The following is a 54,574-nucleotide window of genomic DNA, read 5'->3' on the forward strand; positions in this document are numbered from 1 at the left end:
GACATCGCCCTGTACTGGCTGGGGCGGCGCGGCTTGCGGTCGAAGAACGGCTCGCGCTGGCTCAAGGCGCTCCGCGACCGGGCGCCCGAGGAGCGGCTCGCGCAGGCGCAGGACAAGTTGCGCGACCACGGGGTCATGGTCCTGGTGCTGTCCCGGCTCGTGCCCGCCGGGCGGATCCCGGTGATGCTGGCGTGCCTGATGGCCGACATGCCGCTGCGCCGGTTCGCCCGCGGGGACATGCCCGCGTGCCTGGCGTGGGCGGTGACGTACCAGTTGATCGGCGTCCTGGGCGGCTCGCTGTTCAAGGAGCCCTGGGAGGGGGTCGCGTTGGCGATCGCGCTGACGGTGCTGATCAGCGTGGCGCCGAGCGCGTGGCGCAGGGTGCGGGGCGCCCCCGCCTAGGGCGTGTTTCGAAAGTAGCGTCGTCCGCCCGCAGGGCGGGCCTGGCGGCGTCTGGTGCGTGCGCTCGCAAGGCGGAGGGTCGCCCCGATACTGGTGGTATCGGGGCGATCCCGACAACGCGGCGAGCGTGCGTGCCAGGCGTCGCCAGGCAGACGGGACTTTCGAAACGCGCCCTAGGGCGCGTTTGCGGGGTTGTCGGCCGGGGCCGTGACGGGGCGCGGGCGGCCTCGGTCCAGTACTCGGGACGCCCCCACCGGCAGGTCCCACAGGTCCTCGCGGGGCCGGCCGGTCCTCTCCCAGGCCGCGCGGACCCGGGTGAGGGGTTCGAGGACCGGCTCGGCGGAGAGCAGGAACGTGCCCCAGTGCATGGGGGCCATCCGCCGGGCGCCGAGGTCGAGCGCCGCCTGGACCGCTTCCTCGGGGTCGCAGTGGACGTCGCTGAGCCACCACCGCGGGTCGTACGCGCCGATGGGCAGGAGTGCGAGGTCGATGCCGGGAAAGCGGTCGCCGATCCGCCGGAACCAGTGGCCGTAGCCGGTGTCGCCCGCGAAGTGGACCCGTCGCCCCCGGGCGTCGGTCAGGACCCAGCCGCCCCACAACGTACGGCAGGTGTCCAGCAGGCCCCGCTTGGACCAGTGGTGGGCGGGCACGAAGTCGAGGCGCACCCCGCGCAGCCGTGCGCCCTCCCACCAGTCGAGTTCCGTGACGCGGCTGAAGCGGCGGCGGGTGAACCAGCGGCCGAGCCCGGCGGGGACGAAGACGGGGGTGTCCCTGGGGAGCCGGCGCAGGGTCGGGGCGTCCAGGTGGTCGTAGTGGTTGTGGCTGATGACGACCGCGTCCACGCGCGGCAGCGCGCTCCAGGCGACGCCCACGGGGGTGATCCGGGCCGGGGTGCCGAGGATCCTGCGGGACCAGACCGGGTCGGTGAGGACGGTCAGGCCGCCGATGCGGATGATCCAACTGGCGTGGCCCGCCCAGGTGACCGCGACCGTGTCGGCGTCGACCCGGGGCAGGGGGCCGGGCTCGTAGGGCAGCCGCCCGAGGTCGGCGAGGCCTTCAGGGCCGGGCCGCAGGGCCCCTTCGCGGGCGAACCGCGCGAAGGCGCGCAGGCCGGGCAGCGGCGTGGTCAGCCGGTCGGCGAACGACCGGGGCCACCGGCGGGGGCCGCCGAGCGGGGGCGGCGGCGCGGTCGGAGGGAGTTCCTGCTGCCGCGAGCGCCCCCGCCGCGCCTGCTCGTGCGCCTGCTGCTGGGTCACCGAGGGGGCTCCCTTCACCGTGCTTCCGCGCGGAGATCGTCGAAGGCGGCCGCGCATATGCGCAACGCCCGGTCCACGTGCGGCAACTCCAGGGGGTCCGGTGCGTCCAGAGACGCCAGGCGCTCCTCGGGGGTTGAGCCGAGGAGCGGTCCGGTGGACAGCCGTACGCGCAGTGCGTCGATGGCGTCGCCGAACCGGTGGCCGCCGGGCGCGGGCATCCCGAGGCGGGTGCCGAGGAAGTCCTCCAGGTCCTGGGCGTCGCCGACGCCGCGCGCGGCGAGCGCGGGGCGCAGCGGGCCGAGGTCGACGTAGAGGTGGCGTCCCGCCTGCGGGGGCCTGGCCAGTGCGCCGGCGGCCAGGACGGCGCGGCGCGCGGCGGTGGCCACGCGTGCGTGCAGGCGGACGGTGGCCGCCAGCCGCTCGGTGACCTCGTCCGGTTCGGCCAGCGCGTACGCCGCCGCGGCGGCGGCCGGGGCCGCGAGGGACGCGCCGAGGGCGGTGAGGACGTCGAGGGTGCGGGCGCGCAGGGCGGCGCCCTGTGCCGTGAAGGGGAAGCGGGCGAGGGCGGCGGGCAGGCCCGGGGGCAGGAAGGGGCCGCCGAGGTCGCCAAGGACGGTCACCCGCTCGTGGTCCATCTCGGCGGGGCCGATCAGGACGGTGTCGCGGGGGTGGTGCAGGGTGTCGCGCCAGGTCTCGTCGCTGACCACGTGCAGGCCCTCGCCGGCCGCCGCCTCGACGGCCTCGTGCAGCACCTCGGGGGGCGGCACGGTGGCGGTCGGGTCGTCGGCGACGCTGAGCACGAGCAGCCGTGGCCGGCCGCCCTCGGCGCGGACGCGGCGGACGGTCTCCAGGAGGGCGTACGGGTCGGGGACGCCGCCGCACTCGGCGGGCGTCGGCACGTGGTAGACGCCGTGGCCGAGCAGCCGCGCCTGGGGCGCCCACCAGGCGGGGCAGGGGCGCGGCAGCAGGACGTCGCCGCCGAGGGCCGCGGTGAGGGCAAGGAGCAGGGGCGGGGCGCCGGGGGCGGCGACGAGGTGCTCGTGCCCGGCGGGCAGTCCGCGGCGTGACCAGTAGCCGCCCGCCGCGTCCAGGAGGGCGGGGCCGCCGCCGGGGGCCTCGCCGTCGGGGCGGGCGGCGGCCGAGGCGGCGGCGGACGCCAGTTCCGGCAGGACGGGCAGGCCTGCCTCCGGCACGGGCGGCCCGTACCGGACGGGGCCGCGGCCCTCGGGGTCCGTCCGCCTCATGCGTACCTCCGTGCACTCTCGTGCCCCTGTCCTGCCCCGTCCGGCGGGTGTGTATCCAGGCCACGGCCGTACGCCCATGACACCGCGCACCCGCCGCTCCCGCCCGCGCTGGCCCCCGCCCGGGTGAGCGAACGGGCCCCCCGCGCCGTCGCGGCGGAGAGGCCCGGGCGGGTGTGGCCGCCTCCGGTACGGGTGGGACCGGGCCGTCGGAAGGGGCCGACGGAGCAGGTCACCGGGCCGGCGGGGGCGTCGGCGCACGTCGCGGAACGGTCAGTCGGCCATGGAGGCCAGTTCACGTTCCAGGCCGCGGCCCTTGGTCTCGACCAGCGCCGCCGCCACCTCCGCGAGTTTGCGGTTCGTCGTCTGGGAGATCCGGCGCAGCACCGCGAACGCGGCGTCCGCCTCGCAGCCCAGGACGTGCATGACGATGCCGCACGCCTGGTCCACGACGGGGCGGGTGCGCAGGGCCGTGCCCAGCTGGTCGAGTTCGCTGAGGGCGGCGCGGTAGTACCGGTCGCGCGCGAAGCTCGCCGTGGCGAGGTCGCCGAGGGCCCGCACGGGGCCGTGCGGTACGTCGGCCAGGGCGCCCGGGCGGAAGCCGAACAGGGTCAGGGTGACCGTGAGCCCGGCGCGCCGGAAGGGCAGGGTGACGCTGGACCGCACACCGGAGTCGAGGGCCATCGCCCGGTACTCGGGCCAGCGTTCGTCCCGCAGCAGGTCCCCGGAGTCGACCGGGGCCCCGCGCTCCTCGGCGGCGGGGATGGGCCCCTGCCCCGAGCGCAGCTGCACCGAGACGAGCCCGGCCAGGTCGGGGTGGGTGACGGCGGCGGGGCGCTCGTCGCCGCCGTCGGTGACCGTGGTGCTCGCGCCGCAGCACGCGGGGGCGCAGCGCTTGGCCTGTTCGGCGAGTTCGGAGAGCCTGCGGCCGGGGAACGCTGATTCCGGTCGGAGCAGGTCCGGGTCCGGCAAGGGCGCCATGGGGTGTTCCTCCTCTCCGCTTCGGCTTCCCCTCCCGTCCTCCGGAAAACGGCCCGGGCGATAGGTTCGGCACATGTCTCACACGGAGGAATTCGGTGAAGAACTCGCGGATTTCGTGCGCCGTGTCGCCGAATTGAAGTCGGCCCGTTCCGTGCCCCGGGGCGACCTGGGCACGGTCCTCGACGCCGCGATCTTCGAACTCGACCATGTCGCCGACCGGTTGTGGCCCACGTACGAACGTCTCGGCGCCGGCGGCCACCGCGGCGCCGCGTCGGACCGGGACGAGGAGCGGCTGCTGCGGGCCCTCTTCCAGCGGCTGCCCCTGCCGGTGGCGCTGATCGACAGGGAGAGCGTGATCCGGCGGATGAACGTCGCGGGCACGGCGCTGACCGGGGTCCGCGCCGGTTTCGCGGCGGGGCGGCCGCTGACCGGGTTCCTGCTGCACGCCGACCGGGTCGCGTTCCGTTCGCAGACCGCCGCGGTCGCCCGCGGCGAGGGCGACCGCAGCCTCGTCGTCCACTTCCAGCAGAGCCCCGACCTGCCGGTACGCGCCACGCTCACCGCGCTGCGCCCCGGCACCGAGCCGCGCACGGCGGTCCTGGTCGTGCTCCAGCCCGAGACGGCCCGCGCGCCGCAGCCGCCGCCCGCACCGAGGCCCGCCCCCGACCTGGGCGAGGCGACCCGGCACGCGGCCCAGCTCGACCTGGCGGACGCGATGACGACGGCGCTGCTCACGGCCCCCGCCGGCAGCCGTACGGCCGTCCTGGCACGGGCCGCGGCCGTGCTGCACGGACGGTTCGCGGACTGGGTGATAGCCGACGACGGGGCCGCCCGCCCCCGGCGTACGACCGTCCTCGGCCCGCCGGGCGCGCCGGTCGACGAGGTCCGGGCGCAGGAGCCTGCGGCGTGCCCGCTGGTGGTCGAGGCGGCGCGCGGCGGCTCGTCGCTCCAGGTGCGCCCGGAGGACCCGGACGCCTTCGGCAGGGACGCGACCGGCGCGCACGTCCTGGTGCGTGCCGAGGTCACGTCCCTGCTGTGTGTGCCGCTCGCCGCCCGCGCGGACGCTCCCCCGGAGGGCGTCCTCACGCTGTTCCGGTGCGGTGCCCGGCCCGCCTTCTCGCTGGCCGAGGCGCGGGCGGTCGATGTGATGTCCCGTCATCTGGCGCTGGCCCTGCGGGGCGCCGACGGGATCTGAGGATGCCCGAGGTCAGGCGGCGTCCCGCAGGACCTGGTCGCGCAGCCGGTCGCAGCAGCGGTTGATCAGCCGGGAGACGTGCATCTGCGAGATGCCCATCTCGTCGGCGATGCGGCTCTGCGTCATGTCGCCGAAGAACCGCATGTACAAGATGGTGCGCTCCCGCTCCGGCAGCTGCTCGATGCGGGGCCGGACGGACTCCCGGTCGACGACGACGTCGAGCGCGGGGTCGCAGCCGCCCAGGGCGTCGCCGAGGGAGTATCCGTCCTCGCTGCCGGAGAGTTCGGCGTCCAGGGAGAGCGCGGTGAAGCTCTCCAGCGCCTCCAGGCCGGTCTTCGCCTCCGCCACGCTCATGTGCGCGTGCTCGGCGATCTCGGTGGTGGTGGGGGCGCGCCCGGAGACGGTCTGCGAGAGGTCCTGGCGGGCGAACCGGACGCGGTTGCGCAGGTCCTGGACGCGGCGCGGCACGTGCAGGGTCCACATGTGGTCGCGGAAGTGCCGCTTGATCTCGCCGGTGACGGTCGGGACGGCGTAGCTCTCGAAGGCGGTGCCGCGCCGCGGGTCGTAGCGGTCGACGGCCTTGACGAGGCCGAGGGCGGCGACCTGGCGCAGGTCGTCGAGGGACTCCCCCCGGTTGCGGAAGCGGCCCGCGAGGCGCTGGGCCATGGGCAGCCAGGCCTGGACGACCTCCTGGCGCAGGGCGTCCCGCTCGGGGCCGTCGTCCAGGTCGACGAGGCGTTCGAAGGCCTCGGTGGTGTCCGGTGCGTCGTCGTGCGGGTGGCGCCCGTTCCTGGCCGGCGCGGCGGTGCTTCTGGGCGGTACGGCGGTGCTCGTGTGGGAACGCATGGCGCGTCGCAACTCCCTTGGGGGTGCCTGGGGATGGACGGTCACCGTGGGAGTGCGTGGACGTCGGACCACGACGGGGACACACCCGGGGACGAGCGATGCGGCCGCTCCCACGGACGTGCCTCCGGTCCGAAGCACTGTTTCTGCGCCTGCCCCGCGTGTGAGGGGCCAAACACCCCGGTTCCGGTCGTAGGTTTCTGACGGGTCCCGCCGGACACCCGGAGGTGACCGCCGATCCCCGATCCCTCCGGAGGGTTCCGTCATGAGCGTCAAGGTCGCCGACCACATCCTGGAGAGGCTGCGCGCCTGGGGGGTCGAGCAGGTCTTCGGCTACCCCGGGGACGGCATCAACGGCCTGCTCGCCGCGTGGGGCAGGGCGGAGGACCGGCCGAGGTTCGTGCAGGCACGGCACGAGGAGATGGCGGCGTTCGAGGCGGTCGGGTACGCCAAGTTCGGCAAGCGCCTCGGCGTGTGCGTGGCGACGTCCGGGCCGGGCGCCATCCACCTCCTGAACGGGCTGTACGACGCGAAGCTCGACCATGTGCCGGTGCTCGCCATCGTCGGCCAGACGAACCGCAGCGCGATGGGCGGCTCGTACCAGCAGGAAGTCGACCTGCACACGCTGTTCAAGGACGTGGCGTCCGACTTCGTGGAGACGGTGACGGTCCCCGAGCAGCTGCCGAACGTCATCGACCGCGCGATCCGCACCGCGTACGCGCGCCGCTGCCCGACCGCCGTGATCATCCCCGGTGACGTGCAGGAGCTGGACTACTCGCCGCCGCCGCACGAGTTCAAGATGGTGCCCTCCAGCCTGGACCGCAGCGGCTGGACGGCGCTGCCCTCGCCGACGGCCCTGGAGCGGGCCGCGGAGGTGCTGAACGCCGGCGACAAGGCGGCCATCCTGATCGGCCAGGGCGCGGCCGGCGCGCGCGCCGAGGTCGAGGAGATCGCGGAGCTGCTCGGCGCGGGCGTCGCGAAGGCGCTGCTCGGCAAGGACGCGCTGAGCGACGAGCTGCCCTACGTCACCGGTTCGATCGGTCTGCTCGGCACGCGCCCCTCGTACGAGATGATGCGGGACTGCGACACGCTCCTGACGATCGGTTCGAGCTTCCCCTACGCGCAGTTCCTGCCGGAGTTCGACTCGGCGCGCGCCGTGCAGATCGACATCGACCCGCACATGGTCGGCATGCGCTATCCGTACGAGGTGAACCTCGTCGGCGACGCGCGGGCGACGCTGCGCGAGCTGATCCCGCTGATCGACAAGGAACGCCGCGCGGTCAGCCGCGAGTGGCAGGAGGAGATCCGCGCGAACGTCCGGCGCTGGAACGAGGTGATGGAGCGCAGGGCCGAGCAGTCCGCGGACCCGGTGAACCCGGAGTACGTGGCGCGCGCCCTGGACCCGCTGCTGCCCGACAACGCGCTCATCACGTGTGACTCGGGTTCGGTGGCGAACTGGTACGCGCGTCATCTCACGATGCGCGGTGACATGCGGGCCTCGCTGTCGGGGACGCTCGCCACGATGGGGTGCGGTGTGCCGTACGCGATCGGGGCGAAGTTCGCGCATCCCAACCGTCCCGTCATCGCCCTGGTGGGTGATGGCGCGATGCAGATGAACGGCATGGCGGAGCTGATCACGGCCGCCAAGTACCGCCACCGGTGGGACGATCCGCGGCTGATCGTCGCCGTGTGGAACAACCAGGACCTGAACCAGGTCACGTGGGAGATGCGGGCCATGGGCGGCGCCCCCTCGTTCCTGCCCTCGCAGGCGCTGCCGGACGTGCCGTACGCGGAGTTCGCGCGCTCCATCGGGCTGACCGGCATCCGGGTGGAGCGTCCCGAGGACGTCACGGCGGCCTGGCGGGCCGGCCTGGAGGCCGATGGGCCCGTGGTCCTGGACTTCCGCACCGACCCGGCGGTGCCGCCGATCCCGCCGCACGCGACGTGGGAGCAGATGGAGGCGACGGCGGAGTCGGTCCTCAAGGGCGACGCGGACCGCTCCTCGATGGTGCGGCAGGGGCTGAAGGCGAAGGTGCAGGAGTTCTTGCCGGGGTCGGGCAAGAAGGGCAAGGCATAGGGGGGCTCGACGCATGGCCCGCCGGGACAGGGGTACTGCGGGCGAAGTCACCCCGGCGAACCTCTGCCGATCTCACGCAGGAAGGGCTCAGCCATGGCCGAATTCGTAAGGGACGTCATGACGCCGGGTGTGGTGGCGGTGCGCCCCGACGCCTCACTCGTCGAAGCGGCGCAGCTCATGCGCGCCCAGGACATCGGGGATGTGCTGGTCGCCGCCGACGGCCACGTCCTCGGCGTGCTCACCGACCGGGACATCGCGCTGCGCGCCGTGGCCGACGGGGCCGATCCGCTGACCGTCAGCGCGCAGGCCGTGTGCACGCCCGACCCCGTGGTGGTGGCGCCCGGGGACGCCGTGGCGGACGCGGTCGATCTGATGCGCGACCACGCGGTGCGCAGGCTGCCCGTCGTGGAGGACGGCCACCCGGTGGGCATGGTGAGCCTCGGCGATCTGGCGCTGGCGCAGGACCCGACGTCGGCGCTGGCGGACATCACCCGCGCCGACCCGGACAGCTGGCCGGGGATCCACCAGGCCTGAGGGCCCGGAATCCACCGGGCCTCGGGGTCCGGCGTCAGGTCGAGGTGGCGAGGCGCAGGGGCGACATGTCGCCGGGCGCTGTGCCGGCGGTGGATCCGGGGTTCTCCCGGGTCCACCAGGTGGCGTCGCCGTCCTCGATGTAGCGCAGCAGGATGCCTTCGCGCAGCGCCCAGGGGCAGACGGTCAGCACTTCGAGGCCGGTCAGCTTCATCGCCGTGTGCGCCACCACCGCGCCGGCCAGGCACTGGCTCGCGCGGGCCGCGGAGATCCCCGGCAGCTGCGCGCGCCGTTCGGCGGGCAGCCGGGCCAGTTCCTTCAGGGCGGCGCCCAGCTCCACGCGGCTCAATTCGCGCTGCACGAAGGGGCCGTAGCGGCCCGGTGCGGCGCCGCACAGCCGGGCGAGCTGCTGGAACGTACGCGAGGTGGCGACGGCCGTGTGCGGCATCTCCCAGCGGATCCGCGCGGCCACGTCCCGCAGCTGGTGGCGGACCTGGCGCCGGACCGCCTTGATGTCCCGCTCGCGCGGCGGGTCCTGCCCGTCGAAGAAGTCCCGCGTCAGGCGGCCCGCGCCCAGCGGGAGCGAGGCGGCGTAGTCCGGGAGCCTGCTGCGCCCGAAGGCCACCTCGAAGGTCCCGCCGCCGATGTCGAGGAGCACCAGCGGCCCGGCGCGCCACCCCATCCAGCGGCGGGCGGCGAGGAACGTCAGCTCCGCTTCGGCCTCACCGGTCAGGGTGCGCAGCCTGAGCCCCGCCCCGGCCTCCACGGCGTCGAGCACCTCGGCGCGGTTCGGCGCGTCCCGCACGATGGAGGTGGCGAAGGCGAAGGGCTCGGCCACGCCCCACCGCTGGGCCTGGACGCGGATGTCGCGCACCGCGTCGATGAGCCTGCGGACCGGCTCCTCGCCGAGCCGTCCGTCGCGCTCCACGTCCTCGGCGAGCCGCAGCCGGCGCTTGACCGTGTGGACGGGCAGCGGCACCTGCCCGTCGGCATCCGCCACGACGAGCCGTACCGTGTTCGACCCCACGTCCACCACGCCCACTCTCATGGCTGGTCGGTTACCCCGATGTGAACAAAAGGAATCGGCCGTGTGGCGGGCGCGGGGTCGCAGGTCACGCCCGGCGTCCGACCAGAGCGAGCAGTCTGCTCTGCGCGTCGGCGCCCGGCGGCGGCTCCAGGGGCGGATCGAACAGGCCGCTCTTCGCCAGTTCCGCCGCGTACGGTTCGATCTCCCGCGCGGCGAAGTCGACCAGGTCCCCGGGCAGCGTCTCGTCGGCGCCGATCGCGCGGGACAGGTCCCAGGCGTGCACCACCAGGTCGGTGGTCATCTGGCCGCAGTAGAAGGTGGCGGGGGTCTCGCCGAAGGAGAGGTGGACGGCGCGGTCCAGGGCGCGCGGCGCGCGGAACGCCGCGCGGGAGGCGGCGGCGGCCGTCTCCCAGGCGGCGACCGGGTCGGAGCCGAGCAGGTCGCCGTCGAAGGTGTCGCCGACGTCGTCGACCGTGGCGCCGTCGCGGACCAGCGGGGGCACCCACAGCTGTTCGGACACGAGGTGGTTGACCAGGTCGCGCACGGTCCAGTCGGTGCAGGGGGTGGGCGCCTTCCACTGGTCGTCGCGCACGGCGCGCACCCGGTCGGTGAAGAGGTCGAGCGCCTCGCCGTGCCGGGCCAGTACGGGTGGGCCCGTGCGACCGCGCGCAGAGCCGGCGGGCGGGTCGGTGCGGTCGTCCCTCATGAGTCCGCGGTCCCCCTCTCCCGCGCGCCCGAGCGGGTCCGCCCGGGGGCCACGGACCGGCGCGGGTGCCGGCGCAGGTACTCGCCCTCCAGTTCCGCCATCCGCTCGTCGTGGGTCCGCAGGGCGTCGTCCGAGCCGTGCAGCAGGGTGGTGTGCCGGGTCCGGTGGATGGCCTCCAGCTCCTTGATGAGCTGCTGGTCGTCCAGCTGACCCGGGTCGACTCCGTTGCTCATGGATCGCTCCTCGTCGCGTCGCTCCGGTGCCCCCCGGGTACCCGCTCGGCGCGTACTACCCCAGGATGCACCGGCTCCGCTCCGGGCGCGCGACCGCGGCCCCGGTGGCTAGCGCGCGCGCTCCACGCGGCGCTCGTCCCAGACCGGCTCCGGGGTCTCGCGCACCCGGCCGTCGCTGCCGAAGACCAGGAAGCGGTCGAAGGAGCGGGCGAACCAGCGGTCGTGGGTGACGGCGAGGACCGTGCCCTGGAAGGCTTCGAGGCCTTCCTGGAGTGCCTCGGCCGATTCCAGGTCGAGGTTGTCGGTGGGCTCGTCGAGGAGCAGGGCCGTGCAGCCCGCCAGCTCCAGGAGCAGGATCTGGAAGCGGGCCTGCTGCCCGCCGGAGAGGCGCTCGAACTTCTGCTCGGCCTGGCCGGTCAGTTCGTAGCGCCGCAGCCGGGACATGGCGGCGCCGCGGTCCTGCGCGTGCTCGCGCCACAGGATGTCCAACAGGGTGCGGCCCGCCAGCTCCGGGTGGGCGTGGGTCTGCGCGAAGTGGCCGGGCACGACGCGCGCGCCCAGCTTCCAGGTGCCGGTGTGGGCGACCGGGTTCTCGGTGTCGCCGGCGAGCAGGCGCAGGAAGTGCGACTTGCCCGAGCCGTTCGAGCCGAGGACGGCGACGCGCTCGCCGTAGAAGACCTCCAGGTCGAAGGGTTTCATCAGGCCGGTCAGTTCCAGGTCCTGGCAGGTCACGGCGCGTACGCCGGTGCGGCCGCCGTGCAGGCGCATGGTGATGTCCTGGTCGCGGGGCGGCTCCGGCGGCGGGCCCGCCTCCTCGAACTTGCGCAGCCGGGTCTGCGCCGCGTGGTAGCGGGAGGCCATCTCATGGCTGACGTCGGCGGCCTGGCGCAGGGTGCGCACCAGCTTCTTCAGCTGCTCGTGCTTCTCGTCCCAGCGGCGGCGCAGCTCCTCGAAGCGGGCGAAGCGCTCCTTGCGGGCCTCGTGGAACGTCCCGAAACCGCCGCCGTGCACCCACGCGTCGGCGCCGCCGGGGCTCTGCTCGACGCTGACGATCTTCTGCGCGGCGCGGGCCAGCAGTTCCCGGTCGTGGGAGACGAACAGGACGGTCTTGCGGGTCTCCCTGAGCCGCTCCTCCAGCCAGCGCTTGCCGGGCACGTCGAGGTAGTTGTCCGGCTCGTCGAGGAGCAGCACCTCGTCAAAGCCGCGCAGCAGGGCTTCGAGGACCAGGCGCTTCTGCTCACCGCCCGAGAGGGTGCGGACCTCGCGGAACTGGGCCTTGTCGTAGGGGACGCCGAGGGCGGCGGTGGTGCACATGTCCCACAGGGTCTCGGCCTCGTAGCCCCGCGCCTCCGCCCAGTCGGACAGCGCCTGGGCGTAGCTCATCTGGGCGGCCTCGTCGTCGACCGTCATGATGGCGTGCTCGGCGGCGTCCACGGCCTTCGCGGCCGCCCGGATCCTCGGGTGGGAGACGGAGACGAGCAGGTCGCGCACGGTGCTCTCGTCGCGTACGGAGCCGATGAACTGCGGCATCACGCCGAGGCCACCGCTGACGGTGACGCTGCCGCCGTGCGGCTGGAGCTCGCCGGAGATCAGCCGCAGCAGGGTGGTCTTGCCCGCGCCGTTCGCGCCGACCAGGGCGACGACGGAACCGTCGCCGACCCGGAAGGAGACATCACCGAGCAGCGCCCGCCCGTCCGGCAAGTAGTACTCCAGGTGCGCGGCTTCCAAATGTCCCATGGGCGGGATTGTCCGTGCCGGGACGCCGTCACGGCAAACCGGTTTCGCCGGCGGCGGTGGCGGCGACCTCGGCGGGTACCCGCAGCGTATGAGCACAGATGCCTCCCCCACACCCCCTGACGGCCTGCGGGCCCGGCTGCTGGCCCTCGACAGCCGTGTCTTCGAGGCGGTCGCCTCCCGGCACTGGCCGGGGGGCGACCGCTTCCTGCCCCCGCTGAGCCGCAGCGCCAACCACGGGCTGCTGTGGTTCGCCGCGGCCGGGGCGATCGCGGCGACCGGTACGCCAAGGGCCCGGCGCGCCGCCGTGCGCGGGGTCGCCTCGCTCGCGTTGGCCTCGGCGACCATCAACACGCTCGGCAAGCGCTCGGTGCGCCGGGCCCGGCCGCTGCTCGACTCGGTGCCGCTGATGCGGCAGCTGAAGCGCCAGCCCATCACCACGTCCTTCCCCTCGGGCCACTCTGCCTCGGCGGCCGCCTTCGCCACCGGGGTGGCGCTGGAGTCGCGGGCGTGGGGCGCCGGGGTCGCGCCCGTCGCGGGGGCGGTCGCACTGTCCCGCGTCTACACCGGCGTGCACTTCCCCGGCGACGTCCTCGCGGGCGCCGCCCTCGGCGTGGGCGCCGCCTTCGCGGTGCGCGGCCTCGCCCCGACCCGCACCCAGCTGCCGGCCCCGGGCAGGCCGCGCGCCGACGCCCCCGCGCTGCCGGGCGGTGCGGGCCTGGTGCTGGTCGCGGAGGCCGGGGCCCGGGTCGACGAGCGCACGAGGGCGCTGCGGGAAGCGCTGCCGGGCGCCGAGGTCGTCGTCTGCGCACGCGCCGACCTGGCCGCGGAGCTGGAGAAGGCGGCGGGCCGCGCGCGGGCGCTCGGGGTGTGCGGCGGTGACGGCTCCGTGAACGCCGCCGCCGGCGTGGCCCTGCGGCACGGCCTGCCGCTCGCGGTACTGCCCGGCGCCGCGCCGGGGCACTTCGCGTACGACATCGGCGTGGAGGAGCCGCGCGACCTGTGCCGTGCCGTGGAGGCGGGCGGCGCGGTCTCGGTCGACGTGGGCCGCTTCAGCGCGGTGGACCCGGCCGCCGCGGGGACGCGGACCGAGGGGATCTTCCTCAACACCTTCGGCGTCGGCGTCCACCCGGAGCTGGTCCGCCGCCGCGACCGCTGGGCCCACCGCCTGGGCGAGCGGCCCACGGCCGTCCTCGCCGCCCTGCGGACGCTGGGTTCGGCGCCGGAGCCGATGACCGCCGAGGTCCGGGGCCGCCGGCGTCCGCTGTGGCTGCTCGTCGCCGGCAACGGCACCCACCACAGGTTCGGGCTCGGTCCCGGCCGGCGGCTCGACCTGGCGGACGGGCTGCTGGACGTGCGGCTCGTGCACGGCGGCCGGACGCACGGCGCGCGGCTGCTCACCGCCGCCCTCACCGGGCCCGCGCTCCGCTCCCCCGCGCACGCTGCGGTGCGGGTGCGCGAGCTGCGGGTGGACGACATCGCTCCGGGCACCGTGGCGGCGTACGACGGTGAATTCACCGAAGTACGGGGGACGTTGACGCTCGACAAGCTGCCGGAGGCGCTGACCGTCTACCGCCCGCTTCCCGCCACCGACTGACCAGCGGACGGCCCGCCGGTTGACCACATAGTGATACGTGGGTCTCATTATTCGGCATGGCGGCGTACGGTTCGGCGTACCGCGGCACTATCCGCGACGAACCAGGAGGAGTTCCGCCATGCCGAAGGAGACCGCCGTCTACACCCACGGGCACCACGAGTCCGTGCTGCGTTCCCACACCTGGCGCACCGCCGCCAACTCGGCCGCGTACCTCCTGGGTTCGCTGGAGCCGCACATGAAGGTCCTCGACATCGGCTGCGGGCCGGGCACCATCACCGCCGATCTGGCCGAGCTGGTCCCGGACGGCCATGTCACGGGCGTCGATCACGCGCCGGGCATCCTCGACACGGCTCGCGCGACCGCCGCCGAACGGGGCCTGGACAACGTCGACTTCGCCGTCGCCGACGTACACGCCCTGGATTACCCGGACGACACCTTCTGCGGCGTGCACGCCCATCAGGTGCTCCAGCACGTGGGCGATCCGGTGCGGGCGCTGAGCGAGATGCGGCGGGTGTGCAGGCCCGGCGGTGTCATCGCGGTCCGCGACGCGGACTACTCGGCGATGACCTGGTATCCGGGCTCACCCGTGCTGGACGACTGGCTGGACCTCTATCTGCGGGTGGCCCGCGCCAACGGCGGCGAGCCCGACGCGGGCCGGCGCCTCAAGTCCTGGGCGCTGGAGGCCGGTTTCACGGACATCGCCGCGAGCGCCGGCACCTGGTGCTACTCCTCGGAGGAGGAGCGCGCCTGGTGGAGCGGGCTCTGGGCGGACCGCACGGTCGCCTCCTCCTACGCCGAGCGCGCGGTGGCGACAGGCCACGCCGACGCGGAGCAGCTCGCCGACATCGCGGCGGCCTGGCGGGCGTGGGGCAGCCGCAAGGACGGCTGGTTCGTGGTGCTGCACGGCGAGATCCTCTGCCGCAAGTAGCGCCGCCACGCGCCTCCACGCGCCGCCACGCGCGTCGGCCCGCGTCGGCGCGTCAGTCCCGGGGCAGCAGCGGGCCCAGCGGTCCGAGGTCCAGGTTCAGGTCCTCGGGCCGCAGCCCGTAGCGGTCGCGCAGCTCGGCCATCCGGTCCTCCAGGAGCATCAGGGTCAGCCCGATCCGCTCCTCCTGGTCCTCGCTCAGGTCGCCGGTGTCGAAGCGGCGTACGGCCTGGCGCTCCATGAGCTGGCGCAGCAGCTCGATGACGGTGAGGACCAGCTTGACGAGGTCCCGTTCCACCGTGTCCGGGTCCAGGTCCATCCGCTTGCGCTCGGCCCCGCCCGGGTCCGCGAGGTCACCGGTTTCCATGGGTCACTCCAATTCCGGCCACGGTGAGGGCACTTGCTCGTTCACCGAGCTGATCAGGGCGTTCAGGTCGATGCGTACGAGGTCGACATCCGCGATCCGCAGCGTGATGTCCCCCTTGATGACGACCCCGCCCGCGAGAAGGCGGTCGAGCAGGTCGACCAGGGCTATTTCACGGCGCTCGACGACCGTCATCGCGGGCGCTCCGTTCCCGCGCCGGCCGACTTCCCGGTGCCCGGCTCGTCGGCGCCCGGCTCGTCGGCGGTGAAGGAGTAGGCCGCCCAGGGGCCCGTCAGCTCGACGCGCAGGTCCGAGGAGTCTCCCTGGTCGTCCTTGGTGCCCTCCACCAGCTCCACGAACTCCTCGGAGTGCGCGCGCGGCACCAGGTAGGCGGCGTTGAGGATGTTCCGCCCGGGCGCCTGGGAGAGGGAGGAGTTCTGCGGGGCGTGCAGCCGGGCGTCGTCGGCCCGCCGGGAGAGCTTCTCGTGCAGGTTCCGGGCGAAGGCCTCGGCCCGCTGCCAGCCCTCCTCCTGGGCCGTCTGCCGGTTGCGCCGCTGGCGCAGGTAGTCGCGCCCGGAGCGCGGCTTGTCGGGCGCCGGCGTCCGCGCCGCACCCTCCTGCGCGGGCTCCGCGCTCTCCAGGGTGACCTTGACGCCCCACTCCACGCGGCCGTCGATCCGCTCCAGCACCCGCCGGAAGCGGTCCGCTCCCTCCGTCAGCATGGCGCGTACGCCGCTGTCGTCCCGGAAGACGGTGCCGAGCCGCAGCGGCAGCGGGCAGGTGACGCTGGTGAGCGCGGCGATCACCCGCTGGTGGGCGCGGGCCGTCTCGGAGAGCCAGTCCAGGTCCTCCAGGTGCCTGCGCAGCGGCTCCTCGGCGAAGTCCCGCTCCGGGACCGGCCCCACGAGGGCGACGAGGCCCTCGTGGGCGAGCTGCCGGGGCGGCACGCCGCCGACCCCGGTCAGGTCGGCGGCGAGCGGCGCGTCCAGCGGACGGCAGACCGCGTAGACGTAGCGCAGTTCCTCACTTGCGAGGCTCACGTGACTCCTCCTCGGCGGGCTCCAGGGTGCCCTGGGCCTCCAGCTCCTCCAGCCGGCGCCGCAACTCGGCGTTCTCCTGTGCCAGTTCCTTGTGGCGGGCCCCGGAGGAGAGCGCCGGGTCCTGCTCCCACCAGTCGATGCCCATCTCCTTGGCCTTGTCGACCGAGGCGACGATGAGGCGCAGCTTGATGGTGAGCAGTTCGATGTCGAGCAGATTGATCTTGATGTCACCCGCGATGACGATGCCCTTGTCCAGGACCCGTTCGAGGATGTCGGCGAGGTTGGCCCCTCCGCCGCTGCTGCCGTAGGGGCCGGGCAGTCCGCCTCCGGGGGTGGCGGTCATCGACGGCTCCGTCCGGCGTCGGCGGACTCGCGCCGCTCGTCGTCGACGTCCTCATCGTCCCCATCGTCTTCGAGGTCGTCGTCCTCGTCCTCGTCCACGATCTCGGCGTCCTCGACCTCGTCCTCGTCGGACGCGTCGGGGTCGGACTCGGCGTCGGCATCGGACTCGGCGTCGTCGTCGAGTTCGTCGTCGTACTCGGCCTCGGGCTCGCCGTCGTGCTCCTCGTCGAACTCCTCGTCCTCTTCGTCGGGGTCGTGGTGTTCGTCCTCGGGCTCGTCGTCCCGGGGTTCGCCGTCCTCGTCGTCCTCGTAGTCGGCCTCGCCCTCGGGCTCGTCCTCGTACTCCGCCCCGGGCTCGTCCTCGCGGTCGTCTTCGTCCTCGTCGTATTCGTCGTACTCGGCCTCGGACCGCGGCTCGTACTCGTCCTCGGGCCCCTGGTCCTCGGAGCCCTCGACCTCGTCGGTGTCGGCCTCCTCCTCGGCCACGGCGTCCTCATGGGTGCGCACGACCTCGCCGTCGCGGATCTCGCCGCGCCAGCCGTCGCTCGCCTCGCCGCGCATCGAGATGTGCCGGGCGAAGTTCTTGAGGTCGAGGCGTGCCCTGCGGCCCTGGGCGCGCCAGATGTTGCCGGTCTTCTCGAAGAGGCCCTTCGGGTAGTACTCGATGACCAGCAGCACCCGGGTGAGGTTCTCCGCGAGCGCGTGGAAGGTCACCACGCCCTTGGTGGACCCCTTGGCGCCCTCCGACGTCCAGGTGATCCGCTGGTCCGGCACCTGCTCGGTGGTGTGCGCCTTCCAACTGCGGCTGGACCAGAAGACCTTGAGCTTCCAGTCGGTCTCCGTGTCGTTCGCCGCCGTGGCGCTCTTGACGCCCTTGGTGAAGGTGGAGAACTCCTGGTACTGCGTCCACTGGTCGTACGCCTCACGGACCGGGACGCCGACGTCGACGAACTCCAGGATGACCGTGGGCTTCTGGCCCCCGCCGCCCTTCTTGCGCTTGCCGCCGAGCCCCTTCAAGGTGTCGGTCACCTTGTCCTTGAGGTGGCTGCCGCCCAGTTCGAGCGCGCCGCGCACCGGGCCCTTGCCCTCGGCGAGCTTCTTGCCGGCCTGCGCCGCGAGCTTGCCGAAGCCGGGGCTCTTGCCGTCCGCGATGTCGTTCAGCTTGACGGTGGCGTCGCCGAGGCGGTGGCCCACGCCGACGAGCACGCGCTCGACCTGGGCCATGAGGTAGGCCTGCGCCTCGTCCTTCAGGCGGTCGGCGGCGGGGCTGCGCGTGATGTTGCTCAGCGGTGACTCAGCCACGGTCGCCTCCCTTCGCCCTGCCGCCCGAGGCGGTCCTGCGGGCCGCGGACGTCGTCTTCTTCTGGGCGGTCTTGCTCTGAGTGCTCTTGCTCTGGGCGCTCTTGTTCTGGGCGCTCTTGTTCTGAGCGGTCTTGCGGGCGGTCCTCTTCGCGGGGGCCTTCTTCGCGGTCGCCGCGGTCTTCTTCGCCGCCGACTTCGGGGCGGACTCCTCGTCCGTCTTCGAGCCGGCCCGCGACCCGGACTTCCGCGCGGCGGGCCGCTTGGCCGCCGTCGTCCTGCGCCGCCGCGGCGCCTCGTCCTCGTCCCGGTCGCCCTCGTCCCGCCCGGCGCCGTCCTCGGCGTCGTCGGCGTCCTCGGCCTCGGGATCCTCGTCGTCCTCGTCCCGGTCGGTGCCCTTGACGTCGTCGGGCACCACACCGGCTATCCGGTCCTGGACGCCGAGGGTGCGGTCGTGCAGACGGTCGGCGAGACCTTCGAGCTGCCGGTTCAGGAGCGAGCCCGTGGCCGCCTTCCCCACGCCCCGCAGGTCCTGGCGCAGCTGATCGCCGATCTCCTTGAACTGCGGGTTGTTGTCCAGCTGCTGAGTCACCAGTGACCCCAGCGCCTTCGGGCTCAGGTTCAGCCGCTTGCCGGCGACCATCGTGCCCACGGCGAAGGCGAACTTCGCCTTCTTCGTGCGTCCGAGGACGTACCCGGCGCCCACGGCGAGGCCCATTGCCAGTCGGTTCATTGTCTGAAGTCCTGTCCTGTGCTGTGCTGCAGCCGGTCGAGGAGTTGGTCCTCGGCCTGCTCGAACTCGTCCTCGTCGATCTCGCCCGCCTCCAGGCGCTCCTCGAGGCGGGCGAGTTCCCGACGGATGGACGAGGGGTCGTAGTACTGCCGCTCCGCCTCGTCGACCACTTGCCGCAGCACCCACATGGAGCCGCGGGCCGGGGCGAGAGGCAGCATCAGCAGTTCACCGATCAGTCCCATTCCGTCACTTCCGTCACGTCCGTCACTCCGCGGGCTGAGCGGATCCCGGGTCGACGAAGCTGTACGGGGGCAGCGGGCCGTGCACCTTCAGCTCCAGGTGCGGCTGGGCCGTGCGCAGCTCCTCCACCGCGGTGAGCAGGCCCTCGGCCGACTTGCGGCTCACCAGGAAGGAGATGTTGGCGAGCCAGCCGGTGCCCTCGGGGCCCTCGGCGACCGCTTCGGCCGCCGGTTCCAGGGCGCGCCGCACCTCGACGCCGTCGCTCGCCTCCCGGGCGCGCACGGCGGACGTGACCGCCTCACCGAGCTTCAGCTTCTGCTCGTGGCTGCCGCCGCCCTGGCGCTGGCTGGCCTCCACCATGGCGCGCAGCTCCGGGTTCTCCGCGAGGACCTGGTGCAGCACGGCCTGTTCGTTGTGCGAGGCCTTCACGTTGTACTCGACCTTGCCGTCGAGGGTGCGCAGCCGCTCCGCGTAGTGGTCGGCGCGCTCGCCGAGCACGGACACGACGGTGTCGTCGTCCGGGGCGAGGCTGCCGAAGCGCATCGGGAGCACGGAGCCCGCGGCGCCGGCCTCCGACAGCACGTTCTGGTGCGCGAGCAGGTCGCGCCGCTTGGGCTTCAGATCTTCGGGGGCGTCGCTCACGATGGCGGCGAGTTCACCCTGCTTCAGGATGCGCACGGGGCACGCCGGCTTCCCGATGCCCTCCATGCCGTCGGGCAGGGCGGGGTGGGAGCTGTGGGTGATGCCGTAGACGTAGGTGGTCACTCCTTCTCCTCCTTTCGGCGGGAGGTGGTGGAGCGCCGGGCGCGGGGACGTTCCTCGCTCTGGCGCTGGCCTTCCTCACGGGACTGCTTGAAGGCGTCCGATATCGTCTCGGCGGCTCCGGAGAGCGCGCCCTTGGACTTGCCCTTGGCGCCGGACTCGGTGATCTCGCCGACCAGGTCGGGCAGGCCCGGGTCCTTCTTCGGCCCGGATTCCAGGTCGAGGCGGTTGCACGCCTCGGCGAACCGCAGATAGGTGTCGACGCTCGCGACGACGACACGGACATCGACCTTCAGGATCTCGATGCCGACCAGAGAGACGCGGACGAAGGCGTCGATGACGAGTCCTCGGTCGAGGATGAGTTCCACGACGTCGTACAGGCCGCTGGAGCCGCCCCCGCCGCCGGACTGTTGTGCCGGGACCACGGTCATACCGACTGAGCCTCCTTGGTTGGTGTACTGGTGTGCTGTGTGCGCTCGGTGTGCTGGTGTGCCTTGCTGTCGGTGGTGCCTGTGTTACCTGCTGTGCGGGTCCGAGCGTCCGCGCTCGTAGCGGCGGACCCGGCGGTAGCCGGTCAGCTCCCCCTGCGGGTCGAGCCGCACCTCGTAGCTCGCGAGCAGGCTCATCGTGTCGGGAACACGGGCCAGTTCGAGCACCTCGATCTCCAACAGCCAGCCCTCTTCGGTGCGTTCGAAGGACGACACCGATTCGGCCGTCATGCCGGTGAGTTCGGCGAGCTGGGTCTGAGCGGCCCGTAGTGCCGCCATGGGGCCCGGCAGTTCGTCCCGCGTGCTCTGCTCGGCCTCCGCGTCCTTCTCGTCCTTCGTGTTCTCCTCGTCCGTCTCGTCCTGTGCGGAGTCGGTTGTCTTGGAGTTTGTTGTCTTTCGTGACGTATTGGCCATGTTCACCTCCCGATACGTGTGTCCCGGCGTCCCTTGGCCAAACCTCACCGGTCCGCATCCCCCGGCGGGGGGTGGTGTCCACCCTGGTCGGGAGGGTGGCTGGCCCCACCTGGATCCGGGGGGCGGCGGGCGTGCCCTTCGGCGTCCCGACCGGGAGGATCGATGTCACCGATCAGCGATCTCCCCGTCAGTGAGGCATGCCATGACGCACAGCCCGGGCGCGCACCGAGCGCTTCCTCCCCCGAACCGTCCCCGCCCCCGGCCGCGCTCCCCGGAGCCGCGGCCGCTGCTGCCGCGCGTGCTTTCCGGGACGGACGAGCCGCCGGCCCCCGCCACCGTGCGCGCTTCCTTCGCGCTCTGGCTGACGGCGGTCGCCGCGGGCGTCTTCGAGACGGTGCTCGCGGTGATCCGCGCCGCGGCCGAGGGGGACGCCTCCGCCAGTGTGCTCACCGGCGGTCCGGCGCTGCGCGTGGCCGGGTACGCGGCCGTCGTCCTGGTGGCGGTACGGATGCGCCGGGGAGGCGGCTGGGCGCGGGCGGCCCTGGTGGGGGCGGCCGCCGTTCTCGGCACGCTCGCCCTGATATCCGAGCCGGGTGCGTGGCCGACCGACGGGCAGGGCATCGGAGAGGCCCTGCGGAACGTGGACGTCGTGGACGTGCTCTTGGGCGGCAGCCGCGTACTGCAGCTCGCGGCCGTGGTCATGGCGGTGGCCCTGATGTTCCGCCGCTCCGCGAACGCGTGGTTCAGGGCGGGGCGGTGAAGCGGCGGCCCGCGGGTCACCGCACCACCGTCACCGGGGCACTGCCACCCCGCCCGGCGTCACCGCACCACCGCCTCCTCCACCAGCATCCGTGCCGCCGCAGCGATCGACTGGGCGTCGATGCCCGCCGCGCGCAACTGCTCCTCGGGCGAGGCCGAGCCGGGCATCGTGCGGACCGCGAGGCGGACCAGGCGCGGCACCGGGCCGCCGTCGGTGAACGCGTCGAGGACCGCGTCGCCGAGGCCGCCCTCCGCGCGGTGGTCCTCGACGGTGACCAGGCAGCCGGTCTGCTGGGCCGCCTCGCGCAGGGTGCGCCGGTCGACGGGCTTGACGGAGTACAGGTCGATGACGCGCACCGGGATGCCCGCGCCCTCCAGCAACTCGGCGGCGGACAGCGCCTCGTGGACGGTCACCCCGGCGGCGACGAGGGTCAGCCGGTCGGCGTCGGAGGAGCGCAGGACCTTGGAGCCGCCGATGGGGAACTCCTCGCCGGGGCCGTAGATGACGGGCGTGTCCCCGCGTGACGTACGCAGGTAGCGCACCCCCTCCAGGTCGGCCATTTGGGCGATGAGCCGGCCGGTCTGGTGGGCGTCGCACGGGTAGAGGACCGTGGAGCCGTGCACCGCGCGGAACAGCGCCAGGTCCTCCAGGCCCATCTGGGAGGGGCCGTCCTCGCCGATCGCGACGCCCGCGTGCGAACCGACGAGGTTGATGCCGGCGCCGCTGATGGCCGCCATCCGTACGAAGTCGTAGGCGCGGGTGAGGAACGCCGCGAACGTCGAGGCGTACGGCACCCAGCCGCGTGCGGCCATGCCGACGGCGGTGGCGACGAGTTCCTGTTCGGCGATGTAGCACTCGAAGTAGCGCTCGGGGTGCTCCTTGGCGAAGTACTCCGTCCTGGTGGAGTCGCCGACCTCGCCGTCGACGGCGACCACGTCGCCGCGCGCGCCGCCGAGCGCGGCGAGTGCCTGGCCGTAGGCGTCACGGGTGGCGACGGTGTCGCCCACCTCGTGGCGGGGCAGGTCCAGGTGGCCGGTGCGCTCCGGGTGCGGGGCGCGTGCCGCGGCCGGCTTGCGGACCTCCACGTGCGTGTCGCGTACGCCGCCCAGCTCCTCGATCGCCTCGTCGGCGTCCGGCAGCGGCTTGCCGTGCAGGCCCTCGCGGTCCTCGATGGAGGAGACGCCCTTGCCCTTGAGGGTGCGGGCGAGGATGACGGTGGGCTGCCCGGCGGTGGAGGCCGCCTCCTGGAAGGCGCGGTCGACGGCGTCGATGTCGTGCCCGTCGGTCTCGACCACGTGCCAGTCGAAGGCCCGGAAGCGGTCGGCGTACGCCTTCAGGTCCCACCCGTGGCGGGTCGAACCGCGCTGGCCGAGGCGGTTGACGTCGACGATCGCCGTGAGGTTGTCGAGGTGCTCGAACCCGGCGTGCTCGGCCGCCTCCCAGATGGAGCCCTCGGCCAGCTCGCTGTCGCCGCAGAGCACCCAGACGCGGTAGGGGATGCGTTCGAGCCGCTTGCCCGACAGGGCCATGCCGACGCCGACGGGCAGGCCCTGCCCCAGGGAGCCGGTGGCGACCTCCACCCACGGCAGGGCGCGGGGCGTCGGATGCCCCTGGAGGCGGCTGCCCTCCTTGCGGAAGGTCAGCAGCTCCTCGTCGGTGAGCGCGCCCGCCGCCTTGTACGCGGCGTAGAGCAGGGGGGAGGCGTGGCCCTTGGAGAGGATGAAGCGGTCGTTGCCGGGGTGGTCGGGGCGGTCGAAGTCGTAGCGCAGATGGCCGCTCAGGAGGACCGCCATCAGGTCGGCGGCGGACATCGAGGAGGTGGGGTGCCCGGAGCCGGCGGCCGCCGCGGCACGGATGGAGTCGACGCGCAGCTGTTGGGCGAGGGCGGCGACGTCCCCGCTGGCGGTTGCGTTGCCGGTCGGTGCGTTGCCGGTCGGTTCGCTGCTGGTCATGGGGTCTCCTTGTGGTGCGGGGCCTCCAGGTCGCGGAGGTCCTTGCGGGAGCGAGCGGTACGGCCTGGCCCGGCAGTGCGGCGCCCAGGAGCCAGTCTGCTGCGGCGTGCGCGCGATCGCCCGGCATGGCCGCCCGGTGGGGTCGGACCGGCGCCGAGGTCAGCCGGCCGGGGGCCGGTCATGGGCGTCGGGTACCCGTGGGCCACGGAGCGTAACGGCGGGCCTGCGCGCACCGGCGCGCGCGACAACCGTTATCCATGTGACGCACGACACACCGTGATGGGATCATGTCCTGGGTAGGGGCCGTGTGATCGCCTGGGTCCACAGCCCGGGAAGCACCACCCGAACCACGGAGGTACCCATGTCCTCGAAGCGACGTCGCAAGAAGAAGGCCCGCCGCAAGAACGGCGCGAACCACGGCCGCCGTCCCCAGTCCTGACGACGGGTGACGGTGGGAGGGCGGCACCGGGCGGTGCCGCCCTCCACTGTGTCCGCCCCCCCCGGCCGTCGCGGGGGCGCACTCGCCGGAGACGGTGGCGAGGGGGCGGGCAAGCATGAAATCGTTGCGGGGCCGTTGGCCGGTCACAGAGGTGGGGGCGTTGCGATCATGGAGATCCTGGGAACCACGCTGCGCGTCTGCGTCGAGGACCTGGAGTCCTCCGTCGCGTTCTACGAACGGCTGACGGGCGCCACGGCGATGCGCTTCGAGCGCGGCGGCGTGTCCGTGGCGGCCGTCGGCTGCTTCCTGCTGATGAGCGGCCCGGAGGAGGAGCTGGAGATCCTGCGCAAGGTCTCGGCGACCATCGCGGTGCGGGACGTGGACGAGGCGTACGCCGTCCTCGGCGCGTCCGGTGCCCGCGTCATCGCGGGGCCCGTCCCCACGCCCGTGGGCCGCAACCTCATCGCGATGCACCCGGACGGCGCCGTCTTCGAGTACGTGGACCGCCGCGCCGCCATGCCCTGACCCGCGACGGCGCTCCCCCGCTCCCCTGCTTCACCGCTTCACCCCGAAGAGGCCGTCGGCTCCTTCGGCGGCCGCGTCCGGAAGTCGTAGCGCGCCGGAACCGGCTCACCGCCCGTGGCCGCCGTCCACAACTCGCCGAGGATCTCGGCACCCTCCCGCAGGTCCGCCGGTTCCAGGCCCGCGTCGAAGAGGGCCCGCACCCCCGCCCTATCGCCCTCCGCACCGAGGAGTCGGGCCTCCAGGAGGCGGAAGCGGCCTTCGGCGCGGGTGGCTTCGTGGAGGCGGTCCCACACCGTGCGGGCCGCTGCCGGGCGGCCCGCGGCGAGCAGGACGGACATCGCCTCCCGGCCGAGCGCCGCCGTCGCCGCCGTCCAGGTGGCGCCGTCGTCGCGCCGCTCCCGGCACAGGTCGTCGAAGGCCTCCTCGTACCGGTCCGCGGCCCGCTCCAGGTTTCCTTCGGTGCGGTCCGCCACGGCGAGGCAGCGCAGCAACGGCCAACGCGACGAGGCCCGTTCGAGGCCGCGCTCCCAGCTGCGGACGGCCTGTGCCCGGTCGTCGGCGTGCCACTGGGCCACTCCCAGGTGGTACTCGGCGTGCGGGTGGGCGGGCGCGGTCTCCAGCATGTCCCGCCAGTGCCGCGCGACGAGGGTCGGGCCGGGTGGCGCGGCCTCGCGCGGCTCGGGCACGGCGCCGCTGCGCAGCAGCTCCAGCCACGGTGCCTGCCGGGGGCCGAGCGTCGACTCCTCGAAGGGCGTGCCCGGCAGCTTGTACCCGGCGCGCAGCACTTCCAGCGCGCCCCAGCCGGAGCCCACCGCGAGCACCTCCCCGGGCTCGGCGTCGGCGCGGGTCAGCCAGGCCTCGTGGGCGGCGTCGACGGCCTCCCTCGGCAGGGCGGCGGCGAGCCGCGCCTCGGCCTCGTCCCGCGCGCCCGCCCAGTCGCCGTGCACGAGGTCGGCCGGCGCGGACAGGGGTCCGTACGCCTCCAGCCAGCTCAGCTCGGACTCGGCCGCCAGCCGTACGTGCTCCAGCTGCGTACGGGCCAGGCCCGCCTGGATCTCCGCGTAGCCGCCGGTGCCGGGCTCGGTGAGCCATTCCTGCCAGCGCCGGCCGCCGGCGCCGGTGCCCCAGACGAAGAGCTTGCGGCCGCGCAGGAGGTCGGTGGAGGTCTGCACGAGCCCGTGCCCGTCCTCGTCGAGTGCGGCGATCCACCGCCGGGCCCCGTCCGGTACGTCGTAGAAGTAGTCGGCGGAGTAGTCGCTGCGCAACGGGTAGGTGCGGTCGGCGCCGTCGCTCTTCGGCACCGGCACCCGCCGCAGCTCGCCCGGGCAGGACGAGCGCCACGCCGCGTCGGCGGGGACGAGCACCCGGTGGTCCTCGGGCACCGCGATGTTCGACCACCAGTAGACGGGCGCGGGCCTGTCGTGGGGATTGCGCACCCGCACCCCGACGTGCAGGAAGTCGGAGTCCTCGGGCAGCCACAGGTCCACCTGGAAGGGCAGGTCCCGCAGCCGTTCCCACTCCCACAGGCGCAGCATCTCGCCGCCGTCGGGCGCGGTCACGCGGGCGGCGTGCACGGGCGCGCAGGACAGGGTGCCGTGTCCGGTGGCGCCGATGTTCCACTCGATGCCGCCGGAGGTCCACGCGCCGTTGAGCGCGAAGCCGGCGGGCTGCACGACGGGGTTGCGGTAGAGGAGTTCGCGGCCGGTGGGCTTGTGGAAGAGGGAGTGGACCCGGCCGCCGTACCCGGGCAGGACGGTGGCGCGCAGCCGGTCGTTCTCGATGACGAGCGTGTCGAGCCGCGTGTCGGTCCGCTCGCGCCCGTACCCGTCGAGGACCCGCACGGGCAGGATGTCCCGCAGCGGCTCGTGGCCGATCTGCCGCGCCATGTCGCGGGGCAGCCCCTCTTTGGCGCGCTCCTCCAAGGTGCGTGCCTCGCGCAGGAGGCACAGCGGGGGCAGGGGGTTCTCGGGACCGGTCGGGGCGACCGGCAGGGCCAGGGCGGCACGGCGCACGGTGGTCTTCACGCTCGCCATGGAACACGGTCGGGGCGGCGCCGACCAGGGGTTCTTCGGGTCAGGTTTGCGCGAAGGGCGGTGCGGGGCTCTCGAGCGCCGCCACGAGCAGGTCGGCGAGCAGATCGCCGGCCGTGCCCTCGGGGTCGAGGTCGGGGTCGTAGATGGTGAGGTTGAGGCCCACGCAGCGCGAGGACTCCAGCAGGGGGCGCAGCAGCGCGAGGAGTTCCTCGGGGTGCAGGCCGCCGGGGTCCGGGCTGTCGACGGCGGGCATCACGGTCGGGTCGAGGACGTCGGCGTCCAAGTGCACCCAGTAGCCGTCGAGTTCAGGGGCCTCCAGGGTGCGTACGGCGGCGCGGGCGAGGTCCTCGGCGCCCCGCTCCCTGATCTCCCCGACGGTGGCGTGGGAGATACCCAGGGCGGTGAACTCGGCGCGGTCCTCGTCCTCGTCGCGCATCCCGAAGACGCGTACGTCCTCGTCGCGCACATAGGGCCCGAGCCCCTCGATGTCGGTGAGGTCGCGCTGGCCGCGTCCGGTGGCCAGGGCCAGCTCCTCGCCGCCCGCGGCGCCGATCCGGTCGGAGTTGCCGGGGTGGCGGAAGTCGGCGGAGCCGTCGACGGACACGATCCCGTACCGTCCGAGGCGGCGCAGGGCGAGCGCGGCCCCGAGTTGGATCGAGCAGTCCCCGCCGAGGACGACGAGGAAGTCACCGGCGCGCACGTGCTGTTCGACGCGGTCGGCGAGTTTCGCGGTGTACGCGGCGATGGCCTCCGCGTTGAAGACGCCGTCGCCCTCCCGCCAGTCCCCGAGGTCGTAGCGCGGTGGTACGACGACGCCGCCCTCGACGGCGCCGAGGCGGCGCAGGACGCCGCGCTCCCGCATGGCTCCGGCGAGCTTGTGGCAGCCGGGGACCGTGCCCGGGGCGGGCGGGCGGAGGCCCAGGTTGGAGGGGGCGTCGACGAGCACGATATTGCGCATGCGGGCCATCCTCGGCGACGTACCCTGCGTTGTTCAACGGGTTTGGCCGGCCGTCGGCCAGGCACACGGCACGAGGAGGGGCGCGAACGACATGGGCACGCAGCACACCTACCGGGTCATCGTCCGGGGCACGTGGGACCGGCTGACGGAGGCGTCGCGCGACACGCTCCTGGCCGAGGTGGCGGAACACGGCCTGGCGCAGATGAAGTTCACGCCCGAGGGCACCCTCACCTACGACCGCGCGCTGAAGCACTTCTCCCTGCGCTACGAGGTGCTCTGTGACGCCGAGGACGGCGAGGAGATGGCGGGGGCGCTCGCCGAGGAGCAGGCGGAGAACCTGCTCGGAGAGCTGGGGCACGGATACAAGGCGCTGCGTTCGACGGTGACGGACATGGACACGATGAAGATCAACCGGAAGCCGTCGCGCCGCTGATCCCGTCGGCCGGCCGGGGCATGTCGTCCGTGATGGCCCAGCGTTCGTGGTCGCGCCAGGCCCCGTCGACGTGCAGGAAGTCCGGTGAGAAGCCCTCCAGGCGGAAGCCGGCGCGGCGGACGAGCGCGATCGAGGGAGCGTTGCCCGGCTGGATGTTGGCCTCCAGGCGGTGCAGGCCCAACTCCCCGAAGGCGTAGGCCATGACGAGGGCGAGCCCCTCGCTCATCAGGCCCCGCCCGTGGGCGTGCGCGAAGGCGCCGTAGCCGAGGGCGGCGCTGCGGAAGGCGCCCCGGACGATGTTGTTGACGTTGATGAACCCGGCGATGGCCCCGCTGTCGCGCTCGCACACGAGGAAGCCGGCCCGGTCCGGGCTCTCGTGGAGCGCCGCCGTATACGCGCGGTAGGCGTCGTCCGTGGCGGGCGGGAACAGCCAGGGCCGGTGCAGGTCCCGGCTCTCGCGGGTGCGGGCGGTGAATTCGGCGCGATCCGCGTCGGCGAAGGGGCGGATGCCGACGCGGGGGCCTTGGGCGAGCCAGGTGGGTGTACGGGGCATCGGGCCACGCTACCCGCAGTGCGGCTTTCTCACCTGCGTCTCCCGCTGAGGTAGGCCCCGCACAGCGCACCGATCAGCCCCGTGCCGAGCAGGGCCATCCACAGGGGCATGGTCACTTCGGGGATCAGCAGTCGGATCTTGGTGCTGCGGGTGTTCTCGAAGACGAAGACCAGGGCGAGGACGGCGACCGCGGCGACGGCGATCCTGGCCGGCGTCATCGGCCCGCCGCCCGAGCCGCCGCCCCGGGAGCCGCCCGTGGAGGTCTTGGGGCTCATGATGTGCACCCTTCCGTCAGAGGTACGTCCACCCTCCCCCGGTACCAGCATGGGCGGCCACCCGCAGTTCGCGCGCGGTGGGCGGGCCCCCGGGGTGGGGCGGTGGGCCGTGCGGGTGACGGGGGGGACGGGGGTCCGGGCGGGCGGCGCCTGACGGTTACTGGCCAGTAGGGGCAGGAGTGTCCACCGGGCGCCTCAAGCCAGCGCCGGCGTGTCCAAGGTCAACGTCCGCGCGTCCGCGTCCAGTTCGCCGGCCACGCCGAACGGTACGGTCAGCGCCCCCTCGCAGTGGCCGAACCCGAACTCCTCGACCACCGGCACACCAAGACCGCCGAGCCGGTCGGCGAAGAGCCGGTGCAGCTCGTCGCGGGGCCCGCACTCCTGCCAGGAGCCGAGCGCGATCCCGGTGACGCCCGCCAGCCGGCCCGCCCGCAGGAGCTGGGTGAGGATCCGGTCCAGACGGTACGTCTCCTCGCCGACGTCCTCCAGGAACAGCAGGCCACCGCGTGCCGCCGCCCGCGCGCCGGGGGTGCCGAGCTCCGCGGCGAGCAAAGAGACGCAGCCGCCGAATGTGACGCCTCGGGCCCGGCCGCCGACGAGGGCTGTCGCGCCCGCCTTGGCGGTGATCACCCGGGCCGCCTCCGGGGTGAACAGGGTCGTGCGCAGATGTTCCTGGGCGTCCGCGCTCTTGAGGAAGTCGGCGGCGGCGGTCATCGGGCCGTACAGCGTGGCGATGCCGAGCCTCGTGGCGAACGCCTCGTGCAGCGCGGTGGCGTCGCTGTAGCCGAGGAACACCTTGGGCCCGGCCGCCCGCAGCGCGGCCCAGTCCACGAGGTCCACCATGCGCTGGGCACCGTATCCGCCGCGCGCGCAGAACACGGCGGCCACACCCGGGTCGCACCACGCCCGCTCCAGGTCCCGGGCGCGGTCGGCGTCGGCTCCCGCGAGATAGCCGAACTCCCGGTGCCGGTCCAGGACATGGGGCAGGACGAAGGGGTCCAGGTCCCAGCCGCGCAGGATGTCCAGGCCCGCCTCGATCCGGTGTTCCGGGACAGGTCCGCTCGGCGCGACGACGGCCACGCGCGCGCCGGGCACCAGGCGCGCGGGCCGTATGAGCGCCCTCACTTGCCGAGCTCCAGGGTCGGCACCGGATCGGCGAGGTCGAGTCCGAACACCTGGGCGTACAGGGAGAGTTCCGCCTCCAGGGCGCGGACCATCGTGTCGGCGCGGCGGAATCCGTGCCCCTCGCCCTCGAAGGCGAGGTAGGCGTGGGGGATGCCGCGCCCCGCCATCTTCGCGAGGAAGCGTTCGGACTGCGCGGGCGGGCAGATCACGTCGTCCCGCCCCTGGAGGAGCAGGAAGGGCGCGGTGACGCGGTCGGTGTGCTCCAGCGGGGAACGCTCCGTGTACCGCGCGGGCTCCTCGTCCAGCGGTCCGACGAGGGACTCCAGGTAGCGCGATTCGAGGTCGTGGGTCTCCCCCGAGGCGAACGCCATGAGGTCGAGCACCGGGTAGCTGATCGTCCCGCAGGCGTAGACGTCGGTGGCGACCAGGGAGACGGCCGCGGTCCAGCCGCCCGCGCTGCCGCCGCGGACGGCGAGCCGGGAGCGGTCGGCGGTGCCCTCGTCGGCCAGGGCGAGCGCGACGGCCGCGCAGTCCTCGACGTCGACGATGCCCCACTGCCCGCGCAGCCGCTCGCGGTAGGCGCGCCCGTACCCGGTGGAGCCGCCGTAGTCGACCTCGGCGACGCCGATGCCGCGCGAGGTGAAGTAGGCGATGGCCAGGTCGAGGACGAGCGGCGAGCGGTCGGTGGGGCCGCCGTGCGCCCACACCACGTAGGGCGGCAGCTCGTCGTCGGGGGCGACGTGGCCGGGGTGGTGCGGCGGGTAGACGTGCGCGTGGACGGGCCGGCCGGCCGGGCCGGTGAAGGTGCGGATCCGGGGTTCGGGGTAGTACGCGGGGTCCACCGGGTCGCCGTGGGCGGCGCCGACGACCCGGGCGTGGCCGGTGCGGGTGTCCAGCTCCACGACCTCGTACGCGCTGCGCGGGCTGGCGGCGACGCCGAGCACGCGGGTGCCGTGCGCGGCGACGGTCGAGGCCCACTCCGTCCAGGGTCCGGCCGCGTCGACGATCTCGCCGGTCTCGGGGTCGAGTATGCCGAGGGCGGTGGCGCCCTTGCCGTGGACGACGGCGATCAGTCCGCTGTCCAGGGGCGTGAACCAGTTCAGGCCGGTCTGCCACAGGGGGCCCGCGAACTCCTCCTCGCGCGGGCACAGGGCCTGGACCTCGCTTCCGGTGTCCGGGGCGGCCCGGTACAGGTTCCACCAGCCGGTGCGGTCACTGGAGAACAACAGCCGCCCGTCCGGGGCCCAGGCGACCTGGGCGACGGACTCCTCGGGGCCGCCGGCGAGGACCCGGGGTGCCTCGAACGTGCCGTCGTCCCGCACCCGGGCGAGCACCAGGTCGGTGCCGTCCCACGGCATGCGGGGGTGGTCCCAGGCGATCCAGGCGGCCCGGGTGCCGTCGGGCGACAGGCGCGGTCCGGTGACGAAGCGGTGGGCTCCGTCGGACAGTTCGCGCACCGCGCCGCGGTCCTCGGCCGCCGATCCGTCGAGCGGCACCGCGACGACGACCCGGCGCACGTCGGTGGCCGCCTCGCCGGTGAACTCCTCCAGGACGCACCACACTTCGCCCCGGTCCGGGCGCAGCACGGGGTCGGCCCAGCGCAGCCCGCCGCCCACGGCGGACAGCGGGGTAAGCGCCCGGGGCGCGGTGTGCGGGGCGTCGGGTTCGTAGGCGTACAGGCGCTGGTCGGCGAAGTTCGCGAAGACGAGCAGCGGCCCCTCGGGGCGGTCGGCGCCGGCCCAGGGGCGGCCGCCGTACTCGACGACGCGGCTGCGCACGTTCCACGGCGGGGGCAGCACCGAGACCTCCGTGCCGTCGGGGAGCCGGCGCATCAGCGCGCGGCGGCCGCCCTCGGTGGGCCTGGGCTCGGTCCACCACGCCTCGGCGCCGACGAAGCCGACGTACCCCGGGGCGCCGTCGTGGGCGGCGGCCAGCTCGGCGTCGATCGGCGACGGCCATGACCCGTAGGCCCGGTTCTGCATCATGTCTTGTACTTCCCCCATGGTGTTCCGGTGGTGTTCCCGTGTGTTCCGGGCCGTTTTTCCTAGGCCGTGCGCAGAAAGCGGTCGAGGACGCGGACGCCGAAGTGCAGCGCGTCCACCGGGACGCGCTCGTCGACTCCGTGGAAGAGCGCCTGATAGTCGAAGCCCTCCGGTGTCCTCAGCGGCGAGAAGCCGTAGCCGGTGATGCCGAGCCGCGAGAACTGCTTGGCGTCCGTACCGCCCGACATGCAGTACGGCACGACGTGCCCCTCCGGCGCGAACTCCTCGACGGCCGCCCGCATCCGCGCGTACGTCGGCGAGTCGACCGGCGCCTGGAGCGCCACCTCGCGGTGGTGGAACTCCCAGTCGACGTCAGGGCCCGTCAGCAGGTCAAGCGTGTGGCGGAACTCTTCCTCGCCGCCGGGCAGAAAACGGCCGTCCACATAGGCCACGGCCTCCCCGGGAATCACGTTGACCTTGTAGCCCGACCGCAGCATCGTCGGGTTGGCGCTGTTGCGGACCGTCGGTTCGACGAGCGCGGCGGTCGGGCCGAGCTTCTCCAGGAAGGCGTCGACGTCGAAGCCGGGCGCCTCGGGGTCGGGCTCCAGGCCGTAGAGCGCGGCGAGTTCGACCATGCCGGCGCGCACGGTCGGGGTGATCCGCACCGGCCACCGGTGCTCCCCGATACGGGTGATGGCGGCGGCCAGCCTGCTCACGGCGTTGGCGCGGTTGACCTTGGAGCCGTGGCCCGCCGTGCCGCGCGCGGTGAGCTTGAGCCAGCCCGTGCCGCGCTCCCCGGCCGCGATCGGATAGAGCTGGTTGCCCCGCCCGTCGTGGAAGGTGAAGGCACCCGACTCGCTGACGCCCTCCGTGCAGCCCTCGAAGAGCGCGGCGTGCCGGTCGGCGAGGAACCCGGAGCCGTCGGCCGCGCTGGCCTCCTCGTCGGCGGTGAAGGCGACGACGACGTCCCGCCTCGGCCGCACCCCGGCGCGCGCCCAGTGGCGTACGACCGCGAGGATCATCGCGTCCATGTTCTTCATGTCGATGGCGCCCCGGCCCCAGACGACGCCGTCGCCGATCTCCCCGGAGAACGGGTCCACGCTCCAGTCGGCGGCCTCGGCGGGGACGACGTCGAGGTGGCCGTGGACGAGCAGCGCGTCGGCGCCCGGGTCCGTGCCCTCGACGCGGGCGACGACGTTCGTGCGGCCCGGGGTGCGCTCCAGGAGCGCCGGGGTCAGGCCCGCGCCGGCGAGGCGCTCGGCGGCGTACTCGGCGGCGGGCCGCTCGCGGCAGTCGCCGGCGCCGCGGTTGGTGGTGTCGATGCGGATCAGCTCGGAGGTGAAGGTGACGACCTCGTCGAGCGCCCGCGCGTCCACCTGGTGCCCGGGGTGCGGCTCCTGGCCCTGCTCCTGGTGCTGGCTAGCCATATTGTTCCTCCACGGCGGCGGAGGCGATCGTCGTAACCGCCTTGAAGGTACGGATCCCCTCGTACATCGTCCCGCTGTCGTAGGCGGCCTTGCGCTCCCCCGTACGGCGCACTCCCGGCACGACGGTCACGGCCATCGCCAGGTGCTCGGCGTCGAACTCGACCTCGACGGTGAACGGGCCCGCCACGACCGGTGCGTGCCGCACGGCGAGCGGGGCCGCCTCCTTCGCCGCGGCGCGGATGTCGGCGGCGGTGCGGGCCGGGGTGCGGCAGACGGCGGCGTAGCGCGAGACGTGGTCCTTGACGGCGACCTTCAGCGCGCCGGGCGCGTAGCCGAGGGCGTCCTCGCAGGTCAGGTCGTCGCCGGTGACGAGTACGACGGGGACGCCGTACTCGGCGACGACGTGCGCGTTCAGCAGCCCCTCGCCGGCGCGTACGCCGTTGACCCATACGCCGGTGATCTGGTTGGCGAGGTAGGTGTGCGCGAGGACGCCCTCCATGCCGGCGCCCGTGTGGTAGCCGAGGAACGCGATGCCGTCCACGTCGCCGTGCTGCACGCCCTCGACCATGGAGAGCGACTTGTGGCGTCCGGTGAGGATCTGGGCCCGCTCGTCCAGCTCTTCGAGGAGCAGATTGCGCATGGTCCAGTGCGCTTCGTTGACGAGGACCTCGTCGGCGCCGCCGTCGAGGAACCCGAGCACGGCGGCGTTCACGTCCGAGGTGAACATCTTCCTGCACCGCTCCCACTGCGCGGTGCCCGGCAGCACGTCGGCCGGCCAGGTCACCCCGGTCGCGCCCTCCATGTCGGCGCTGATGAGGATCTTCACAAGCTTCCACCATCCCCTCGGGTCGGAGCGGCAAACCGTAGGGCAACGGCGCAGCGCGAGTGTAGAGCGAGAGGGTGGGGCCGCGGCGGACGCGGGTATGCCTTGCCCGCCCGTGTACGCACCACCCGTCTACGCAACACCCGTACGCGCAGCCCATGTACGCGCCACCCGTATACGCACCATCCGTGTACTCACCGAAGGAGCCATCGTGCCCGAACAGCCCCTCCTGGTCCTGGATCCCGCCGGGGAGGACCACCACGCCGAGTACGAGGCCTTACGGGCCCGGGGAGCGGCCACCCGCGTGGACGTGCTCGGGGTGCCCGCCTGGTCCGTCAGCGACCCCCGCCTCCTCAAGCGGCTCCTCAACAGTCCCGACGTCTCCAAGGACGCCCGCGCCCACTGGCCGGACTTCGCCGAGGCCGTGCCGGACTGGCCGCTCGCCCTGTGGGTGGCGGTGCACAACATGTTCACCGCCTACGGCGACGACCACCGCAGGCTGCGCCGCATGGTGGCACCCGCGTTCAGCTCCCGGCGCGTACAGGCCATGCGCCCCGCCGTCGAGGCGATCGTCGACTCGCTCCTCGACGATCTCGCGGCCCGGCCCGCCGGGGAGGAGGTGGATCTGCGCGAGGCGCTTGCCTACCCGCTGCCGATCGCGGTGATCGGCCGGCTCATGGGCGTCCCCGACAGCCGGCGCGAGAGCTTCCGCGGCCTGGTCGACGGGGTCTTCTCCACCACCCTCAGCACCGCGCAGGCCGCCGCGAACACCGCCTCCCTGTACGAGGCCCTCGACCGGCTCATCGCGGCCAGGCGCGCGGATCCCGAGCCGGGCGACGACATGACCTCGCTGCTCATCGCCGCCCGCGACGAGGAGGGCGACGGCAGCGGTTTCACGGACGCCGAGCTGCGCGACACGCTGCTGCTGATGATCAGCGCCGGGTACGAGACGACCGTCAACGTCATCGACCAGGCCGTCACCGCCCTGCTGACGGACCCCGGGCAGCTCGCACTCGTGCGGGCCGGGCGGGCCGGCTGGGAGGACGTCGTCGAGGAGACCCTGCGGCACGAGTCGGCCGTCAAGCATCTGCCGCTGCGCTTCGCCGTCGCGGACATCGCCCTGCCGGACGGGCGGACGATCGCCCGGGGCGAGGCGATCCTCGCGTCCTACGGCGCCGCGAACCGCCACCCCGACTGGCACGGGCGAACCGCCGACCGCTTCGACGCCACCCGCCCCTCGAAGGAGCACCTGGCCTTCGGGCACGGCGTGCACTTCTGCCTCGGCGCGCCGCTGGCCCGTCTGGAGGTGGCCACCGCGCTGCGGTCGCTCTTCGAGCGGTTCCCCGACATGGAACTGGCGGTCCCCCACGAGGACCTGCGACCGATGCCCTCGCTCATCAGCAACGGGCACCGGGCGCTGCCCGTGCGGCTGGGGTGATTGCGGCGCTTGGCCGTGATGGCAGTGATTGCGGTGATCCATGTTTACGCGGCGGCGAAGCGGTCACACGCATGAACAGCACATGATGTCGATGCCAAGGAGCGTGAGCGGACCATGACCGCCAACGAGAAGGCCAAGGCCAAGACCGAGCAGGCGACCGGCGCCGCAGCGGAGGCCGCGGGACGCGCCGTGGGCAACGAACGCCTCACCGCCAAGGGCCGCGCCGAAAAGGTGAAGGGCGACGCCCGGGAGGCCAAGGAGAAGACCAAGGACGTCGGCAAGGGCATCGCCAAGGACTGATCGTCGTACGACGTCGACGCCATCGGGCGGCCCTCTTCGGGGGGCCGCCCGATGGCGTTGCCGACGCCCCCTGGCGCGCCGGGTGACCCCTACCTGTGGCCAGATCCTTGCGACCCCTGGCGATCTGGCCACTCGTCGCCCCACCGCCGCGCACCGCACGATCGAGGGCATGAAGGTTCTCTGGATTTTCGCCCACCCGGAACAGCGCTCCCTGAACGGCTCCCTGATGGCCGAGGGGCTGCGCACACTGGACGCGCTCGGCCATGAGCACCGCGTCTCCGATCTGTACGCCATGGGCTGGAAGGCCGTGGTGGACGCCGATGACTTCAAGGACGCGCCGCCCGGGCGCCTCTTCGTGGGCGCCGAGCAGGAACGCTCGTACGCGCGAGGAGAGTTGGGCGACGACATCCGCCGCGAGCAGGAGAAGATCGCCTGGGCGGACGCGGTGGTCTTCCAGTTCCCGCTCTGGTGGTTCGGTCCGCCCGCGATCCTGAAGGGCTGGTTCGACCGCGTCCTGGTGCAGGGCTTCGGCTTCGGCCTCCAGGGCCCCGACGGCCGCACCCGGCGGTACGGGGACGGCGGGCTGGCCGGGAAGCGGGCGCTGATCGTCACTTCGGTGGGCGCCCGGGAGTCCGGCTTCGGCCCGCGCGGCATCCACGGGCAGCTGGAGGAAGTGCTGTTCCCCTTGCTGCACGGCACGTTCTGGTACACCGGCATGGCGGCGCTCCCGCCGTTCGTGGTGTACGGCGCGGACCGGCTCACGCGGGAGGGGCACGCCCGCGGTGTGGCGGCGCTGCGCGAGCGCCTGCGGACGCTGGGCACGACGGCTCCGCTGCCCTACCGCCACGAGAACGGCGGGGAGTACGACGAGGAACTGGTGCTGCGACCCCGGTTCGCCCCGGACCGGTCGGGGGTGGGCGTGCACCGCTGAGCGGGGGCCGCCCTCAGTCGAGGTCGCCCCGCGTCGGCAGATCGCGCGCGCCGAGACGCAGGTGCTCGATGTGGTAGACGGCCTCGTCGAGGAGCTGCGCCACGTGGTTGTCGTAAAGGCTGTAGACGATGCGCCGCCCCTGCCGCGAGCCGGTGACCAGGCCGAGGGCGCGCAGCAGGCGCAACTGGTGGGAGACCGCGGACTGTTCCATGCCGACCGCCTCGGCGAGCGCGCCGACCCCGCACGGCCCCTGGCGCAGCTTGGTGAGGATCATCAGCCGGGACGGGGTGGCCAGCGCCTGGAGGGTCGCGGCGATGGTGGCGGCGGAGTCCGCGTCGAGGTGCGTCGCAGGTGTGGTCTTGCTGTCGACTCCGTGTCCCATGGGGGCAATCCTACTGGGCGCGCATTTTTCTTCGGCGTATACGTGAAGACCTCTTCATGTGTTCCGCTATGGTGGGTCCCGCCGCGTCCCGCGGCGCGCGACGACCCCGACCACGAGGTGTGCTCCGATGTCTTCCGCTCTGGTGGGCGACCGGCCGACCCCGGCCCCCTCCCCCGCCGTACCCGCACGGGCGCGGCGCACCCGGCTGCTCGCCCTGCCCGAGGTGCGCTGGGCGGCGCTGGCCACGGCCGCGTTCCTGCTCGCGTTCCCGCTCGACCTCGCCGGGGCCCCCGCCTGGGCATGGGGGCCGCTGTACGCGGTGTGCTACGCGGCCGGCGGCTGGGAGCCGGGCCTCGAGGGGCTCCGGGCGCTGCGGGAGCGGAGTCTGGACGTCGATCTGCTGATGGTGGTCGCGGCTCTGGGCGCCGCCGCCATCGGGCAGTTCCTGGACGGCGGGCTGCTCATCGTCATCTTCGCGGTCTCCGGCGCCCTGGAGGCCCTCGCGACCCGGCGCACCGCGGACTCGGTGCGCGGCCTGCTCGACCTCGCCCCCGCCATGGCGCTCCGGCTGCCCCCGGACGGCGGCGACGGCGACGGGGAGCGGGTGGCGGCGGACGCGCTGCGGGTCGGCGACCTCGTTCTGGTGCGGCCCGGCGAGCGGCTGCCCGCCGACGGCACCGTGCTCGACGGCCGCAGCGAGGTGGACCAGGCCACCATCACCGGCGAACCCCTGCCCGTCACCAAGGAGGCCGGCGACGAGGTGTTCGCGGGCACCCTCAACGGCACCGGGGCGCTGCGCGTGCGCGTGGGCCGCGACCCGTCGGACTCCGTGCTCGCCCGCATCGTGGCCATGGTCGAGGAGGCCAGCGAGACCAAGGCGCCCACCCAGTTGTTCATCGAGAAGGTCGAACAGCGCTATTCGGTGGGCGTGGTGGTGGCCACGCTCGCGCTGTTCGCCGTGCCGCTCGCGCTCGGCGCCGCGTTCACCGGGACGCTGCTGCGGGCCATGACCTTCATGATCGTGGCCTCGCCGTGCGCGGTGGTCCTCGCCACCATGCCGCCGCTGCTCTCCGCGATCGCCAACGCGGGACGCCATGGGGTCCTCGTCAAGTCCGCCGTCGTGATGGAGCGGCTCGGCGCGGTCACGAAGGTCGCCCTGGACAAGACGGGAACGCTCACCGAGGGCACGCCCCGCGTCACGGACATCCGGACGCTGCCGGGCACGGACCTGACCGGCGACGAGGTGCTCGCCCTGGCGGCGACCGCGGAGCACCCCAGCGAACACCCGCTCGCCCGCGCCGTGGTCGCCGCCGCCCGCGAGCGCGGGCTGCCGCTGGAGGGCGCGCACGACTTCGCCGCCGCTCCCGGGCGCGGCGTCCGCGCGCTCGTCGCGGGCCGCACCGTCCAGGTCGGCAGCCCCGAGCGGCTCCTGGCCGACGAGGCCGCCCGTACGTCGGTCATGGCCGCGTACGCCTCGACGCGCGCGGCCGGGGGCGGCAGCGCGGCCGAGGGCCGGGACGGGAGCGGGGGCGCGGCGGACGACGGGGACGGCGGGACCCTCGTCCTCGTCGTGGTCGACGGCGTTCCCTCGGCCCTTCTGCGCCTCGCCGACCTGCCCCGGCCGAAGGCCGCCGAGGCCGTCGCCGGGCTGCGGGAACTGACGGGCCGCACCCCGGTGTTGCTGACCGGCGACACCCCGGCGGCCGCCGCCGCGCTGGCCCGGGAGACCGGGATCGACGAGGTGCGGGCCGGGCTCCTCCCGCAGGACAAGGCAGCGGCCGTACGGGAGTGGCAGGAGCGGGGCGAGCGGGTCCTCGTCGTCGGGGACGGCGTGAACGACGCGCCCGCGCTCGCCACCGCGCACAGCGGCATCGCGATGGGCAGGACCGGCTCCGACCTGAGCCTGGAGACCGCCGACGCGGTGGTGGTGCGGGACGAACTCGTCGCCGTGCCCGCGGTGGTGGCGCTCTCCCGGCGGGCCCGGCGCGTGGTGGTGCAGAACCTCGTCATCGCCTCCGTGTGCATCGGCGCCCTGGTGGTCTGGGACCTGGTGGGGCATCTGCCGCTGCCGCTCGGCGTCGCGGGCCACGAGGGGTCCACCGTCCTGGTCGGCCTCAACGGGCTGCGCCTGCTGCGCCGTTCGGCGTGACCCCGCGAGGAGGGCACGGCCGACGGCCGACGCTGAACCGGTGGGCCCGCTCCGGTCCGGCGCGGGCGCCGCTCTCGCCCGACCGTTCGGACCACACGCTCAGCACGGGGACGTGGTGGGGAAGCTCAGCGTCCGGTAGAGCGTCACGCCGCCCGCCAGCTCCCCGCACGCCTGGGCCGCCGCCGTCACGCGGCGCGTGTACGCGGGGTCCGTGGCGTCGAGCAGGATGCCCAGGGTCGTACCGCTGTGCCCGACGGCCACGCCGAGGCCGCCGACCTCGCGGCAGATGTCTCGCATCGGGTCCAACAGGGCCTTGTGGCGCAGGCGTTGGTTCATCAGGGCGCTGCGGGTCGCGATGCGGCCGACTTGCGCGAGGTCCCGGCCGCGCACGGCGTCGGTGAGCCGCGCGAGCAGGTCGGCGTAGGCGCGCCGGTCGGCCGGAGTGAACGGCTTGGGGATGCGGTTGAAGTCCACGGTGTCGACCGATCCGCCCTCGTCGACGCCGACCACGGCCATCGCCGGCAGCGACCCGAGGACCGCGCGCAGCCGCACGCTGCGGTGGTGGAAGGCGACGATCGCCGGGTAGAGCACTCCGTCGGTCGGTTCGATGCGGGACAGGAGCCGCTCGATCCGGGCGGGCGGCATGGCGACACCGAGCGCCCGGCCGACCGCGCGCGCGGTGGCGACGAGGTCGGCGGAGGAGCTGGCGAGCCCTTTGCCCTCGGGGATCACGCTGTCGAGGGTCAGCGAGCCGCCGCGCAAGGAGCGGGCACGGACGGGCGCCAACTCCGCGATCATCTGGGCCAGTCGGAGTGCCTTCGTCTTGTGCCGGGGCCAGACCTCCAGCTCCCCGGACACGGACTCCCGCCGGAAGGTGGCCATGGTCCAGCGGGCGACGGGCAGCGTCACGAGGAAGTCCCCGTCCTCCTCCGGCAGCACGCCTTGGAGCAGCTCGCCGAAGGTGCCGAACGCGGTGCCCACGCCCGTACCCGCACCCACTCCCGTACCCGTGCCCGCCCACGGCGCCGGCGGTCCCTGCCGCGGCAGGCAGGCCCTCGCTCCGGCCTCTTGGGACAGCTTCACGCGACTCCTCTCGACACGGCGGGCGCGCACGGCGCACCGCTCCTCATGGACCAGTGCGGCGACCTTACCCGGTCTTGACAATCATTTTCATCTAGTGTGATGCTCTCGGCGTTCCGGGGAGCCGCACCCACCCCCGGCCTCTCCAGCTCTCACATCCCTACCGGGGGGTCCCGTCATGCACGCCCACATCGCCGAAGCGGTGAAGAAACCGGATCTCATATCCCTCGCACCGGATCTGGCCTGTCTGCGGTTCGAGACCATGAAGATCTACTCGGCTCTCGGCGCCGTCCGCCACCTCCTCGACACCGGTGCCGTGCGGCCCGGTGACACGCTCATCGACAGTTCCAGCGGCATCTACGCCCAGGCCCTGGCCCTCGCCTGTCACCGCTACGGCATGAAGTGCCACATCGTCGGCTCCACGACCGTGGACCGCTCGACGCGGGTGCAGCTGGAGATACTCGGCGCCACGCTGGAGCAGGTCGCGCCCTCCAAGGACCTGCGCCTGGACCAGGAGTCGCGGGTGCGCCGCATCGCCGAGATCCTGGCCGCCAACCCCTCGTACCACTGGATGCGGCAGTACCACGACGCGATCCATTACCACGGCTACCGCGAGGTGGCTCAGTCGCTCGACGAAGACCTCCCGGCGGGCCCGCTCGCGCTGGTCGGGGGTGTGGGGTCGGGCGCCTCGACCGGGGCCCTCGCCACCTATCTGCGCGAGGCCGGACGGGACGTGCGGCTCATCGGCGTCCAGCCCTTCGGCAGCATCACCTTCGGCTCCGAGCACGTCGCCGACCCCGACATGATCATCGCCGGGATCGGCAGCGCCATCGAGTTCGGCAACGTACGGCACGAGCTGTACGACCGCGTGCACTGGGTGAACTTCGACAGCGCCGTCTGCGGGGCGGTCTCCCTGCTGCGCACCGGCGGCATCTTCGCCGGGCTCTCGGCGGGCGCCGCCTATCTGAGCGCGCTGTGGGAGCGGCGCGGGGACGGCTCCCGCACCTACGTCTTCATCGCCGCCGACACCGGACACCGCTACGTCGAGAGTGCCTACGCCCACCACGAACAGGCGCCGGACATCGACACGTTGAAGCCGCACGAGGTCACCTCGCTCGACGACCTGCGCCACCCGTGGTCCACCACGGCCTGGCCGCCCCACCAGCCCTGAATCCCCTCACCCCTGAATTCCCTGAACGCCCTGCACCTCCTGCACCCCCTGAACCCCCCTTGCCGACCCGCGATCCCGGGAGAGAACCCACCCATGTCCCACCCCGCGCCCCGCTCCGTCGCGGAGCTCACCGAAGCCGTCCTCGCGGGCGAGTACGGCCCCGACCCCGCCGAGCTGACCGTCACCAGCGCGTTCTGGCTCTACCACACCACCCGGCTGGCGGGCGGCGACGTCACGTACCACAACCACTACCTGCTGCTGCGGGTCGGCGACGCCTTCGGGGCCTGCTCCTTCGAGGCGGGCGAACTCGCCCCGCGCTTCTGCGAGAACGCCTCCGGCCACCCCCTGGACAAGCTCCTGCGCGACGAGTCCACGCCGGTGCGCACCGCCGCGCTCGACGCCTATCTGGCCCGGGTGCGCCCGCACCGCGACGCCGAGGACGCCGAACGCGTCATGCTGCCCACCGGTACGCCCGAGGTCCGCGCCGAGGCCCGGGACGCCGCCGTGGCGGGGCTGCTCGACATCGGGCCCGGCGCCAAGGTCGCCCTGATCGGCGTGGTCAACCCGCTCGTCGCCGCGATACGCGAGCGGGGCGGCGTCTGCCTGCCCTGCGACCTCAACCTGCGGACGACCGCGTGGGGCGACCCCGTCAGCGACGACATGACCGAAGTCCTCGCCGAGGCCGACGCCGTGGTCTCCACCGGCATGACGCTCGGCAACGGCACGTTCGACCTGATCCTGCGGCACTGCGTGGAGCACCGGGTGCCGCTGACCGTCTACGCCCAGAGCGGCAGCGCCGTCGCCCGCGCCTTCCTCGGCGCCGGCGTCACCGGGCTGAACGCGGAGCCCTTCACCTTCTCCCAGTTCAGCGCCGACCCCACGCCGATGTACCGCTACCGGGCCGCCCTCGCGCCGAACGGAGCCACGGCGTGAGCGTCGACGCAGGCAAGGACACCCAGGCCGGCACCGGGGAAGCGGTGCCGGGCGACCTGCGCATGGCCCGCGCCCTGTGGCCGGTACTGCTCGCCTCCGCGGTCGGACTGCTGCCGTTCACCGTCTTCAGCACCTACCTCGTGCCGATCGCCGACGGGGCGGGCAGCGGCGTCGCCGCGATGGGCGGCCTGCGCGGACTCGGCGGGCTCGCCGCACTCCTGGTGGGCACCGCGCTGGCCCCGCTGATCGACCGGGTGCGCAAGGAGTGGGCGGCGGCCGGCGCCCTCACCGCGCTCGGCCTCTCGGCGGCGCTCGGCGCCGGCGGCGACTTCGTCCTGCTCGCCGTGTTCTGCCTGCTCATCGGCGCGAGCACGGCCGTCCTGAACCCGGCGCTGACGGCCGCCGCCGCCGACCGCTTCGGCACCGGCAAGGCCGCCGGGCGCGCCGCGACCCTGGTCACCGCCGTCCAGTCGATGACCGCCATGCTCGCGGCGCCCGTCATCGCGCTGCCCGCGCTGTACTGGGGCTGGCAGGGCGACCTGCTGGGCGTGAGCGCCGTGTCGCTGCTGCTCGCGGTCGTCTTCGTGGCCCGGGGGAAGCGGACACCGCCGAGCGACACGCCCAACGCCCAACGCCTCGGCTACCTGGCCTCGTTCAAGGCGCTCGCGGCGGTGCGCGGCGTGCTGCCGCTCCTGCTGATCGGCTTCCTGCGCACCGCCGTCTTCATGGGGTACCTGTCGTATCTCGCCGCCTTCTACGAGCAGCGGTTCGACCTCGACGCGGGGCTCTTCGCCTTCGTGTGGACGCTCAGCGGCGCGGCGTTCTTCGTCAGCAACCTGCTCACCGGCCGACTCACCAACTCCGCCGCGCCGCGCCTCACCACGGAGCGGTTGCTCCCCCTCGGACTTGTCGCCGCCCTCGTCGGCGTCGTGGGCTTCTACTTCACGCACTGGCTGCCGCTCGCCCTCGCCCTGACCGCGCTGCACGCGGCGAGTCACGCGGTCGTCGCCGCGTGCGTGGTCAGCCTCATCGTGCGGCGCTGCGGGACCTCACTGCGCGGTTCGGCGCTGAGCCTCAACGCCGCCGGCCAGAGCCTCGGCGTGTTCGTCGGCGCGGCGCTCGGCGGCGCGGGCCTCGCCGTCGCCGGCTATCCGGGGACCGCCGCGGTGTTCGGGGCGCTGGTCGTCGCGGCGCTCGGAGCGGCCGTCCTGGTGCCGCGCGCGCACCGGGGCGACGGAGCCGGGGGCGAGGCCCGGTGAGCGGCGCCGCACGGGCTGCCGCGCCCGCCCCGGCCCGGGCCGCCGTGCGGGAGCGGCTGGCCTCCCCCGGGGCGCTGACCCTGACCTGCGTCGGCCTCTTCCTCGTGCTGGTGTCCTCCGTCGTCGTCGCCATCGGGCTCGGCGCCGTCCTCGTGCCGCCCGCCGAGACCGCCCGGTATCTGTGGGCGGCGCTGACCGGCGGACGGATCGGCGCCGACGAGACGACGACGTACCAGATCATCTGGCAGATCCGGACGCCGCGCGTGCTGCTCGCCGCGCTGGTCGGGGCCGGGCTGAGCGCCGTCGGCGTGGCCATCCAGGCGATGGTGCGCAACGCCCTCGCCGACCCCTTCGTCCTCGGGGTCTCCTCGGGGGCGTCGGTGGGCGCCGTGGGGGTGACGGTCAGCGGCGGGCTCGCCGCGTTCGGCGTCCACGCCGTGTCGGCCGGTGCCTTCCTCGGCGCGCTCGTCGCGTCGTTCCTGGTGTACGCGGCCTCCTCGCACCGGGGGGTGCTCTCGCCGCTGCGGCTCGTCCTGACCGGCGTCGCCATGTCGCTGGGCTTCCAGGCCGTGATGAGCGTGATCATCTATTTCTCGCCGGACAGCGAGGCGACCGGCATGGTCCTGTACTGGACCATGGGCGGCTTCGGCGCGGCCAGTTGGGGCGCGCTGCCCGTCGTCGCCGCGGTCGTGCTGCTCGGCCTGGTCGTCCTGTACCGCCAGGGCAGGGCGCTGGACGTGCTCGCGCTCGGCGACGAGACCGCGGCGAGCCTCGGCCTCCACCCCGACCGGCACCGCAGGTCCCTGCTCGTGCTCGTCTCGCTGGTCACCGGCGTGATGGTCGCGGTGAGCGGCGCCATCAGCTTCGTGGGGCTCGTCATGCCGCACCTGGTGCGGATGGTGGTCGGCGCCGGGCACGCCCGGGTCCTCGCCGTCACCCCGCTCGTCGGCGCGGTCTTCATGGTCTGGGTCGATCTGCTCTCCCGCACGGCGGTCGCCCCGCGCGAGCTGCCGCTCGGTGTCATCACGGCCCTCGTCGGGGTGCCGGTGTTCATCGCGCTGATGCGCCGCAAGTCGCAGGTGTTCGGGGGGCGTTGAGATGGATCTGCGCATCGAGGGGCTCGGTGTCGACGTCGACGGCACGCGCCTCGTACGCGAGTTGTCGCTCGATGTGGGCAGCGGCGAGGTCGTCGGCCTCGTCGGTCCCAACGGCAGCGGGAAGTCGACCGTGCTGCGCTGCGTCTACCGCGCGCTGCGCCCGGCCGCCGGCACCGTCCGCGTGGGCGGGGACGACATCTCCCGCCTGCCGATGCGGCGCAGCGCGCAGCTCGTCGCCGCCATGACGCAGGACGGCGCCGTCGACCTGGACTTCACCGTCGAGGAGGTGGTCGCCCTCGGCCGGGCCCCGCACCTGCGCGGCAACCAGGCGCTCGGCGCGCGGGAGCGGGAGCTGTGCGAGCGGGCCATGGAGCGGCTCGACATCCGGCACCTCGCCCGGCGGGGCGTCCTCACCCTGTCCGGCGGGGAGCGCCAGCGCGTCCTGCTCGCCCGCGCCCTCGTCCAGGAGCCGCGCGTACTGGTCCTCGACGAGCCGACCAACCATCTCGACGTACGCCACCAGATCGAGGTCCTCTCGCATCTGCGGGGCGCGGGCCCGACCGTCCTGGTCGTGCTGCACGACCTCAACCTCGCGGCCGCCGCCTGCGACCGGATCGGCGTGCTCCACCACGGGCGCCTGGTCGCCACCGGGACCCCGGCGGAGGTCCTCACCGAGGCGCTGGTCGCCGAGGTGTTCGGCGTGCGGGCCAGCGTCGTGACGCACCCGCTGACGGGCGACCCGCAGCTGCTCTACGCGCTCCACCCCTCCCCCTGACCACCGCCCCTCCGCCCTCCGCCCTTCCGCCCTTCCGCCCGAATATGCCCACTCTGACTGAGCCTGCCCGAATCTGCCTGAAAGGCATCAACACCCCATGATTCCCACCCGGTCCATTGCCCTGACGTCCGCGCTCGCGGTCACGCTGCTGCTGAGCGGCTGCGGCGCCGAGGTCGAGACGGACGGCGACGCCAAGGCCTCCGAGACGGTCACCGTCAAGAGATGCGGCGAGTCCGTCCCGTACAAGGTGCCCCGGCGTGCCGTGGCGTACGAGGGCGGCAGCGCCGACAAGCTGTTCAGCCTCGGCCTGACCGAGCACGTCCACGGGTATGTGATGCCGCCCGCCAACCCGCCGGTGAGCGAGTCGCCCTGGGCGTCGGAGTACGCCAAGGTGAAGATGCTCAGCGACGACCTGCTCAACAAGGAGGTGGTCGTGCGGGCCAAGGCGGATCTGGTCGTCGCGGGCTGGAACTCCGGCTTCAGCGACCAGCGCGGCATCACTCCGCAGATCCTCGACAAGCTCGGTGTCCAGAGCTTCATGCACACCGAGAGCTGCTTCAACTACCCCAAGTACCCGCAGCGGGTGACGCCGTTCAACGCGCTCTACAGCGACCTGGAGCGGCTGGGGAAGATCTTCCGCGTCGAGAAGAAGGCCGACCAAGTCGTCGGGGACCTGAAGAAGCGGGTGGCGGCCGTCGAGAAGAGGGCGCCCGGCGGTGACCCGGTGCCGGTCTTCCTCTACGACTCCGGGACCGATCAGCCCTTCACGGCGGGCAGCCAGGTCCCGCCGAACGACATCATCAAGACCGCGGGCGGCCGGAACATCTTCGACGAGCTCGACGAGCGCTGGACGCAGGTCAACTGGGAGGCGGTCACCCGGGCCGAGCCCGAGGTCGTCATCGTCTTCGACTACGGCGACCAGCCGGCGAAGAAGAAGATCGAGTTCCTGAAGAAGTCCCCGCACACCAGGGAGCTGCCCGCCGTGAAGAAGAACAACTTCTTCGTCCTCGACTACAACGAGGGCATCAGCGGGCCGCGCGACATCGACGGCCTGGAGAAGTTCGGCAGGTACCTGCGGGAGCTGAAGCGCTGACCCCGCCCCCGCCCCCGCCGCCTCAGCCCGCGAACGCCGTGCCCGGCACCCCCTGCCCGGCGTCCGGCAGCACCAGCACCGACCCCGCCAGCGGGTGCGGCCGCTGCTGGCCGACGCGGGCCGTGGTGACGTACAGGTCCCGCAGGCCGGGGCCGCCGAACGCGCAGGCGGTGGGGCGCGGCACGGGGAGGCGGACGGTGCGGTCGAGCCGGCCGTCGGGGGTGTAGCGGCGGACGGCCCCGCCGCTCCAGAGGGCGACCCAGACGCAGCCCTCCGCGTCCACGGTGAGCCCGTCGGGGTCGCCCGCGCCGTCCTCGACGACCGCGAAGGGGCGCCTGCCGTGCGCGCGGTGCCCGTCGAAATCGAGGACGTCGACCCGGCGCGTGGGGCTGTCGACGTAGTACATGAGCCGCCCGTCGGGGCTCCAGCCCGGGCCGTTGCTGACGGCCACGCCACCGACTGTCCCCCGCTGCTCGGTGACCGTGCCGTCGGGGGCGACGCGGGTCAGGCCGCCGCCGCCCGGCGCCTCGTCGTAGCGCATGGTGCCCGCCCAGAGCGCGCCGTCGGGTGCCACGGCCGCGTCGTTGCCGCGGCGGCCCGGCACCGGGTCGCGCACCAGCCAGGTGAAGGAGGACCCGTCCGGCCCGTAGAGGCCGATGCCGTCGCGGAGGTTGACGACCAGGCCGCCGCCCGCGCGGGGCTTCGCGGCGCCGACGTGCTGTTCGGTGGCCAGCACCGTCCGGCGGCCGTCGCCGGGGGCGTACGTGTGGACGCGGGAGGCGAGGATGTCGACCCAGACGAGCCGCTCCGTGGCCGCGTCCCAGGTGGGGCCCTCGCCGAGCAGGGCCTGCTCGCGCACCGCCACCTCCCAGCCGGCCCTCATCGCGCGCCCCGGTGGCCGAGGCGCACGGACAGGTCGCCGGCGCCCTTGGCGGCCAGTTCGGCCAGCTCCCGTTCCCGTTCCTCGCTCCAGCGGATCATCGGCACGGAGATGGACAGGGCCGCCACGACCCGGCCCGCGCCGTCCCGCACCGGTGCGGCCACGCAGCTCACGTCGGGGTTGGACTCGCGGTGCTCGACGGCGATGCCCCGCTCGCGGATCGCGGTGAGCGCGGCGACCAGCTCGTCCGGGTCGGTGATGCTGTCGGGGGTCATGGCGGTGAACTCCCGCCCGCGCAGGCGGGCTTCGAGTTCGGTCTGCGGCAGCGAGGCGAGCAGCATCTTGCCGACGGAGGTGCAGTGCGCCGGGAGCCGGCGGCCCGCCGCGGAGACCATGCGCACGGCGTGCGTGGAGTCGACCTTGGCGATGTAGATGACGTCGGTGTCCTCCAGGATCGCGACGTGGACGGTCTCGTCGCAGGTCTCGGCGACCTCCCGGGCCACCTGCTGTCCCTCGGCCGCGAGGTCCAGCTGCTCGGCGTAGCGGCTGCCGAGCTGGTAGGTGCGTACGCCCAGGCGGTAGCGTCCGGGCTGGTCCGGGAGCTGCACCAGGTACGAGCGGGCCGCGAGGGTGGTGAGCAGTTCGTGCACCGTGGTGCGCGGCAGTTGCAGCCTGCGGGTCACCTCGGGCGCGGAGAACGTCCCGTCGCCCTCCAGGAACAGCTCCAGTATGTCCAGCGACCTGGTCACCGCGGGAACGAGTCGTCCCATGAGGTCTCCCACCCTTCGCGTCCGAACCCCCGCGTCCGAAACCTCGGCCGCTGATCGGTATGACGAACACAGGTTAGGCGGGTGGGCGTTCGCGGCGCAATGGCCGCCGCCGGACCGTCCTCAAGACCATTTCGCGCGAACCATTGACACGTTCCGGCCACCGTGAATAACGTCACGCCAGCATTTCGAACGTGTGACGAAATATCGAACAAGTCAAGGGGCAACTGCCTTGCGCATCACGGGAATCAGCACGCATGTGGTCGGAACGCCCTGGCGTAACCTCACCTACGTCCAGGTGCACACCGACGAGGGTCTGACCGGCATCGGCGAGACGCGCATGCTCGGGCACACCGACGCGCTCATCGGCTACCTCCGCGAGGCGGAGGCCAACCACATCTCGGGGTCCGACCCGTTCGCGGTCGAGGACCTCGTCCGACGGATGAAGTACGGCGACTACGGCCGGGCCGGCGAGATCGTGATGTCGGGCATCGCGGTCATCGAGATGGCCTGCTGGGACATCAAGGGCAAGGCCCTCGGCGTCCCCGTCTGGCAGCTGCTCGGCGGAAAGGTCACCGACCGCGTCAAGGCGTACGCCAACGGCTGGTACACCACCGAGCGCACCCCCGAGGCCTACCACAAGGCCGCCCAGGGGGTCATGGAGCGCGGCTACCGCGCCCTGAAGATCGACCCGTTCGGCACCGGCCACTACGAGCTGGACCACGAGCAGAGCCGGTACGCCGTCTCGCTGATCGAGGCCGTGCGCGACGCGATCGGGCCCGACGCCGAGCTGATGCTGGAGATGCACGGCCGCTTCTCGCCCGCGACCGCGATCCGGCTCGCCCGCGACCTCGCCCCCTTCCGCCCCGCCTGGCTGGAGGAGCCGGTCCCGCCGGAGAACCTCAAGGCCCTGGCGAAGGTCGCCGCGAAGGTGGACATGCCGGTGGCGACCGGCGAGCGCATCCACGACCGCATCGAGTTCCGGGAGCTGTTCGAGAGCCAGGCCGCCGACATCCTCCAGCCCGACGTCGGCCACATCGGCGGCATCTGGGAGACCCGCAAGCTCGCGGCCACCGCCGAGACGCACTACATGCTGGTCGCCCCGCACAACGTGGGCGGGCCCGTGCTCACCGCCGCCTCGCTCCAGGTCGGCTTCACGGCACCGAACTTCAAGATCCTCGAACACTTCAACGACTTCGCGGACGCGGACATCAAGAAGGTCGTCAAGGGAGCCCCCCAGGTCGACCCGGAGACGGGCTGCTTCGAGCTGTCGCACGCGCCGGGCCTCGGCGTCGAGCTGGACGTCGACGCCGCCGCCGAGTTCCCCCAGCAGCAGGCCCGGTTCGATCTGTGGGCCGAGGGCTGGGAGAAGCGCTCGCCCGGCGGGACGGCGAGTTGAGCAGCCGCGCCGTCGTCGTCGACCGGCCGGGCGAGCACCGGCTGGTCACCGGCGAGCCCCCCGTGCCGGGCCCCGGCGAGGTGCTCGTCCGCGTGGGCGCCGCCGGGATCTGCATGAGCGACCGCGAGGTGTACGACGGTCATCGCGACGCCGCCTACGTCCGCTACCCCGTGACGCCGGGCCACGAGTGGGCCGGGACCGTCACGGCGGTGGGCGAGGGCGTCGACCCCGCGCTTATCGGCCGCGCGACCGTCGCCGAGGGGTTCCGCTCCTGCGGCGTCTGCGAGCGCTGCCGGTGCGGGGAGACCAGCCTGTGCACCGGCGGGTACGCCGAGACCGGTTTCACCGAGCCCGGCGCCTTCGCCGACCACCTCACCGTGCCGGCCCGCCTGCTGCACCCGCTGGCCGATGACGCGGACCTGCGCGCCGCCGCGCTGCTCGAACCGTCCGCGGTGATCGCCGCCGCGGTGCGGACCGGCCGCCCCCGGCCCGGTGAGCGGGTCGCGGTGGTCGGCGCCGGCACCCTCGGGCTGCTCGCGGTCCAGCTGCTCTCCGCCTCCCGCCCCGCCGAGCTGGCCGTCGTCGATCCCCGCGCGGCGCGCGGCCGGCTCGCGCTGGACTTCGGGGCGAGCGCGGCCCTCTCCCCCGCCGACGCCGAGTCGGCGGGCGGCTCCTTCGACCTGGTCGTGGAGACGGCGGGCGCGGCGACCACCGCCGCCTCCTCCTGCCTGCTCGCCCGCAGGGGCGGCCGGGTGGTGCTCACCGGGATGTTCGCCCAGGGGGCCGTCGGCATCGACCCCGTCCATCTGTCGCTGAGCCAGCTGGAGGTCCGCTCCGTGTTCGGGGCGCCGTCCTGCGCCTGGTCGGACGCGGTGCGGGCGTTCGGGCTCGGGCTGCTGGATCCCGCGCCGCTCATCACGCACACCTTCCCCCTGGAGCGGTTCGGGGAGGCCGTCGCCCTGGTGGGCGCCGGTGATCCCGAGGTCGGAAAGGTGCTCCTGCTCCCCTGACCTCTCCCCGCGGGGACCCCACCCCGCGGGGACCCCTCCCTGCGGGCCGCACGCGGCGAAGCCGCACAGGTCCGAGTCCCACGCCCCTTCCGGGGCGCCTTCCTTCACGTATTGGAGCCCCCGTACCGTGACCGCCCCGTCAGCCCCCCGGCGCCCCGGCGCCGAACCGCTCGCCCGGATCGGGTACCCCGTACCCGCCCCCGATCCGGCCGACGCCTCCCCGCACACGTTCCCCGACGGCGGCACCTGGCGCACCGAGATCCCCTCCGTCGAGGGACCCGAGGCGCTCGCCGTGGTCCTCAAGGAGAGCGCCCGCCTCGATGTGCCCGTGCACCGGATCAGCCAGGGCAGCGGCGTGTGGATGCTCACCGACGCCGAGATCACCGAGATGGTCGACGGCTGCGCCGCCCGCGACATCGAGCTGTGCCTGTTCACCGGCCCCCGCGGCACCTGGGACATCGGCGGCTCCACCCGCACCGACTCCGGCGGCGCCGGGCTGCGGGCCCGAGGCCACGACGCGCTCGCCGGCTGCGTGGAGGACGCCGTGCGCGCCACCGGGCTCGGCGTGAAGTGCCTGCTCGTCGCCGACGAGGGGGTCCTGTGGACGCTGCACAGGCTGCGCGCCACCGGAGTGCTCCCCGCGGACACCACCTTCAAGCTGTCCGCGCTGACCGGCCCGGTCAACCCGGCCTCGTACGCGGTGTACGAGCGGCTCGGCGCCGACTCCCTCAATGTGCCCTCGGACCTGACGCCCGCCCACCTCACGGAGATCCGCCGGGTGAGCCGGGCACCGATGGACATGTACGTCGAGGCCCCGGACGACCTCGGCGGCTACATCCGGATGTACGAGGTCGCCGAGCTGATCCGGCGCGGCGCCCCGCTGTACGTGAAGTTCGGCCTGGCCAAGGCCACCGGCATCTACCCCTACGGCGCACACCTGCGCGAGCACGCCCACGCCACGGCCCGGGAACGGGTCAGGCGGGGCCGTCTCGCGCTGGACCTGCTGGCCCGGCACGGCGCGGACGGCGGCATGTCGCCGCTCGGCTCGCGGCTGCCGGGTGAGCTGCGCCGCTTCGCCGTCCCGGAAGGGGACTGACCCATGCGCACCCGCACTCTCGGCGCCGTCGCCGTCACGACCACGCTGCTCGCCCTCTCACTGTCCGCCTGCGGCCAGGAGGCCAAGGGCGGCAGCCGCTACAAGCCGGACACCGGCAAGGGCGGCACGATCGGCCTCGCCATGCCGACCAAGTCCTCCGAGCGGTGGATAGCCGACGGCAAGAACATGGCGACGCAGTTCAAGAAGGCCGGCTACGAGACCGACCTGCAGTACGGCGACGACAAGGTGGAGAACCAGGTCGCCCAGATCGAGAACATGATCACGAAGGGGCACCGGCTGCTCGTGGTCGCCGCCATCAACGGCTCCGCGCTGACCGACGTGCTCCAGCGGGCCCACGAGGCGGGCATCCCGGTGATCTCGTACGACCGGCTGATCCTCGGCACGAAGAACGTCGACTACTACGCCTCCTTCGACAACGAGCGCGTGGGACGCCTCCAGGGGCAGTACCTCGTCGACAAGCTGAAGCTCGGCAAGCCCGACAAGAACGCGGGCGAGGCGCGCTCCGTGGAGCTGTTCGCGGGCGACCCCGACGACAACAACACCAAGTACTTCTGGAACGGCGCCATGAAGGTGCTGAAGCCGTACTTCGACAGCGGCCAGCTGGTCGTCCGCAGCAAGCAGACGCGGCTGACCCAGGCGACGACGCTCAAGTGGGACGGCGGCACCGCGCAGAAGCGCATGGACGACCTGATCAGCAAGAGCTACGGCGACAAGCGGGTGGACGCGGTCCTCTCGCCGTACGACGGGATGTCCATCGGCATCATCTCGGCGCTCAAGAGCGCGGGGTACGGGACGAAGAGCGAGCCGCTGCCCGTCATCACCGGCCAGGACGCCGAGCTGGCGTCGGTGAAGTCCATCATCCGGGGCGAGCAGACGCAGACGGTCTTCAAGGACACGCGGAAGCTGGCCGCGCAGACGGTGAAGATGGGCGACGCGGTCCTCACCCACAAGAAGGTCCAGGTCAACAACACCAAGGACTACAACAACGGGGAGAAGACCGTGCCGGCCTTCCTCCTGAAGCCTGTGAGCGTCGACAAGTCCAACACGCAACTGCTTGTCGATGAGGGGTACTTCAAGGCAGGGCAGCTCAGGTGAGCGCGCCGCTCCTGGAGATGCGCGGCATCACCAAGACGTTCCCCGGCGTCAAGGCGCTCTCCGACGTGCGTCTGACCGTGCGGCCCGGGGAGATCCACGCGATCTGCGGGGAGAACGGCGCCGGCAAGTCGACGCTGATGAAGGTGCTCAGCGGCGTCTACCCGCACGGCACCTACGACGGCGAGATCCTCTTCGAGGGCCGGCCGATGGCCTTCAAGGACATCCGGGCCAGCGAGCGCCACGGCATCGTCATCATCCACCAGGAACTGGCCCTGGTCCCCTATCTGTCGATCGCCGAGAACATCTTCCTCGGCAACGAACAGGCCCGACGCGGATTCATCGACTGGAACGACACCCTGCGCCGGGCGAACGCGCTGCTGAAAAGGGTGGGCCTGCGGGAGAACCCGCAGACGCCGGTGTCGGACATCGGGGTCGGCAAGCAGCAGCTGGTGGAGATCGCCAAGGCGCTGTCCAAGGAGGTGAAGCTGCTGATCCTGGACGAGCCGACGGCCGCGCTCAACGACGAGGACAGCGCGAAGCTCCTCGACCTGATCGTGGAACTGCGCGAGCAGGGCATCGCCAGCATCGTCATCTCCCACAAGCTCAACGAGATCCGGCAGATCACCGACACCGTGACGATCCTGCGCGACGGGCGGACCATCGAGTCCCTGCCGGTTCGGCAGAGCCCGCTGCACGAGCCCCAGGTGTCGGAGGACCGCATCATCCGGGGCATGGTGGGCCGCGACCTCGACCACCGCTTCCCCGACCGCACGCCGTACGAGGGCCCGGACGCGGGCGAGCTCGCCCTGTCCGTGCGGGGCTGGACGGTACGCCATCCGGTCGACCATCAGCGCACGGTCGTGGACGACGTGTCGCTGACCGTGCGGCGCGGCGAGATCGTCGGTATCGCGGGCCTGATGGGCGCGGGCCGCACCGAGCTGGCGATGTCCGTCTTCGGGCGCTCCTACGGGCAGTACGTCGCCGGGGAGGTGGCGGTCAACGGCCGCCCGGTGGTGACCCGGACGGTGTCGGCGGCGGTCGACGCCGGCATCGCGTACGTCACCGAGGACCGCAAGCGCTACGGCCTGAACCTCATCGACAACATCAACCGCAACGTGTCGCTGGCGTCGCTGCCCGGCATGCGCGGGCGCGGCTTCGGCAGCATGGGCGGTTTCGTCGACGAGCACCACGAACGGCAGGTCGCGGAGCGCTACCGCACCTCGATGAACATCAAGACGCCCACCGTGTTCGAGCAGGTGGGCCGGCTCTCCGGCGGCAACCAGCAGAAGGTCGTCCTGAGCAAGTGGATCCACGCCGACCCCGAGGTCCTGATCCTCGACGAGCCGACGCGCGGCATCGACGTCGGCGCCAAGTTCGAGATCTACACCGTCATCGACAAGCTGGCGGCCCAGGGCAAGGCGGTCCTGTTCATCTCCTCGGAGCTGCCGGAGCTGCTCGGGATGTGCGACCGGATCTACACGATGGCCGAGGGCCGCCTGACCGGCGAGGTCACGCGCGCGGAGGCCACCCAGGAAGTCCTGATGCGCCATATGACCAAGACCAGAAGCAAGAGCTGAGGGCCGCCATGACCACCACGACCACTCCCCCACGGGACTCGTCCCCCGCGCCGGCGCCGGCCGTGCGCTCGGCCGGTGCGCTGCTGATCGAGAGCATGCGCTCCAACATGCGCCAGTACGGCATGCTGATCGCGCTGGCGTTCATCGTCGTGCTGTTCCAGATCTGGACCGACGGCACGCTGCTGCTGCCGAACAACGTCTCCAACCTGATCCAGCAGAACGGCTACATCCTCATCCTGGCCATCGGCATGATGATCGTCATCATCGCCGGGCACATCGACCTGTCCGTCGGCTCGCTGGTGGCGTTCGTCGGTGCCATGTCGGCGGTGATGATGGTCAAGCACGACATGCCGTGGGTGCTCGCCCTGGTCCTGTCGCTGCTGATCGGCGCGGTCGCGGGCGCCTG

The 54,574-nt window shown here is 73.2% G+C and carries 56 protein-coding genes (2 of these 56 cut by a window edge); 25 read left to right on the plus strand and 31 right to left on the minus strand.

Going from position 1 to position 54,574, the window contains the following annotated elements; genetic code table 11:
• On the plus strand, window positions 1–402 hold the 3' portion of the coding sequence (locus ABZ385_RS02045) for a DedA family protein (protein ID WP_358590579.1). 216 nt of this gene lie to the left of the window's left edge; only the last 402 of its 618 coding nucleotides appear in the window; its start codon lies beyond the left edge, outside the window; it ends in the stop codon at window positions 400–402.
• Between the two features lie 173 nt (window positions 403–575).
• Here the strand turns inward: ABZ385_RS02045 and ABZ385_RS02050 are convergent, their stop codons facing one another.
• The 3 genes from ABZ385_RS02050 to ABZ385_RS02060 form a co-directional block, all read right to left on the minus strand.
• Window positions 576–1,658: an MBL fold metallo-hydrolase gene (locus tag ABZ385_RS02050; RefSeq protein WP_358909156.1), complete on the minus strand. Its 1,083-nt coding sequence runs from the start codon at window positions 1,656–1,658 to the stop codon at window positions 576–578.
• A gap of 14 nt (window positions 1,659–1,672) precedes the next feature.
• On the minus strand, window positions 1,673–2,902 hold the full coding sequence (locus ABZ385_RS02055; protein WP_358909158.1) for an aminotransferase class I/II-fold pyridoxal phosphate-dependent enzyme: 1,230 nt from the start codon (window positions 2,900–2,902) through the stop codon (window positions 1,673–1,675).
• Window positions 2,903–3,172: 270 nt separating this feature from the next.
• On the minus strand, window positions 3,173–3,880 hold the full coding sequence (locus tag ABZ385_RS02060) for an ANTAR domain-containing protein (RefSeq protein ID WP_358701342.1): 708 nt from the start codon (window positions 3,878–3,880) through the stop codon (window positions 3,173–3,175).
• 73 nt (window positions 3,881–3,953) lie between these two features.
• Here ABZ385_RS02060 and ABZ385_RS02065 point away from each other — a divergent pair, with 73 nt between their 5' ends.
• The gene (locus ABZ385_RS02065) at window positions 3,954–5,075 is read left to right on the plus strand and encodes a PAS domain protein (protein ID WP_358589185.1); all 1,122 of its coding nucleotides are present in this window, start codon (window positions 3,954–3,956) and stop codon (window positions 5,073–5,075) included.
• A gap of 12 nt (window positions 5,076–5,087) precedes the next feature.
• On the opposite strand, the gene ABZ385_RS02070 is transcribed toward ABZ385_RS02065, so the two are convergent.
• Window positions 5,088–5,921: an RNA polymerase sigma factor SigF gene (locus ABZ385_RS02070; protein WP_358589183.1), complete on the minus strand. Its 834-nt coding sequence runs from the start codon at window positions 5,919–5,921 to the stop codon at window positions 5,088–5,090.
• Window positions 5,922–6,183: 262 nt separating this feature from the next.
• On the opposite strand from ABZ385_RS02070, the gene ABZ385_RS02075 reads away from it, so the two are divergent.
• The gene (locus tag ABZ385_RS02075; protein WP_358589181.1) at window positions 6,184–7,995 is read left to right on the plus strand and encodes a thiamine pyrophosphate-requiring protein; all 1,812 of its coding nucleotides are present in this window, start codon (window positions 6,184–6,186) and stop codon (window positions 7,993–7,995) included.
• Between the two features lie 93 nt (window positions 7,996–8,088).
• Window positions 8,089–8,529, plus strand: a complete 441-nt coding sequence (locus ABZ385_RS02080) for a CBS domain-containing protein (RefSeq protein WP_358589178.1) — start codon at window positions 8,089–8,091, stop codon at window positions 8,527–8,529.
• Between the two features lie 34 nt (window positions 8,530–8,563).
• Here ABZ385_RS02080 and ABZ385_RS02085 read toward each other — a convergent pair whose 3' ends face one another.
• From ABZ385_RS02085 to ABZ385_RS02100, 4 genes are all read right to left on the minus strand, one after another.
• Window positions 8,564–9,574, minus strand: a complete 1,011-nt coding sequence (locus ABZ385_RS02085; RefSeq protein WP_358589176.1) for a Ppx/GppA family phosphatase — start codon at window positions 9,572–9,574, stop codon at window positions 8,564–8,566.
• Window positions 9,575–9,638: 64 nt separating this feature from the next.
• Window positions 9,639–10,259 carry a TIGR03086 family metal-binding protein gene (locus ABZ385_RS02090; protein WP_358909160.1) on the minus strand — a complete coding sequence of 207 codons (621 nt, stop codon included), beginning with the start codon at window positions 10,257–10,259 and terminating at the stop codon, window positions 9,639–9,641.
• Window positions 10,256–10,492 carry a DUF6158 family protein gene (locus tag ABZ385_RS02095; RefSeq protein WP_358589172.1) on the minus strand — a complete coding sequence of 79 codons (237 nt, stop codon included), beginning with the start codon at window positions 10,490–10,492 and terminating at the stop codon, window positions 10,256–10,258. The genes ABZ385_RS02090 and ABZ385_RS02095 overlap by 4 nt, the downstream gene beginning before the upstream one ends.
• Before the next feature lie 108 nt (window positions 10,493–10,600).
• Window positions 10,601–12,229, minus strand: a complete 1,629-nt coding sequence (locus tag ABZ385_RS02100) for an ATP-binding cassette domain-containing protein (RefSeq protein WP_358909162.1) — start codon at window positions 12,227–12,229, stop codon at window positions 10,601–10,603.
• 88 nt (window positions 12,230–12,317) lie between these two features.
• Here ABZ385_RS02100 and ABZ385_RS02105 point away from each other — a divergent pair, with 88 nt between their 5' ends.
• Both ABZ385_RS02105 and ABZ385_RS02110 read left to right on the plus strand, forming a co-directional pair.
• On the plus strand, window positions 12,318–13,823 hold the full coding sequence (locus ABZ385_RS02105; protein WP_358909164.1) for a phosphatase PAP2 family protein: 1,506 nt from the start codon (window positions 12,318–12,320) through the stop codon (window positions 13,821–13,823).
• A gap of 118 nt (window positions 13,824–13,941) precedes the next feature.
• Window positions 13,942–14,751 (plus strand): methyltransferase domain-containing protein, encoded by an 810-nt coding sequence (locus ABZ385_RS02110; protein ID WP_358909166.1) that lies wholly within the window; start codon window positions 13,942–13,944, stop codon window positions 14,749–14,751.
• A 52-nt stretch (window positions 14,752–14,803) separates the two neighbouring features.
• On the opposite strand, the gene ABZ385_RS02115 is transcribed toward ABZ385_RS02110, so the two are convergent.
• The 10 genes from ABZ385_RS02115 to ABZ385_RS02160 all read right to left on the minus strand — a co-directional run bounded on the left by ABZ385_RS02115 (window position 14,804) and on the right by ABZ385_RS02160 (window position 20,430).
• Window positions 14,804–15,115: a gas vesicle protein K gene (locus ABZ385_RS02115; RefSeq protein ID WP_358586243.1), complete on the minus strand. Its 312-nt coding sequence runs from the start codon at window positions 15,113–15,115 to the stop codon at window positions 14,804–14,806.
• A 3-nt stretch (window positions 15,116–15,118) separates the two neighbouring features.
• On the minus strand, window positions 15,119–15,307 hold the full coding sequence (locus ABZ385_RS02120; protein WP_030789793.1) for a gas vesicle protein: 189 nt from the start codon (window positions 15,305–15,307) through the stop codon (window positions 15,119–15,121).
• Window positions 15,304–16,152, minus strand: coding sequence for a GvpL/GvpF family gas vesicle protein (locus tag ABZ385_RS02125; RefSeq protein WP_358909168.1), 849 nt, complete (start codon window positions 16,150–16,152; stop codon window positions 15,304–15,306). The genes ABZ385_RS02120 and ABZ385_RS02125 overlap by 4 nt, the downstream gene beginning before the upstream one ends.
• Window positions 16,136–16,495 (minus strand): gas vesicle protein, encoded by a 360-nt coding sequence (locus tag ABZ385_RS02130; RefSeq protein ID WP_358586240.1) that lies wholly within the window; start codon window positions 16,493–16,495, stop codon window positions 16,136–16,138. The genes ABZ385_RS02125 and ABZ385_RS02130 overlap by 17 nt, the downstream gene beginning before the upstream one ends.
• The gene (locus tag ABZ385_RS02135; protein ID WP_358909169.1) at window positions 16,492–17,796 is read right to left on the minus strand and encodes an SRPBCC family protein; all 1,305 of its coding nucleotides are present in this window, start codon (window positions 17,794–17,796) and stop codon (window positions 16,492–16,494) included. Before ABZ385_RS02135 ends, ABZ385_RS02130 begins: the two co-directional genes overlap by 4 nt.
• Complete coding sequence (locus ABZ385_RS02140; RefSeq protein ID WP_358909171.1) at window positions 17,789–18,526, minus strand: DNA primase; 738 nt, start codon at window positions 18,524–18,526, stop codon at window positions 17,789–17,791. The genes ABZ385_RS02135 and ABZ385_RS02140 overlap by 8 nt, the downstream gene beginning before the upstream one ends.
• On the minus strand, window positions 18,523–18,768 hold the full coding sequence (locus ABZ385_RS02145; RefSeq protein WP_358586234.1) for a gas vesicle protein GvpG: 246 nt from the start codon (window positions 18,766–18,768) through the stop codon (window positions 18,523–18,525). Before ABZ385_RS02145 ends, ABZ385_RS02140 begins: the two co-directional genes overlap by 4 nt.
• Window positions 18,769–18,790: 22 nt before the next feature.
• On the minus strand, window positions 18,791–19,531 hold the full coding sequence (locus ABZ385_RS02150; RefSeq protein WP_358586233.1) for a GvpL/GvpF family gas vesicle protein: 741 nt from the start codon (window positions 19,529–19,531) through the stop codon (window positions 18,791–18,793).
• Complete coding sequence (locus ABZ385_RS02155) at window positions 19,528–19,959, minus strand: gas vesicle structural protein GvpA (protein WP_358586231.1); 432 nt, start codon at window positions 19,957–19,959, stop codon at window positions 19,528–19,530. The genes ABZ385_RS02150 and ABZ385_RS02155 overlap by 4 nt, the downstream gene beginning before the upstream one ends.
• Window positions 19,960–20,043: 84 nt before the next feature.
• Window positions 20,044–20,430 (minus strand): gas vesicle protein, encoded by a 387-nt coding sequence (locus ABZ385_RS02160; RefSeq protein ID WP_358700296.1) that lies wholly within the window; start codon window positions 20,428–20,430, stop codon window positions 20,044–20,046.
• A 298-nt stretch (window positions 20,431–20,728) separates the two neighbouring features.
• On the opposite strand from ABZ385_RS02160, the gene ABZ385_RS02165 reads away from it, so the two are divergent.
• Entirely contained in the window at window positions 20,729–21,190 is a 462-nt protein-coding gene (locus ABZ385_RS02165; RefSeq protein ID WP_358909173.1) for a hypothetical protein, read from the plus strand.
• Between the two features lie 59 nt (window positions 21,191–21,249).
• On the opposite strand, the gene ABZ385_RS02170 is transcribed toward ABZ385_RS02165, so the two are convergent.
• Entirely contained in the window at window positions 21,250–23,142 is a 1,893-nt protein-coding gene (locus ABZ385_RS02170; RefSeq protein WP_358909175.1) for a transketolase, read from the minus strand.
• 607 nt (window positions 23,143–23,749) lie between these two features.
• Between ABZ385_RS02170 and ABZ385_RS02175 the strand changes: the two genes are divergently transcribed.
• On the plus strand, window positions 23,750–24,106 hold the full coding sequence (locus tag ABZ385_RS02175) for a VOC family protein (protein ID WP_358701244.1): 357 nt from the start codon (window positions 23,750–23,752) through the stop codon (window positions 24,104–24,106).
• 38 nt (window positions 24,107–24,144) lie between these two features.
• Here the strand turns inward: ABZ385_RS02175 and ABZ385_RS02180 are convergent, their stop codons facing one another.
• Window positions 24,145–26,139 (minus strand): DUF5107 domain-containing protein, encoded by a 1,995-nt coding sequence (locus ABZ385_RS02180; protein ID WP_358909177.1) that lies wholly within the window; start codon window positions 26,137–26,139, stop codon window positions 24,145–24,147.
• Between the two features lie 40 nt (window positions 26,140–26,179).
• Window positions 26,180–27,097: an arginase family protein gene (locus ABZ385_RS02185; RefSeq protein WP_358586219.1), complete on the minus strand. Its 918-nt coding sequence runs from the start codon at window positions 27,095–27,097 to the stop codon at window positions 26,180–26,182.
• 91 nt (window positions 27,098–27,188) lie between these two features.
• On the opposite strand from ABZ385_RS02185, the gene ABZ385_RS02190 reads away from it, so the two are divergent.
• Window positions 27,189–27,530 (plus strand): DUF6204 family protein, encoded by a 342-nt coding sequence (locus ABZ385_RS02190; RefSeq protein ID WP_358586218.1) that lies wholly within the window; start codon window positions 27,189–27,191, stop codon window positions 27,528–27,530.
• On the opposite strand, the gene ABZ385_RS02195 is transcribed toward ABZ385_RS02190, so the two are convergent.
• From ABZ385_RS02195 to ABZ385_RS02220, 6 genes are all read right to left on the minus strand, one after another.
• Complete coding sequence (locus tag ABZ385_RS02195; protein ID WP_358909179.1) at window positions 27,505–28,083, minus strand: GNAT family N-acetyltransferase; 579 nt, start codon at window positions 28,081–28,083, stop codon at window positions 27,505–27,507. The two genes, ABZ385_RS02190 and ABZ385_RS02195, sit on opposite strands and share 26 nt — an antisense overlap.
• 29 nt (window positions 28,084–28,112) lie before the next feature.
• Window positions 28,113–28,358, minus strand: a complete 246-nt coding sequence (locus ABZ385_RS02200; protein ID WP_358586214.1) for a LapA family protein — start codon at window positions 28,356–28,358, stop codon at window positions 28,113–28,115.
• 195 nt (window positions 28,359–28,553) lie between these two features.
• On the minus strand, window positions 28,554–29,483 hold the full coding sequence (locus ABZ385_RS02205) for an LD-carboxypeptidase (protein WP_358586212.1): 930 nt from the start codon (window positions 29,481–29,483) through the stop codon (window positions 28,554–28,556).
• Window positions 29,480–31,465, minus strand: a complete 1,986-nt coding sequence (locus ABZ385_RS02210; protein ID WP_358909313.1) for an LpqB family beta-propeller domain-containing protein — start codon at window positions 31,463–31,465, stop codon at window positions 29,480–29,482. Before ABZ385_RS02210 ends, ABZ385_RS02205 begins: the two co-directional genes overlap by 4 nt.
• Before the next feature lie 62 nt (window positions 31,466–31,527).
• Complete coding sequence (locus ABZ385_RS02215) at window positions 31,528–32,892, minus strand: M20/M25/M40 family metallo-hydrolase (protein ID WP_358909181.1); 1,365 nt, start codon at window positions 32,890–32,892, stop codon at window positions 31,528–31,530.
• Complete coding sequence (locus ABZ385_RS02220) at window positions 32,885–33,718, minus strand: M55 family metallopeptidase (protein WP_358586209.1); 834 nt, start codon at window positions 33,716–33,718, stop codon at window positions 32,885–32,887. The genes ABZ385_RS02215 and ABZ385_RS02220 overlap by 8 nt, the downstream gene beginning before the upstream one ends.
• Before the next feature lie 208 nt (window positions 33,719–33,926).
• Between ABZ385_RS02220 and ABZ385_RS02225 the strand changes: the two genes are divergently transcribed.
• The 3 genes from ABZ385_RS02225 to ABZ385_RS02235 all read left to right on the plus strand — a co-directional run bounded on the left by ABZ385_RS02225 (window position 33,927) and on the right by ABZ385_RS02235 (window position 36,384).
• Complete coding sequence (locus ABZ385_RS02225) at window positions 33,927–35,153, plus strand: cytochrome P450 (RefSeq protein WP_358699623.1); 1,227 nt, start codon at window positions 33,927–33,929, stop codon at window positions 35,151–35,153.
• Between the two features lie 114 nt (window positions 35,154–35,267).
• Window positions 35,268–35,453 (plus strand): CsbD family protein, encoded by a 186-nt coding sequence (locus tag ABZ385_RS02230; RefSeq protein ID WP_358586205.1) that lies wholly within the window; start codon window positions 35,268–35,270, stop codon window positions 35,451–35,453.
• Between the two features lie 169 nt (window positions 35,454–35,622).
• Window positions 35,623–36,384, plus strand: a complete 762-nt coding sequence (locus tag ABZ385_RS02235) for an NAD(P)H-dependent oxidoreductase (protein WP_358586203.1) — start codon at window positions 35,623–35,625, stop codon at window positions 36,382–36,384.
• A 13-nt stretch (window positions 36,385–36,397) separates the two neighbouring features.
• On the opposite strand, the gene ABZ385_RS02240 is transcribed toward ABZ385_RS02235, so the two are convergent.
• Window positions 36,398–36,766 (minus strand): metalloregulator ArsR/SmtB family transcription factor, encoded by a 369-nt coding sequence (locus tag ABZ385_RS02240; RefSeq protein WP_358909183.1) that lies wholly within the window; start codon window positions 36,764–36,766, stop codon window positions 36,398–36,400.
• 127 nt (window positions 36,767–36,893) lie between these two features.
• Between ABZ385_RS02240 and ABZ385_RS02245 the strand changes: the two genes are divergently transcribed.
• On the plus strand, window positions 36,894–38,915 hold the full coding sequence (locus ABZ385_RS02245; RefSeq protein ID WP_358909185.1) for a heavy metal translocating P-type ATPase: 2,022 nt from the start codon (window positions 36,894–36,896) through the stop codon (window positions 38,913–38,915).
• A 99-nt stretch (window positions 38,916–39,014) separates the two neighbouring features.
• On the opposite strand, the gene ABZ385_RS02250 is transcribed toward ABZ385_RS02245, so the two are convergent.
• The gene (locus tag ABZ385_RS02250; protein WP_358909187.1) at window positions 39,015–39,998 is read right to left on the minus strand and encodes a kinase; all 984 of its coding nucleotides are present in this window, start codon (window positions 39,996–39,998) and stop codon (window positions 39,015–39,017) included.
• Window positions 39,999–40,173: 175 nt separating this feature from the next.
• Between ABZ385_RS02250 and ABZ385_RS02255 the strand changes: the two genes are divergently transcribed.
• The 6 genes from ABZ385_RS02255 (at window position 40,174) to ABZ385_RS02280 (ending at window position 46,323) form a co-directional block, all read left to right on the plus strand.
• A complete protein-coding gene (locus ABZ385_RS02255) occupies window positions 40,174–41,166 on the plus strand; it encodes a pyridoxal-phosphate dependent enzyme (RefSeq protein WP_358909189.1) in 993 nt (330 codons plus the stop codon).
• A 93-nt stretch (window positions 41,167–41,259) separates the two neighbouring features.
• A complete protein-coding gene (locus ABZ385_RS02260) occupies window positions 41,260–42,099 on the plus strand; it encodes a DUF364 domain-containing protein (protein WP_358909191.1) in 840 nt (279 codons plus the stop codon).
• Window positions 42,096–43,358 (plus strand): MFS transporter, encoded by a 1,263-nt coding sequence (locus ABZ385_RS02265; RefSeq protein ID WP_358909193.1) that lies wholly within the window; start codon window positions 42,096–42,098, stop codon window positions 43,356–43,358. The genes ABZ385_RS02260 and ABZ385_RS02265 overlap by 4 nt, the downstream gene beginning before the upstream one ends.
• A gap of 56 nt (window positions 43,359–43,414) precedes the next feature.
• Window positions 43,415–44,455 carry an iron ABC transporter permease gene (locus ABZ385_RS02270; RefSeq protein WP_358909315.1) on the plus strand — a complete coding sequence of 347 codons (1,041 nt, stop codon included), beginning with the start codon at window positions 43,415–43,417 and terminating at the stop codon, window positions 44,453–44,455.
• Between the two features lies 1 nt (window position 44,456).
• On the plus strand, window positions 44,457–45,230 hold the full coding sequence (locus ABZ385_RS02275; protein ID WP_358581731.1) for an ABC transporter ATP-binding protein: 774 nt from the start codon (window positions 44,457–44,459) through the stop codon (window positions 45,228–45,230).
• Window positions 45,231–45,327: 97 nt separating this feature from the next.
• The gene (locus ABZ385_RS02280; protein WP_358909195.1) at window positions 45,328–46,323 is read left to right on the plus strand and encodes an ABC transporter substrate-binding protein; all 996 of its coding nucleotides are present in this window, start codon (window positions 45,328–45,330) and stop codon (window positions 46,321–46,323) included.
• 22 nt (window positions 46,324–46,345) lie between these two features.
• On the opposite strand, the gene ABZ385_RS02285 is transcribed toward ABZ385_RS02280, so the two are convergent.
• Window positions 46,346–47,206, minus strand: coding sequence for an SMP-30/gluconolactonase/LRE family protein (locus ABZ385_RS02285; protein WP_358581727.1), 861 nt, complete (start codon window positions 47,204–47,206; stop codon window positions 46,346–46,348).
• Entirely contained in the window at window positions 47,203–47,973 is a 771-nt protein-coding gene (locus ABZ385_RS02290; RefSeq protein WP_358909196.1) for an IclR family transcriptional regulator, read from the minus strand. The genes ABZ385_RS02285 and ABZ385_RS02290 overlap by 4 nt, the downstream gene beginning before the upstream one ends.
• A 229-nt stretch (window positions 47,974–48,202) precedes the next feature.
• Here ABZ385_RS02290 and ABZ385_RS02295 point away from each other — a divergent pair, with 229 nt between their 5' ends.
• The 6 genes from ABZ385_RS02295 to mmsB all read left to right on the plus strand — a co-directional run.
• Window positions 48,203–49,369 carry a mandelate racemase/muconate lactonizing enzyme family protein gene (locus tag ABZ385_RS02295; RefSeq protein ID WP_358581722.1) on the plus strand — a complete coding sequence of 389 codons (1,167 nt, stop codon included), beginning with the start codon at window positions 48,203–48,205 and terminating at the stop codon, window positions 49,367–49,369.
• On the plus strand, window positions 49,366–50,379 hold the full coding sequence (locus ABZ385_RS02300; protein WP_358909198.1) for an alcohol dehydrogenase catalytic domain-containing protein: 1,014 nt from the start codon (window positions 49,366–49,368) through the stop codon (window positions 50,377–50,379). Before ABZ385_RS02295 ends, ABZ385_RS02300 begins: the two co-directional genes overlap by 4 nt.
• A 127-nt stretch (window positions 50,380–50,506) precedes the next feature.
• On the plus strand, window positions 50,507–51,475 hold the full coding sequence (locus ABZ385_RS02305; protein ID WP_358581717.1) for a hypothetical protein: 969 nt from the start codon (window positions 50,507–50,509) through the stop codon (window positions 51,473–51,475).
• 3 nt (window positions 51,476–51,478) lie between these two features.
• Entirely contained in the window at window positions 51,479–52,591 is a 1,113-nt protein-coding gene (chvE, locus tag ABZ385_RS02310) for a multiple monosaccharide ABC transporter substrate-binding protein (RefSeq protein WP_358909200.1), read from the plus strand.
• 17 nt (window positions 52,592–52,608) lie between these two features.
• Window positions 52,609–54,168, plus strand: coding sequence for a multiple monosaccharide ABC transporter ATP-binding protein (gene mmsA / locus ABZ385_RS02315; RefSeq protein ID WP_358698613.1), 1,560 nt, complete (start codon window positions 52,609–52,611; stop codon window positions 54,166–54,168).
• A gap of 8 nt (window positions 54,169–54,176) precedes the next feature.
• On the plus strand, window positions 54,177–54,574 hold the beginning of the coding sequence (gene mmsB, locus ABZ385_RS02320) for a multiple monosaccharide ABC transporter permease (protein ID WP_358581712.1). 835 nt of this gene lie beyond the right edge of the window; 398 of the gene's 1,233 nt are visible here — the first part of the coding sequence; it begins with the start codon at window positions 54,177–54,179; its stop codon lies beyond the right edge, outside the window.

Origin of the sequence: Streptomyces sp. NPDC005898 (genome assembly GCF_040629635.1) — a bacterium.
GTDB lineage: Bacteria > Actinomycetota > Actinomycetes > Streptomycetales > Streptomycetaceae > Streptomyces.

Excerpts from the sequence above, each read along its gene's own strand:
- ABZ385_RS02055 (WP_358909158.1), bottom strand. The coding sequence starts at position 2,902 with ATGAGGCGGACGGACCCCGAGGGCCGCGGCCCCGTCCGGTACGGGCCG.
- ABZ385_RS02060 (WP_358701342.1), bottom strand. The coding sequence starts at position 3,880 with ATGGCGCCCTTGCCGGACCCGGACCTGCTCCGACCGGAATCAGCGTTC.
- ABZ385_RS02065 (WP_358589185.1), top strand. The coding sequence starts at position 3,954 with ATGTCTCACACGGAGGAATTCGGTGAAGAACTCGCGGATTTCGTGCGC.
- ABZ385_RS02070 (WP_358589183.1), bottom strand. The coding sequence starts at position 5,921 with ATGCGTTCCCACACGAGCACCGCCGTACCGCCCAGAAGCACCGCCGCG.
- ABZ385_RS02075 (WP_358589181.1), top strand. The coding sequence starts at position 6,184 with ATGAGCGTCAAGGTCGCCGACCACATCCTGGAGAGGCTGCGCGCCTGG.
- ABZ385_RS02080 (WP_358589178.1), top strand. The coding sequence starts at position 8,089 with ATGGCCGAATTCGTAAGGGACGTCATGACGCCGGGTGTGGTGGCGGTG.
- ABZ385_RS02085 (WP_358589176.1), bottom strand. The coding sequence starts at position 9,574 with ATGAGAGTGGGCGTGGTGGACGTGGGGTCGAACACGGTACGGCTCGTC.
- ABZ385_RS02090 (WP_358909160.1), bottom strand. The coding sequence starts at position 10,259 with ATGAGGGACGACCGCACCGACCCGCCCGCCGGCTCTGCGCGCGGTCGC.
- ABZ385_RS02095 (WP_358589172.1), bottom strand. The coding sequence starts at position 10,492 with ATGAGCAACGGAGTCGACCCGGGTCAGCTGGACGACCAGCAGCTCATC.
- ABZ385_RS02100 (WP_358909162.1), bottom strand. The coding sequence starts at position 12,229 with ATGGGACATTTGGAAGCCGCGCACCTGGAGTACTACTTGCCGGACGGG.
- ABZ385_RS02105 (WP_358909164.1), top strand. The coding sequence starts at position 12,318 with ATGAGCACAGATGCCTCCCCCACACCCCCTGACGGCCTGCGGGCCCGG.
- ABZ385_RS02110 (WP_358909166.1), top strand. The coding sequence starts at position 13,942 with ATGCCGAAGGAGACCGCCGTCTACACCCACGGGCACCACGAGTCCGTG.
- ABZ385_RS02115 (WP_358586243.1), bottom strand. The coding sequence starts at position 15,115 with ATGGAAACCGGTGACCTCGCGGACCCGGGCGGGGCCGAGCGCAAGCGG.
- ABZ385_RS02120 (WP_030789793.1), bottom strand. The coding sequence starts at position 15,307 with ATGACGGTCGTCGAGCGCCGTGAAATAGCCCTGGTCGACCTGCTCGAC.
- ABZ385_RS02130 (WP_358586240.1), bottom strand. The coding sequence starts at position 16,495 with ATGACCGCCACCCCCGGAGGCGGACTGCCCGGCCCCTACGGCAGCAGC.
- ABZ385_RS02140 (WP_358909171.1), bottom strand. The coding sequence starts at position 18,526 with ATGAACCGACTGGCAATGGGCCTCGCCGTGGGCGCCGGGTACGTCCTC.
- ABZ385_RS02145 (WP_358586234.1), bottom strand. The coding sequence starts at position 18,768 with ATGGGACTGATCGGTGAACTGCTGATGCTGCCTCTCGCCCCGGCCCGC.
- ABZ385_RS02155 (WP_358586231.1), bottom strand. The coding sequence starts at position 19,959 with ATGACCGTGGTCCCGGCACAACAGTCCGGCGGCGGGGGCGGCTCCAGC.
- ABZ385_RS02160 (WP_358700296.1), bottom strand. The coding sequence starts at position 20,430 with ATGGCCAATACGTCACGAAAGACAACAAACTCCAAGACAACCGACTCC.
- ABZ385_RS02170 (WP_358909175.1), bottom strand. The coding sequence starts at position 23,142 with ATGACCAGCAGCGAACCGACCGGCAACGCACCGACCGGCAACGCAACC.
- ABZ385_RS02175 (WP_358701244.1), top strand. The coding sequence starts at position 23,750 with ATGGAGATCCTGGGAACCACGCTGCGCGTCTGCGTCGAGGACCTGGAG.
- ABZ385_RS02180 (WP_358909177.1), bottom strand. The coding sequence starts at position 26,139 with ATGGCGAGCGTGAAGACCACCGTGCGCCGTGCCGCCCTGGCCCTGCCG.
- ABZ385_RS02185 (WP_358586219.1), bottom strand. The coding sequence starts at position 27,097 with ATGCGCAATATCGTGCTCGTCGACGCCCCCTCCAACCTGGGCCTCCGC.
- ABZ385_RS02190 (WP_358586218.1), top strand. The coding sequence starts at position 27,189 with ATGGGCACGCAGCACACCTACCGGGTCATCGTCCGGGGCACGTGGGAC.
- ABZ385_RS02195 (WP_358909179.1), bottom strand. The coding sequence starts at position 28,083 with ATGCCCCGTACACCCACCTGGCTCGCCCAAGGCCCCCGCGTCGGCATC.
- ABZ385_RS02200 (WP_358586214.1), bottom strand. The coding sequence starts at position 28,358 with ATGAGCCCCAAGACCTCCACGGGCGGCTCCCGGGGCGGCGGCTCGGGC.
- ABZ385_RS02210 (WP_358909313.1), bottom strand. The coding sequence starts at position 31,465 with ATGCAGAACCGGGCCTACGGGTCATGGCCGTCGCCGATCGACGCCGAG.
- ABZ385_RS02215 (WP_358909181.1), bottom strand. The coding sequence starts at position 32,892 with ATGGCTAGCCAGCACCAGGAGCAGGGCCAGGAGCCGCACCCCGGGCAC.
- ABZ385_RS02230 (WP_358586205.1), top strand. The coding sequence starts at position 35,268 with ATGACCGCCAACGAGAAGGCCAAGGCCAAGACCGAGCAGGCGACCGGC.
- ABZ385_RS02235 (WP_358586203.1), top strand. The coding sequence starts at position 35,623 with ATGAAGGTTCTCTGGATTTTCGCCCACCCGGAACAGCGCTCCCTGAAC.
- ABZ385_RS02240 (WP_358909183.1), bottom strand. The coding sequence starts at position 36,766 with ATGGGACACGGAGTCGACAGCAAGACCACACCTGCGACGCACCTCGAC.
- ABZ385_RS02245 (WP_358909185.1), top strand. The coding sequence starts at position 36,894 with ATGTCTTCCGCTCTGGTGGGCGACCGGCCGACCCCGGCCCCCTCCCCC.
- ABZ385_RS02255 (WP_358909189.1), top strand. The coding sequence starts at position 40,174 with ATGCACGCCCACATCGCCGAAGCGGTGAAGAAACCGGATCTCATATCC.
- ABZ385_RS02260 (WP_358909191.1), top strand. The coding sequence starts at position 41,260 with ATGTCCCACCCCGCGCCCCGCTCCGTCGCGGAGCTCACCGAAGCCGTC.
- ABZ385_RS02275 (WP_358581731.1), top strand. The coding sequence starts at position 44,457 with ATGGATCTGCGCATCGAGGGGCTCGGTGTCGACGTCGACGGCACGCGC.
- ABZ385_RS02280 (WP_358909195.1), top strand. The coding sequence starts at position 45,328 with ATGATTCCCACCCGGTCCATTGCCCTGACGTCCGCGCTCGCGGTCACG.
- ABZ385_RS02285 (WP_358581727.1), bottom strand. The coding sequence starts at position 47,206 with ATGAGGGCCGGCTGGGAGGTGGCGGTGCGCGAGCAGGCCCTGCTCGGC.
- ABZ385_RS02290 (WP_358909196.1), bottom strand. The coding sequence starts at position 47,973 with ATGGGACGACTCGTTCCCGCGGTGACCAGGTCGCTGGACATACTGGAG.
- chvE (WP_358909200.1), top strand. The coding sequence starts at position 51,479 with ATGCGCACCCGCACTCTCGGCGCCGTCGCCGTCACGACCACGCTGCTC.
- mmsA (WP_358698613.1), top strand. The coding sequence starts at position 52,609 with ATGCGCGGCATCACCAAGACGTTCCCCGGCGTCAAGGCGCTCTCCGAC.